54 protein-coding genes are annotated in these 51025 nt (G+C 39.3%); 45 read left to right on the forward strand and 9 right to left on the reverse strand.

Going from position 1 to position 51025, the window contains the following annotated elements:
• Nucleotides 1-85: 85 nt before the first annotated feature.
• The 5 genes from BSO02S_RS01220 (at nt 86) to BSO02S_RS01240 (ending at nt 7575) form a co-directional block, all read left to right on the forward strand.
• Entirely contained in the window at nt 86-1174 is a 1089-nt protein-coding gene (locus tag BSO02S_RS01220) for a type III polyketide synthase (RefSeq protein WP_066061177.1), read from the forward strand.
• Nucleotides 1174-1743 (forward strand): isoprenylcysteine carboxyl methyltransferase family protein, encoded by a 570-nt coding sequence (locus BSO02S_RS01225; protein ID WP_066061180.1) that lies wholly within the window; start codon nt 1174-1176, stop codon nt 1741-1743. Before BSO02S_RS01220 ends, BSO02S_RS01225 begins: the two co-directional genes overlap by 1 nt.
• 348 nt (nt 1744-2091) lie before the next feature.
• Nucleotides 2092-5754 (forward strand): dynamin family protein, encoded by a 3663-nt coding sequence (locus BSO02S_RS01230; protein WP_066061183.1) that lies wholly within the window; start codon nt 2092-2094, stop codon nt 5752-5754.
• Nucleotides 5755-5779: 25 nt separating this feature from the next.
• Entirely contained in the window at nt 5780-6607 is an 828-nt protein-coding gene (locus BSO02S_RS01235) for a sulfurtransferase (protein ID WP_066061186.1), read from the forward strand.
• Between the two features lie 74 nt (nt 6608-6681).
• Nucleotides 6682-7575 (forward strand): 5'-3' exonuclease, encoded by an 894-nt coding sequence (locus BSO02S_RS01240; protein ID WP_096190855.1) that lies wholly within the window; start codon nt 6682-6684, stop codon nt 7573-7575.
• Nucleotides 7576-7648: 73 nt separating this feature from the next.
• Here the strand turns inward: BSO02S_RS01240 and sspL are convergent, their stop codons facing one another.
• Complete coding sequence (gene sspL, locus BSO02S_RS01245; RefSeq protein ID WP_066061190.1) at nt 7649-7786, reverse strand: small, acid-soluble spore protein L; 138 nt, start codon at nt 7784-7786, stop codon at nt 7649-7651.
• Nucleotides 7787-7923: 137 nt separating this feature from the next.
• Between sspL and BSO02S_RS01250 the strand changes: the two genes are divergently transcribed.
• Nucleotides 7924-8193 carry a DUF6123 family protein gene (locus BSO02S_RS01250; protein ID WP_066061193.1) on the forward strand — a complete coding sequence of 90 codons (270 nt, stop codon included), beginning with the start codon at nt 7924-7926 and terminating at the stop codon, nt 8191-8193.
• Nucleotides 8194-8225: 32 nt separating this feature from the next.
• Here the strand turns inward: BSO02S_RS01250 and BSO02S_RS01255 are convergent, their stop codons facing one another.
• Nucleotides 8226-9155: a DMT family transporter gene (locus BSO02S_RS01255; protein WP_066061196.1), complete on the reverse strand. Its 930-nt coding sequence runs from the start codon at nt 9153-9155 to the stop codon at nt 8226-8228.
• Between the two features lie 6 nt (nt 9156-9161).
• Nucleotides 9162-9569, reverse strand: a complete 408-nt coding sequence (locus BSO02S_RS01260; RefSeq protein ID WP_066061199.1) for a reverse transcriptase-like protein — start codon at nt 9567-9569, stop codon at nt 9162-9164.
• Between the two features lie 203 nt (nt 9570-9772).
• Between BSO02S_RS01260 and BSO02S_RS01265 the strand changes: the two genes are divergently transcribed.
• From BSO02S_RS01265 to mntR, 4 genes are all read left to right on the forward strand, one after another.
• Nucleotides 9773-10429, forward strand: coding sequence for a reverse transcriptase-like protein (locus tag BSO02S_RS01265; RefSeq protein WP_066061203.1), 657 nt, complete (start codon nt 9773-9775; stop codon nt 10427-10429).
• Between the two features lie 20 nt (nt 10430-10449).
• Nucleotides 10450-10635, forward strand: coding sequence for a zinc-finger domain-containing protein (locus BSO02S_RS26025; protein WP_084374843.1), 186 nt, complete (start codon nt 10450-10452; stop codon nt 10633-10635).
• A gap of 126 nt (nt 10636-10761) precedes the next feature.
• Nucleotides 10762-12930 (forward strand): DNA topoisomerase III, encoded by a 2169-nt coding sequence (locus tag BSO02S_RS01275; protein ID WP_066061208.1) that lies wholly within the window; start codon nt 10762-10764, stop codon nt 12928-12930.
• Between the two features lie 92 nt (nt 12931-13022).
• Nucleotides 13023-13445, forward strand: a complete 423-nt coding sequence (gene mntR, locus BSO02S_RS01280) for a transcriptional regulator MntR (protein WP_066061211.1) — start codon at nt 13023-13025, stop codon at nt 13443-13445.
• Nucleotides 13446-13508: 63 nt separating this feature from the next.
• On the opposite strand, the gene BSO02S_RS01285 is transcribed toward mntR, so the two are convergent.
• Nucleotides 13509-13721 (reverse strand): hypothetical protein, encoded by a 213-nt coding sequence (locus BSO02S_RS01285; protein ID WP_066061213.1) that lies wholly within the window; start codon nt 13719-13721, stop codon nt 13509-13511.
• Between the two features lie 82 nt (nt 13722-13803).
• The gene (gene metA / locus BSO02S_RS01290; protein ID WP_066061217.1) at nt 13804-14712 is read right to left on the reverse strand and encodes a homoserine O-acetyltransferase MetA; all 909 of its coding nucleotides are present in this window, start codon (nt 14710-14712) and stop codon (nt 13804-13806) included.
• 167 nt (nt 14713-14879) lie between these two features.
• On the opposite strand from metA, the gene BSO02S_RS01295 reads away from it, so the two are divergent.
• The 14 genes from BSO02S_RS01295 (at nt 14880) to BSO02S_RS01360 (ending at nt 29337) form a co-directional block, all read left to right on the forward strand.
• Complete coding sequence (locus BSO02S_RS01295; RefSeq protein WP_066061326.1) at nt 14880-16562, forward strand: formate--tetrahydrofolate ligase; 1683 nt, start codon at nt 14880-14882, stop codon at nt 16560-16562.
• Between the two features lie 78 nt (nt 16563-16640).
• On the forward strand, nt 16641-17156 hold the full coding sequence (locus BSO02S_RS01300) for a hypothetical protein (protein WP_066061220.1): 516 nt from the start codon (nt 16641-16643) through the stop codon (nt 17154-17156).
• Between the two features lie 131 nt (nt 17157-17287).
• Nucleotides 17288-18136 carry a DegV family protein gene (locus BSO02S_RS01305; protein WP_066061225.1) on the forward strand — a complete coding sequence of 283 codons (849 nt, stop codon included), beginning with the start codon at nt 17288-17290 and terminating at the stop codon, nt 18134-18136.
• A gap of 88 nt (nt 18137-18224) precedes the next feature.
• Complete coding sequence (locus BSO02S_RS01310; RefSeq protein WP_066061228.1) at nt 18225-18875, forward strand: HD domain-containing protein; 651 nt, start codon at nt 18225-18227, stop codon at nt 18873-18875.
• Nucleotides 18872-20764 carry an ABC-F family ATP-binding cassette domain-containing protein gene (locus BSO02S_RS01315; protein WP_066061231.1) on the forward strand — a complete coding sequence of 631 codons (1893 nt, stop codon included), beginning with the start codon at nt 18872-18874 and terminating at the stop codon, nt 20762-20764. The genes BSO02S_RS01310 and BSO02S_RS01315 overlap by 4 nt, the downstream gene beginning before the upstream one ends.
• 85 nt (nt 20765-20849) lie before the next feature.
• Nucleotides 20850-21986, forward strand: a complete 1137-nt coding sequence (locus BSO02S_RS01320; protein ID WP_066061233.1) for a conserved virulence factor C family protein — start codon at nt 20850-20852, stop codon at nt 21984-21986.
• Nucleotides 21987-22052: 66 nt separating this feature from the next.
• Nucleotides 22053-22487, forward strand: coding sequence for a BrxA/BrxB family bacilliredoxin (locus BSO02S_RS01325; protein WP_066061236.1), 435 nt, complete (start codon nt 22053-22055; stop codon nt 22485-22487).
• 212 nt (nt 22488-22699) lie between these two features.
• A complete protein-coding gene (locus BSO02S_RS01330) occupies nt 22700-23293 on the forward strand; it encodes a YpjP family protein (protein ID WP_066061239.1) in 594 nt (197 codons plus the stop codon).
• Between the two features lie 105 nt (nt 23294-23398).
• Nucleotides 23399-23980 (forward strand): TerD family protein, encoded by a 582-nt coding sequence (locus tag BSO02S_RS01335; RefSeq protein WP_066061241.1) that lies wholly within the window; start codon nt 23399-23401, stop codon nt 23978-23980.
• Between the two features lie 81 nt (nt 23981-24061).
• Nucleotides 24062-24847, forward strand: coding sequence for a TerC family protein (locus tag BSO02S_RS01340; protein ID WP_066061244.1), 786 nt, complete (start codon nt 24062-24064; stop codon nt 24845-24847).
• Nucleotides 24848-24923: 76 nt separating this feature from the next.
• Nucleotides 24924-26111, forward strand: coding sequence for an HpcH/HpaI aldolase/citrate lyase family protein (locus BSO02S_RS01345; protein ID WP_066061247.1), 1188 nt, complete (start codon nt 24924-24926; stop codon nt 26109-26111).
• Nucleotides 26062-27438 (forward strand): phosphoribosyltransferase family protein, encoded by a 1377-nt coding sequence (locus BSO02S_RS01350; protein ID WP_174524208.1) that lies wholly within the window; start codon nt 26062-26064, stop codon nt 27436-27438. Before BSO02S_RS01345 ends, BSO02S_RS01350 begins: the two co-directional genes overlap by 50 nt.
• A complete protein-coding gene (locus BSO02S_RS01355) occupies nt 27419-28540 on the forward strand; it encodes a cysteine protease StiP family protein (RefSeq protein ID WP_066061249.1) in 1122 nt (373 codons plus the stop codon). The genes BSO02S_RS01350 and BSO02S_RS01355 overlap by 20 nt, the downstream gene beginning before the upstream one ends.
• Entirely contained in the window at nt 28540-29337 is a 798-nt protein-coding gene (locus BSO02S_RS01360; protein ID WP_268875966.1) for an HAD family hydrolase, read from the forward strand. The genes BSO02S_RS01355 and BSO02S_RS01360 overlap by 1 nt, the downstream gene beginning before the upstream one ends.
• On the opposite strand, the gene BSO02S_RS01365 is transcribed toward BSO02S_RS01360, so the two are convergent.
• On the reverse strand, nt 29334-29570 hold the full coding sequence (locus BSO02S_RS01365) for a hypothetical protein (RefSeq protein WP_066061255.1): 237 nt from the start codon (nt 29568-29570) through the stop codon (nt 29334-29336). The genes BSO02S_RS01360 and BSO02S_RS01365 overlap by 4 nt on opposite strands.
• A gap of 209 nt (nt 29571-29779) precedes the next feature.
• Between BSO02S_RS01365 and BSO02S_RS01370 the strand changes: the two genes are divergently transcribed.
• The 6 genes from BSO02S_RS01370 to BSO02S_RS01395 all read left to right on the forward strand — a co-directional run bounded on the left by BSO02S_RS01370 (nt 29780) and on the right by BSO02S_RS01395 (nt 35209).
• Entirely contained in the window at nt 29780-31417 is a 1638-nt protein-coding gene (locus tag BSO02S_RS01370) for a YceG family protein (RefSeq protein WP_066061259.1), read from the forward strand.
• 33 nt (nt 31418-31450) lie between these two features.
• On the forward strand, nt 31451-32524 hold the full coding sequence (locus BSO02S_RS01375) for a toxic anion resistance protein (RefSeq protein WP_066061332.1): 1074 nt from the start codon (nt 31451-31453) through the stop codon (nt 32522-32524).
• A 49-nt stretch (nt 32525-32573) separates the two neighbouring features.
• Complete coding sequence (locus BSO02S_RS01380; RefSeq protein ID WP_066061262.1) at nt 32574-33185, forward strand: TerD family protein; 612 nt, start codon at nt 32574-32576, stop codon at nt 33183-33185.
• A 29-nt stretch (nt 33186-33214) separates the two neighbouring features.
• The gene (locus BSO02S_RS01385) at nt 33215-33793 is read left to right on the forward strand and encodes a TerD family protein (protein ID WP_066061265.1); all 579 of its coding nucleotides are present in this window, start codon (nt 33215-33217) and stop codon (nt 33791-33793) included.
• 118 nt (nt 33794-33911) lie between these two features.
• Nucleotides 33912-34706 carry a thymidylate synthase gene (locus BSO02S_RS01390; RefSeq protein WP_066061267.1) on the forward strand — a complete coding sequence of 265 codons (795 nt, stop codon included), beginning with the start codon at nt 33912-33914 and terminating at the stop codon, nt 34704-34706.
• Complete coding sequence (locus BSO02S_RS01395; protein ID WP_066061270.1) at nt 34703-35209, forward strand: dihydrofolate reductase; 507 nt, start codon at nt 34703-34705, stop codon at nt 35207-35209. The genes BSO02S_RS01390 and BSO02S_RS01395 overlap by 4 nt, the downstream gene beginning before the upstream one ends.
• A 27-nt stretch (nt 35210-35236) precedes the next feature.
• Here BSO02S_RS01395 and BSO02S_RS01400 read toward each other — a convergent pair whose 3' ends face one another.
• Nucleotides 35237-35476: a hypothetical protein gene (locus BSO02S_RS01400; RefSeq protein ID WP_066061275.1), complete on the reverse strand. Its 240-nt coding sequence runs from the start codon at nt 35474-35476 to the stop codon at nt 35237-35239.
• 323 nt (nt 35477-35799) lie between these two features.
• Between BSO02S_RS01400 and tatA the strand changes: the two genes are divergently transcribed.
• The 7 genes from tatA (at nt 35800) to BSO02S_RS01435 (ending at nt 41309) form a co-directional block, all read left to right on the forward strand.
• The gene (gene tatA / locus BSO02S_RS01405) at nt 35800-35994 is read left to right on the forward strand and encodes a twin-arginine translocase TatA/TatE family subunit (protein ID WP_066061278.1); all 195 of its coding nucleotides are present in this window, start codon (nt 35800-35802) and stop codon (nt 35992-35994) included.
• Between the two features lie 89 nt (nt 35995-36083).
• A complete protein-coding gene (gene tatC, locus BSO02S_RS01410) occupies nt 36084-36821 on the forward strand; it encodes a twin-arginine translocase subunit TatC (protein ID WP_066061281.1) in 738 nt (245 codons plus the stop codon).
• Nucleotides 36822-37770: 949 nt separating this feature from the next.
• The gene (locus tag BSO02S_RS01415) at nt 37771-38022 is read left to right on the forward strand and encodes a DUF2535 family protein (protein WP_066061335.1); all 252 of its coding nucleotides are present in this window, start codon (nt 37771-37773) and stop codon (nt 38020-38022) included.
• 152 nt (nt 38023-38174) lie between these two features.
• On the forward strand, nt 38175-39017 hold the full coding sequence (locus BSO02S_RS01420) for a DegV family protein (protein ID WP_066061285.1): 843 nt from the start codon (nt 38175-38177) through the stop codon (nt 39015-39017).
• 189 nt (nt 39018-39206) lie between these two features.
• Entirely contained in the window at nt 39207-39785 is a 579-nt protein-coding gene (locus BSO02S_RS01425) for an SCO family protein (RefSeq protein WP_066061288.1), read from the forward strand.
• Nucleotides 39786-39886: 101 nt separating this feature from the next.
• The gene (locus BSO02S_RS01430; RefSeq protein ID WP_235846829.1) at nt 39887-40723 is read left to right on the forward strand and encodes an SGNH/GDSL hydrolase family protein; all 837 of its coding nucleotides are present in this window, start codon (nt 39887-39889) and stop codon (nt 40721-40723) included.
• Between the two features lie 7 nt (nt 40724-40730).
• Nucleotides 40731-41309, forward strand: a complete 579-nt coding sequence (locus BSO02S_RS01435) for a YpmS family protein (RefSeq protein WP_066061294.1) — start codon at nt 40731-40733, stop codon at nt 41307-41309.
• Nucleotides 41310-41556: 247 nt separating this feature from the next.
• On the opposite strand, the gene BSO02S_RS01440 is transcribed toward BSO02S_RS01435, so the two are convergent.
• Nucleotides 41557-42309: a DUF4397 domain-containing protein gene (locus BSO02S_RS01440; RefSeq protein WP_066061296.1), complete on the reverse strand. Its 753-nt coding sequence runs from the start codon at nt 42307-42309 to the stop codon at nt 41557-41559.
• A gap of 337 nt (nt 42310-42646) precedes the next feature.
• On the opposite strand from BSO02S_RS01440, the gene rsgA reads away from it, so the two are divergent.
• The 4 genes from rsgA to BSO02S_RS26030 all read left to right on the forward strand — a co-directional run bounded on the left by rsgA (nt 42647) and on the right by BSO02S_RS26030 (nt 45143).
• Nucleotides 42647-43714: a ribosome small subunit-dependent GTPase A gene (gene rsgA / locus BSO02S_RS01445; RefSeq protein ID WP_066061301.1), complete on the forward strand. Its 1068-nt coding sequence runs from the start codon at nt 42647-42649 to the stop codon at nt 43712-43714.
• 216 nt (nt 43715-43930) lie between these two features.
• A complete protein-coding gene (gene msrA, locus BSO02S_RS01450; RefSeq protein WP_425320397.1) occupies nt 43931-44413 on the forward strand; it encodes a peptide-methionine (S)-S-oxide reductase MsrA in 483 nt (160 codons plus the stop codon).
• Nucleotides 44413-44844 carry a peptide-methionine (R)-S-oxide reductase MsrB gene (gene msrB, locus BSO02S_RS01455; protein WP_066061307.1) on the forward strand — a complete coding sequence of 144 codons (432 nt, stop codon included), beginning with the start codon at nt 44413-44415 and terminating at the stop codon, nt 44842-44844. Before msrA ends, msrB begins: the two co-directional genes overlap by 1 nt.
• A 152-nt stretch (nt 44845-44996) precedes the next feature.
• On the forward strand, nt 44997-45143 hold the full coding sequence (locus tag BSO02S_RS26030) for a YjcZ family sporulation protein (protein WP_084374845.1): 147 nt from the start codon (nt 44997-44999) through the stop codon (nt 45141-45143).
• Nucleotides 45144-45289: 146 nt separating this feature from the next.
• Here the strand turns inward: BSO02S_RS26030 and BSO02S_RS01460 are convergent, their stop codons facing one another.
• On the reverse strand, nt 45290-46642 hold the full coding sequence (locus BSO02S_RS01460; protein WP_425320398.1) for a TrkH family potassium uptake protein: 1353 nt from the start codon (nt 46640-46642) through the stop codon (nt 45290-45292).
• Nucleotides 46643-46837: 195 nt separating this feature from the next.
• Here BSO02S_RS01460 and BSO02S_RS01465 point away from each other — a divergent pair, with 195 nt between their 5' ends.
• From BSO02S_RS01465 to BSO02S_RS01480, 4 genes are read left to right on the forward strand one after another with little or no spacing between them, the layout of a single operon-like run.
• Nucleotides 46838-48193 carry an aspartate aminotransferase family protein gene (locus tag BSO02S_RS01465; protein ID WP_066061312.1) on the forward strand — a complete coding sequence of 452 codons (1356 nt, stop codon included), beginning with the start codon at nt 46838-46840 and terminating at the stop codon, nt 48191-48193.
• Nucleotides 48194-48886 (forward strand): CoA transferase subunit A, encoded by a 693-nt coding sequence (locus BSO02S_RS01470; RefSeq protein WP_066061315.1) that lies wholly within the window; start codon nt 48194-48196, stop codon nt 48884-48886.
• Nucleotides 48871-49536, forward strand: a complete 666-nt coding sequence (locus tag BSO02S_RS01475; RefSeq protein WP_066061317.1) for a 3-oxoacid CoA-transferase subunit B — start codon at nt 48871-48873, stop codon at nt 49534-49536. The genes BSO02S_RS01470 and BSO02S_RS01475 overlap by 16 nt, the downstream gene beginning before the upstream one ends.
• A gap of 29 nt (nt 49537-49565) precedes the next feature.
• Nucleotides 49566-50834 (forward strand): peptidase, encoded by a 1269-nt coding sequence (locus BSO02S_RS01480; protein WP_066061320.1) that lies wholly within the window; start codon nt 49566-49568, stop codon nt 50832-50834.
• The last annotated feature ends 191 nt before the right edge of the window (nt 50835-51025 follow it).

The raw sequence follows: 51025 nt of genomic DNA on the forward strand, positions 1-51025 counted from the left end.
GTTCTTCTCCCACAATTACTTTCTCTTGGAATAATTACCGGATAATTGGAAAAAATACCCCTACATATGTTTAAGGAGTATGATCATGCCTACGATTATTTCTATTGCTGAGGTTATCCCCCCTTGTGAAGTTAACCAACATCAAGCGTCGGAGTTTGCTAGAGAGTTATTTGCGGAATCTTTTAAAGATATTGAAAGACTATTGCGAGCTTTTCAAAATGGACAAATTGAGAAAAGATATTTCGTGAAAAATATCGATTGGTTTAAAGAGGAACGATCCTTTGAAGAAAAAAATAATGCCTATATCGATTCCGCGGTGATACTTGGGAAAGAGGCAATCGAGAAGTGCTTAACTAATCCAGTTTTCTTAACAGAAGACATTCCTTTTCAAGAAATCGACGCTATTTTTTTTATTTCAACAACAGGTATAGCTACCCCGAGTATTGAAGCGAGAATCATGAATCAATTGCCGTTTCATCCACATACGAAAAGGGTGCCGATTTGGGGGCTTGGCTGTGCGGGAGGTGCGGTTGGACTTTCAAGGGCATACGAATATTGCCTTGCGTTTCCACATGCAAAGGTACTTGTCCTGTCGGTAGAACTGTGTAGTTTAACATTTCAGCGCAATGATCTTTCGAAAAGTAATCTAATCGGAACTTCACTTTTTGCCGATGGTGTGGCCTGTGCATTGGTTTGCGGTACTGCTGCTAACATTTCGAATTTTAGAAGGATGAAAACTTCACCATCCATCATTGCAACACAATCCACCCTTATGCCGAATTCATTAGATGTGATGGGGTGGGAAATAAAAGATAAAGGATTATTTGTCGTGTTTTCCCGCGATATCCCACATATAATCGAAGGCTGGCTAAAGCCGAATGTAAATGAATTTTTGGCAGAAAATCAACTCGATCTTGGAGAAATTGACTATTTTATTGCCCATCCGGGAGGGAAAAAAGTAATAGATGCCTACGTAAAATCTTTAGAAATTGCCGCATCCATGACGGATGTTTCACTTGAGGTTTTGAAACAGTTTGGGAATATGTCTTCAGCAACGATATTTTATGTGCTGAAACGCTTCATGGAGAAGGATCTTCCGCAAAATGCGTTAGGACTTGGTACTGCTCTCGGTCCGGGCTTTAGTTCGGAGTTGCTCCTGCTCAGGTGGGTGTAATGAACGCAATCCTCCCATTTCTTGTATTATATAGTTTTATTGTTCTTCAACGAATGGTTGAACTCAGAATTGCAAAAAGGAATGAAAAGTGGATGAAGCAGCAGGGAGCTGTAGAATTCGGTGTAAAGCACTATCGCTTTATGGTGACGATGCATTTGCTGTTTTTTGCCTCGCTATTTTTCGAAAAAACCCTTTTGAATAAGGGGCTTTCTCCTATTTGGCCATTATTTTTAGGCGTTTTTCTTTTTGCCCAATTATTGAGAATCTGGGCAATCTCTTCTCTTGGTAAGTATTGGAATACCAAAATTATAGTTTTAGCAAATGCGGACGTTATCAGGCAAGGTCCGTACCGGTTTATCAAGCATCCTAATTATTTTGTTGTAGCAATGGAGCTGGTTATTGTCCCATTGTTGTTTAACTTATATTTTACAGCATGTTTGTTTACACTTTTAAATGTAATCATGCTAATGATTCGGATACCTGAGGAAGAAAAAGCCCTCAGGGAACTGACAGAATATGCTGCGACATTTCAGGCCTGTAATCGGTTTCTTCCTAAGATTGTTAAATAAGTGTGACAATTCGAAAGATGATATTGAAAATGATTATCAGCTATGATAAACTAAGGGTATCGATGAAAATCATTCTCAATAAGAATTGAAAAAGGGAAGGTGTTACATATGACTTTTGCTTTTGTGGGCGGAACCGTTATAATTTATGCATTTGTCATGAAGCACGTCTTAAAAAACGTTACACAATAAAAAATCTCCTATTTTATCAGCCAGGGTCTTTTCACCTTGGCTTTTTTGTTGTTTACCGGAGAAATTTGTTTTCATTTATTAGTTTGTCAAGATAGGAAAAGTTTGAATTATCGTATAAAATAAAACTTATTACTATGTTGCTAAGGGGAATAAGTGAAGGTGAAAACAGCCAAACAGAACGAAACCATTCAGACACTTAAACGAAAAATCGTTTCCATATATGAATATTTAATGGAACAAGAAGATTTTGCGCATGTCGAAAAGATTAAACAGCTGGCAATGAAACTTGAAAACAAAGAGTTTATGATTGCGTTTTGTGGTCATTTTTCAGCAGGAAAGTCGACGATGATCAATCAACTAGTCGGTGAGAATTTACTTCCATCAAGCCCAATTCCGACAAGTGCTAACTTGGTAAAGGTAAAGTCCGGTGAAGAATACGCGAAGGTTTTTTTCAAAAATGAAAAGCCGCGTATCTATTTAGCACCCTATGATTATGAGTTAGTAAAAAAATATTGCAAAGACGGCGACCAAATTGAAGAAATTGAGATTAGCCATTGTAATACCGGGTTACCCGCTAATACAGTAATTATGGATACCCCAGGCATAGATTCCGCAGACGATGCCCACCGGATTGCAACTGAATCTGCAATCCATCTGGCTGATGTGATTCTTTATGTAATGGACTATAATCATGTCCAAGCGGAGATAAACTTTTTATTTACAAAAGAATTAACTGATGCTGGAAAAGAAGTTTATTTAGTTATCAACCAAATCGATAAGCACAAGGATGAAGAGCTTAGTTTTGACGACTTTCAAAAGAGTGTTGTTGAGTCGTTTGGAGCATGGGGAGTAAGGCCAGCAAGGATATTTTATACCTCATTGAAGGATGATGACCATCCCTTTAATGATTTTAATGAACTTCAGGGCTTTATTACGGAGAAATTAGCCCATAGAGATCAATTATTAGTCCCATCCATTTTTCATTCTTTAAAAAAGATTGCCCAAGATCATATTACTCATTCAAGTAAGTTAGTAGAGGAAGAGCTTTTACCAATCAAGGAGATATTGAATGAATTATCTGTGGAAGAAAAAGATGAATTATCCGACTCCTTTCAGGAAATGTCCGCAAACCTTGAGACAATAAACTCAGGGCTGGGTAAAACGGAAGATGAGTTTGATAATTCTATTGCCCAATTAATGAAAAACGCGTACCTTATGCCGTTTCAAACAAGAGCTTTGGCTGAAGGTTATTTGGAATCATGCCAGCCGGAATTCAAGGTCGGATTCCTATTTTCCAAGCAAAAAACGATGGAGGAAAGGAATGCCAGACTTGAGAGTTTTCAACGGGACATTCTTGAAAAAACAAAATCGCAGTTGGAGTGGCATGTCCGTGAATTTTTACTGCGCACTTTAAAAAATACTGGACTTAACCAAGTCGAATTGCAAAGCATAGCACAGTCCTATTCGATTGATGTTCCGGCTGATTTATTGAAGAACGCAGTAAAACCTGGAGCGAGATTAACCGGTGAATATGTTTTACATTACACGGAAGATGTTGCCAATGAAATAAAAAGAAGCGCTAGAAATGAACTTGGTGAATTTAAAAGGGTGTTCCTTCAAGCATTAACAGAACAAACCGCCAAGTTAAAAGAGCAGTATGAACAGGAATTGAGCAGAATGAAAAGGTATATAGGCGCCATATCGGCCATTCAGGCATGTGAACAGACTGCTAAACGGAAAGAAACAACGATTTCAAGGTTGTTAACAGAAGATAAAGATTTACTAGAAGATCGTTATCATTTATTTACCCAAGAGGAAGAAGAATATGAAGTGATTAAAACCGAGATGGAGACTGGGGCTACTCAAAGCCCAATCAATTACAAACCGAAGCACAATGAGGCAATTAAGTTTTCTGCTAGTGAATCCAAGGATATTCCAGCTAGTGACCACTTAAATCAAATAGTTAACCATCTCCACCATACATCTAAACTAATTAACAATCTTCCAGGGTTTCAAAAGCTTGCTAAAGACTTAATCGATAAAGCGGAAAGACTGGAAAACAAGGGCTTTACCGTTGCATTATTTGGTGCCTTCAGTGCGGGCAAATCATCATTTGCTAATGCGCTAATGGGTGAAAAGGTTTTACCTGTCTCGCCGAATCCAACCACGGCAGCCATTAATAAAATAAAGCCAATTACAAATAGGTATCAGCATGGAACGGTTTTAGTTAAATTTAAGGAAGAAGCAGCAATGCTTGATGATGTTAATCGCTCCCTACGTGTATTTGATCTCCATGCCGAAGATTTTCAAGAGGCTGTCAAGAAAATTGATCAAATTATGATTCAAAAAGATCAGGAAGGTGTGTTAGAGAAGACGCATTATGCCTTTCTGCTAGCTTTTAAAAAGGGCTATGAAACATTTGTGAAATCGCTCGGAACAATCTTAGAAACCGATTTAACTGAATTTAGTGGATTTGTCGCGAAAGAAGAGAAATCCTGCTATGTTGAATGGATTGAGCTCTATTATGATTGCGAGTTAACAAGAAAAGGAATCACCCTCGTTGATACGCCGGGAGCTGATTCCATCAATGCCCGTCACACAGGCGTCGCTTTTGATTACATTAAAAATTCAGATGCGTGTTTATTTGTCACCTATTATAACCATGCTTTTTCGAAAGCGGATCGTGAATTTCTAATCCAGCTGGGCCGTGTGAAGGAATCCTTTCAAATGGATAAAATGTTCTTCATTATTAATGCCATTGATCTTGCCGAAAATGAGGAAGAAAAGGAAACAGTTGCTGAATATATCATGGATCAGCTTAGCAAATATGGAATTAGGAAACCGCATCTTTATCCTGTTTCAAGCCTGCTGGCTTTAAAGGAACAAAAAACTTTAGTGACAGAATCCAATTCAGGCATACAGAATTTTGAGCATGCTTTTTATCAGTTCATTTCCAATGATTTAACAGAAATGGCGATTAACTCAGCCGAAAAGGAATTAAATCGCGTACAGGAACTAGTTGCTAAGCTCATTCAAAGTTCGCAGGAAGACCAATCAGTAAAAGACAAAAAACGTGCGAATATTGAAAAGCAAACGGAGATGATTAAAGAGATAGTTGCTGCCCAATTTGTTGGGAATTTACAGTCGCGCTTGAACCAGGAAACGGCAGAACTTGTCTATTACATTAAACAAAGGGTATTTTTACGGTTTGGGGATTTCTTTAGAGAGGCATTTAATCCGGCTGCACTCAGGGATGATGGACGAAATTTGAAAAAGGTCTTACATGCTGCACTTGAGGAGTTTCTTGGCAGTCTTGGTTTTGATTTTGCTCAGGAAATGAGAGCAACCACTGTCCGGCTGGAGCGCTTTGCCGAAAAGCTAATATCTGATTACCAGGCCGGTCTGATTCGGAATCTACAGGAAATCAATCAGGACCTATCCTTTTCCGCATTTGAACTGAAGCATAAAGAAGGAATAGAATTTCCCGTTGCCTTTAACGAAGTAGATAGACAACTATTCACAAAGGCCATGTCATATTTTAAGAATCCAAAATCCTTTTTCGAAAATAATGACAAGAAATTCATGAGTGATGAACTTTTCCAAGTATTAAATTTGCCTGCAGACGATTATTTAAAACGTGAAGCGGGCCGTATAAATGATCATTATGCAGATGAGCTGACAAAGGAATTCAAACGTCTATTAGCGCAAATGAGCGAACAAGCGGATGATTTTTATTTAAGTCTATTTTCTGCCTTGGATGGCGGAGTTTCGATTGAAATGTTAACCGAAATTCAACAAAAGCTTGTAAAATTCCAGAAATAATTTATCAAAATTCGGGGGGATTTGCTTGAAGTATATTAAAGACAAGGAATGGCTGTTGAAAAACCTAAACGAAACTAGAGTCAGGATTATCGACTGCCGGTTTTCGCTTGCTGAACCCGAAAAAGGAAAACAGGAGTATTTATCTGGCCATCTTTCTGGTGCAGTTTACTTTGATTTGGAAAAAGACTTATCAAGCCCTATACAAGAGCATGGCGGGCGGCATCCCATGCCAATGATAGAAGAATTTGTTAAAAAGCTTGAGTCCTCAGGTATCGATGAAAACACGGTCGTATGTGCCTACGATAACGGAGACGGAGCATTTGCAGCTCGTTTTTGGTGGCTGCTTCAATATCTTGGGCATGAAAAAGTGTATGTGCTTGATGGCGGATTTAAGGGATGGATTGAAGGGAACCTTCCTGTGACAACGGATATTCCTGCCTTTGAAAAGGCTGAATTCTATGTCAACCTTAAATCTGAAATGATCGCATCCACAGAGGATGTTAAAGAAGTGGTTGGAAAACGCGTCGGTCACACGATTTTAATCGATTCACGTGAAGAAAAACGATATCTTGGGTTGGAAGAACCAATCGATAAGAAGGCCGGCCATATTCCTGGAGCAATCAATAAGCCATGGATGGAGGGCTTTGATGACAGTCAGTATAAACAAACGAAGCAACAAAGGGAAAGGTTTTCCGACATAGATTCTGAAAAACAGATCATTGTATACTGTGGTTCCGGGGTCACGGCTACCCCAAATTACTTGGCCTTAAAGGAAGCCGGTTTTGAAAATGTAAAGCTTTATGTCGGAAGCTTTAGCGACTGGATTTCTTATCTGGAAAATAATATAGAATAATTTTTGGCCCGGCTTATGTTATAATGGAACTCGTCTTGTTATTACAAGGCACCAAATAGGAAGGACTGAAAAACTTGGAAAATCAAAAGCCTTCACTTATGCTTGTTGATGGAATGGCCCTGTTATTCCGTGCTTTTTACGCTACGGCTGTAACAGGACAATTTATGATAAATTCAAACGGGACTCCAACCAATGGAATCCATGGCTTCGTAAAACATTTATTTACGGCGATTTCCTCGTTTAAACCATCACACGTTGCCGTTTGTTGGGATATGGGAAGTAAAACCTTCCGCACAGAATTATTTGCCGATTATAAAGGTAATAGAGGAGCGGCTCCGGTAGAACTAATTCCACAATTTGATTTAGTAAAAGAGGTTGTTGATGCGTTCGATATTCCTAATATCGGATTAGCCGGCTATGAAGCGGATGACTGTATTGGAACGATTGCCAATCAATCAAAGGACTTTGCCCACGTTTCAATCCTAACGGGTGACCAGGATATGCTCCAGCTCCTTGATGAAAGGATCTCGGTTATCTTGCTGAAAAAAGGTTATGGAAATTACCTTCTCCACACACCTCATACCTTTTTTGAGGATAAAGGAATTACCCCAAGGCAGATGATCGATTTAAAGGCACTTATGGGGGACCCAAGTGATAATTATCCTGGCGTGAAGGGAATCGGGGAAAAGACGGCGCTTAAGCTATTACAGGAATTTGAACATGTCGAGGGCATTATCGCTAACCTTGAGCGATTGTCAAAATCCAATAAAACCAAAATAGAGCAGGATTTAGAAATGCTCCATTTGTCGAGAATGCTAGCAGAAATAAAATGCGATGTACCAGTCAGCTGTGCATTAGAGGACGCCGGACTCCGCATTAAAAAAGATAAAGCATTAAATAAATTAATGGAATTAGAACTTCGCGGTTTTGCTAAGCTTTTGCCGATAGAACAGGCATTTGTATCCTGATTAAAAAAGGTTGTCTCAATCTAATCTGAGGCAACCTTTTTGGTGTAGGGGCAGTTTTTATGAATTAAGGTTTCTATTTTGTATTCTTTTTCTTCGCGGCATTTTCCAATTTGCTTTTTGGTTCTTCAGAAAATTCCGCATCCTGTCCATATCCTTGCGGGTTTACCCCCGGAGCTTTAACTCCACGATTTGCCTGACCGTTTTTGCTCATCCCGTCACCTCCTGTGCTGATAGTATTTCCATTACGAATAATAAAACATCTACAAAAAAGAATAGAAAATTATTGAAATTTAAGTTAAGATTTTTAAAGGGATTTCAAAGATTGTTGGGAGAGGGTTGGTAAGGTCAGTGCGAACAGTGGAGGAATATCTGCATTACCTGGAAGGAAAGGGATTTCATCTTCATGAAGATGCAATTGGCTTTATTTTCTTCGGAAAACACTATACAAATGCTTCCGATGAATTGATTAATACAGCAATAGAGCTGACATTAAAAGCACAAAGAGGTTTTGATGGCAGCTTTTATGTATCATTGTTAGAAACGTTAATTTCAAACAAGATAATAACAAGAAAAGATGCCCTAAAATTCGTCCGGGAAAAGGAACTGCTTGCGATATAACCCACAAAAAAACTCCCTTTTGGGAGTTTTCTTTATAAAGCATTATCCTTAAGGGTCTTGTTTTTGCTGAACAGAGGGATTTTGTTGACCGGGAGTTCGGCAAAAATCATTCCCGCAAAAATAAGGAAGCAGCCAATTAATGCACTGTAGGAAAGACGTTCATTTGCCCAAAAATAACCTGTGATTGCAGCGACAACGGGCTCCATTGTAAAAATTAACGCCACTCGTGTGGCTGATGTGTATTTTTGGAAATTTGTTTGAATCAAAAATGCCATTGCTGTGGCAAAAATACTTGTAATCACAAGGGCAATAAGGACATCCTGTGAAAGTAAAATATCTGGATTAAACGACTTTTTCCAATCCTCAAAAAGAAACGAAGAGAGGATGGATAGAATCGCGACGGTAGTAATTTGAATAACGGTTAACAGCAATGTCGGGTATTTGCTGCTGAACTTACCTGTAAAAATAATTTGCAAGGCAAAACTAATCGCACAAATAAAAACAAATCCGTCACCTTGATTTAAAGATATCACATCGGTCATCGTCAGCAGGAATAAGCCAATCGTTGCAGTTAACACACCGAATAACGCATTTCTGCTTGGAAACAGTTTTAATAAAATCATTGAAAACAATGGAACAAGAACCACGTTTAAACCAGTAATAAATCCGGCCTTTGAACTAGTCGTTGTTAGTAAGCCGATCGTTTGGGTTGCATAACCAAGAAATAGCCAAAATCCCAGGAAACTCCCTGATAAAATGATTTTTACATCCAATTGTTTAAGTTGTTTCTTTTCGAATAGGATAAGACAAAGAATCAATAAAATAGCAGCCGAGAGAAAGCGGATGCCATTAAAGGAAAACGGTTCAAGGAAATCAATGGCATTCTGAACTAACACAAAGGTTGTTCCCCAAATTATGGTCACAAAAAGCAAGCTTAAATCGGCAAATAATGGTTTTTTCATGATGGATTAATGCTCCTCGTGTTTATTTTTTCGAATACCTTTTCTTGCTAGTTCATCGGCAACTTTATTTTCGGCACTTGAAATCCATTTCATAAAAAACAATGGGAATTTTCGCGACAAGTGTAAGGCCTGTTCTAGTAAGGGGGCGAAAAGTTTGTTTTTAGCGAATTCCTTTTCAACCGCCTTGTTGACTAATTCGGAATCGGTACGAAATGACAGCAACGATTCCGTTAACCCCATTTCTAAACATATCTCCAATGCTTTTATAAATGCATGATATTCCGCTTCATGATTTGACATGCTTCCCAGCGGGATCGAATACTTTTCAGTAATGCCGTTTCCTTTTATAAATATACCCGCGCCGCTTGGTCCTGGATTGCCAGCGCTGGCACCATCAATATAGACCTCAATCAATGCTATTTCCTCCGTTTTTGTATTACTGAAAGTTTATCATATTTCTCCTAGGGCAGAAAATATTTATTCTTATAGCCCCGATGGTTATCTGGGTATGATAACACTATATGACTGAATAAGGTAAAATTAAGTTTACCTTAAAACCAGTTAAGAATAAGTTATTCAGGAAACAACCATTTTTTTCTAGAAGGGCTGAAAATACAATGAAATATAGACTTGAGTGGATGTATAAATTAAAAAGCAGCGAAAAGGTTCAGTTTTCCTCTGAATGGGTACAAGACGAAACAGCCATACAGATAGGGGAAGAGCTTGAAATGACTGGAAAAGTAACAGATCTGTTTTTTTATGATGAAAAAGGCACATCATGGATTTTGAAGGAAATGAAAAAGCTGTTAACTGAAATTGAGGAAGACCCCCATGACATAACCGTCTATTTTGATGGAGGATTTCAAAAGGAAACAAACCAGGCAGGTCTTGGTGCTGTGATTTTTTTCAAGCAAGGGAAAAAGAAATACCGGATTCGTGCCAATGAGCGGTTTGATGAAATGGAAACGAATAACGAAGCCGAATATGCAGCCTTTTATTATGCATTAACTATTTTAGAGGATTTAGGGGTTCATCATTTATCGTGTGAATTTAAGGGAGATTCACAGGTTGTATTAAAGCAGTTGGAGGGAGAGTGGCCTTGCTATGAAGAGACACTTAATAAATGGCTTGACAGAATTGAGGAGAAGATTACTGCGCTGGGCCTAAAACCAAAATATACGGCGATTGCCAGAAAAGATAACAAGGAAGCAGATAAATTGGCCACCCAAGCATTAGAGGGAAAAGAAATATTTGCAAAAACATTGATTCTTTAAGAAACGGGTGTGAGACTCTGTTGAAGGACTTAAGCAGAAGAAAATTATTTAGCCAAGTGGAGTCCTTAATGGTTCAATACTGTGAGGGCTGCTTTTTACATCAGCATTTGAAAAAGGAAGGCGGCCGTAGATTGGCCCATCGTTTTTGCATTTCACAATGCACGATTGGAGAACAGCTACAAGAGTATGGGAAAAAGCTGACCTAAAAACTGAATTTTCCATTCAGAATTCTGATGCTGAATGGAATTTTTTTGTTTTTTTTATTTCTTTACTGATTAAGGACAAAGTGGGAAAATGGACTGTGGAAAGCTATTTAAAAGGGAGCAATTGTTATGAAGTTAATTATTGCCGAAAAACCTGACCAGGGATCAACGCTAGCCTCGATTTTTAAACATAAAAAACAAAAGGGTTTTATCGAAATATTTCCAAACGATGTTTTTCCCAAGGGCGCCTATGTGACTTGGGCAATTGGTCATGTCTGTCAATTAGTCTCACCTGAAAAATATCAGCAAGGGTGGAAAAAATGGTCATTAGATAATTTACCGATTATTCCAGAACACTTCGAATATGAAGTAACAAAAGATAAAGCAAGTCAATTTGCGGTTATTAAAAAACTAGTCACTAATCCAGCGGTGAGCGAAATTATTCATGCGGGTGATGCCGGTCGTGAAGGTGAACTTATCATCCGCAATATCCTTCGGTTAACAAAAAGCCGTAAACCGATGAAAAGGTTATGGATTTCCTCGTTAACAGCGAATGCCATCAGGGATGGATTTCAAAAGCTTTTAGATGAAGGGGAGACGCGAAGCTTGTATTTTGAGGCCTATACACGGGCATGTGCTGATTGGGTGGTTGGCATGAATGCTTCTCGGCTTTATAGTTTACTACTTCAAAAGCAGGGTTTTTCCGATGTTTTTTCAGTCGGCAGGGTACAAACTCCGACTTTAGCCCTTATTGTTAAAAGAGAACTGGAAATAGAGAATTTTAAGGCTGAGCCATTTTGGGAGGTACTAGCTCATTTCTTAATCAACGGCAAAAAATATACGGGGAAATGGCAGAATGATGGAGAAACGCGTGTAAAAACAAAAGAATTAGCAGAAAAAGTTGCTGCGTTTTGTCGAGAAAAGCCCGCAGAGGTCAGCGAGGTCCTTGCTGAACGAAAGGAATTTTTTCCACCACTTTTGTATAATCTATCTGCCCTTCAAGCAGAAGCGAATAAACGCTTTAAATTCTCACCGAAAAAAACACTTGATGTCATGCAAAAGCTCTATCAAAAAGGGTATGTCTCCTATCCACGCTCAGATTCTCGATACGTAACAAAAGAAGAAGCCAATACCTTCCCAGAAATTCTAAATAAATTTAGTCATATTAAAGCCTATGAAAGCTTTTTTCCATTACCATTTGCGACGCTTTCAGAAAACAAACGGTATGTGAATGAAAAGAAGGTTACTGACCACTACGCGATTATTCCGACTGAACAAATCCCAAATGTTGAGAGGCTTGATCCTGACGAGCGGAGGATTTACGATTTAGTTGCTACGAGTTTAATCGCTGCTCATTACAATAAGGCAATCGCTGAATATACAACTGTAACAACGTTGGTAGACAGCCGGGCAGCATTTATCTCAAAGGGAAAAGTAGAAATTGAACAGGGCTGGAGAAAAGTGCTGAATCCAAAGGAACGTGAGGATGAGCCTGCACTGCCATTGCTTTTAAAAGGGGAGCAAGGGAAGACGGAAAAGGTGGAAGTTAAAGAAAGCCAGACACAGCCGCCTAAACGCTATACAGAAGGTCAGTTGATTACGTTAATGAAAACGGCTGGCAAGCATATAGATGATAAAGAGCTTGAGAAAATTTTGTCAAAGACTGAAGGTCTTGGTACTGAAGCCACTAGGGCTGGGATTATCACCATGCTAAAGGATCGCTTATACATTGAGGTAAGCAAGAATTTAGTGTATGCGACAGCAAAAGCGAAAATCTTGATTGAAGCGATTGGTAAAGAAATCTTGGCCTCACCAGAAATGACGGCAAAGTGGGAGCAAAAACTGAAGGAAATATCAGAGGGATCAGCAGTGCCGAAACAGTTTATGGAGCAGACAAAAAAGATGGTCATCCATTTAATCTCGTCAAGCATTGGTCAAGCTGCTAATTGGTCTTTTTCGGAGAACGTCCGCGAAAGCTTTACTCCTGGAAAGCAACGGAAAACGAAACAATCATATTCAAAATTGGGACCTTGTAAGAAATGTGATGGTTCCGTAGTCGACAAGGGCAGCTTTTACGGTTGTTCAAATTACCAAAAGAATCATTGTGATTTCACGGTATCAAAGAAAATTTTAGGCAAAAATATTACCCAAAAAAACGTAAAGCTCCTCCTTTCGGAAGGGAAAACGGAGCTGATTGAAGGATTTTCGAACAAAGAGAAAACCTTTAATGCCCGGCTTTTTCTTGAGGAAAAAGAAAAAAAAGTAAGATTCCTGTTTGAAGAAGCTGCATCCAAATAATTCAACTTACATTTATGAAAGTGATAAAGTGCCTTGTAACTCCTATTTTTCTATAGTAAACTTTTAGTGATTATTGATTTGGAGGGTACGGGATGCCAACACCTAGTATGGAAGATTATATCGAACAAATATATATTTTGATTGAAGAAAAAGGATACGCTCGGGTCTCAGATATTGCCGAAGCGCTGTCTGTACATCCCTCCTCAGTAACGAAAATGGTTCAAAAACTAGATAAAGATGAATATTTAGTTTATGAAAAATATAGAGGGCTTGTGCTAACATCCAATGGTAAAAAGATTGGAAAGCGGTTAGTATTTAGGCATGATTTGCTTGAACAATTTTTAAAAATTATTGGTGTAAAGGATGAAAATATTTATAATGATGTTGAGGGGATTGAACATCATTTAAGCTGGGATTCGATTGATCGAATTGGTGATCTCGTTCAGTTTTTTGAGGAAGACCAAAGCCGGGTTGACGCTTTAAAAGAGATACAAAAACAAAATGAACCGGAATAGGAAGAAAAGCTAAATTTAAACAAAAAAAAGGAAGCACCTGGCGAAATATAATGCCGGGTGCTTTTAAAATAAATTTGGGTAATGATCAAATGACTGATTTGTCTCTGGCATTAAAGATATTTTTCCGTGTACATCCGGAATGGCGTGGATGCCTTGGATTAAACCATCTTCCGCTTCATTCAATGCCTTACGGTAAGAAATGATGCGCCCCTCGGAAGTCACAAAGCTGATAATTTCCCCAAAATAATTACGATGAAGTGCAACGATTGATTCCACTTTTAATTCCCCCTTTTTGTTTATTCTTTCTATATTGTACGAAAAATAAACAAAAAGGGATTATAGAATCTGATGCTTTTTCTTATTCCCAAGAAAACGGGGTTTCTTGATATACATAATAATTTAGCCAATTTGAAAAGAATAAATGGCCATGGGAACGCCAACGATTTATCGGCGGCTGTGTTGGGTCATTGTTTGGAAAGTAGTTCTCCGGAATATGAATCTCCAGCCCCTTAGTTAAATCCCTTGAATACTCCTGTGCAAGTGAATCAGATTCATATTCTAAATGGCCGGTAATCATCACGTGTTTTCTATCCCGCGAAGCAATTAATAAAGCTCCAGCTTCCACGGATGCTGCCAATAATTTTAATTCCGGCTTTTTCTTAATGGCTTCAATCGAAACATCTGTGTAGCGAGAATGGGGAGCATAAAATTGATCATCAAACCCTCGTAACAAAATATCATTTTGTTCGAAAATCCTGTGAGCATAAATCCCAGAACATTTCCGCTGTAACTCAAATTTACCAATACCGTAATGATAGTTAAGTGCTGCCTGTGCTCCCCAGCAAATATGTAATGTTGAGGTTACATTTTTATTTGCCCATTCCATAATCTCTGTTAATTCCGCCCAATATTTCACCTGATTGAACTCCAATAGCTCAACAGGGGCACCGGTAATAATCATCCCGTCAAATTTCTGATGCTTAATTTGCGGGAAAGTGGTATAAAACTGTTCCAGATGTTGTTTACTTGTATGTGTGGATTCATAAGAGTTGGTTTTTAAGAAACTGACATTAACCTGCAATGGTGTGTTTCCTAATACTCTTAAAAGCTGCGTTTCCGCTTTTTCCTTTTCAGGCATTAAATTCAAGATAAGTATTTTCAGAGGCCTGATGTCCTGGCAGATTGCCCGGTCATTATCCATAATAAAAATATTTTCTTGCTCAAGAACTTCTCGTGCAGGGAGAAGTTTTGGTATGTTAATTGGCAAGTGACCATCCCCTTTTTTATTAATTGTTATTTACATTATAAGCATTATTATAATTTCAGAAAAGATAATAATTTGTTCATAATTACTTATCGGAATGAAAGCGCTAATTTGATACAATGTATAAGTAGGTTAATTCTAAATGCGGAATGCGGGGGATTAAGTTGGTAATGAATATTAAAGTAAAGTCAGACATTGAAATTGCACAAGAATCAAAGATGAAGCCAATTGTCGAAATAGCTAAAATGATTGGGTTAGAGGAAGATGATCTCGAACTTTTTGGAAAATACAAGGCGAAACTTTCGAATGAAGCACTAGCCAAAATTAAAACAAAGGAAACAGGGAAAATTATCCTTGTCACTTCGATTAATCCAACACCGGCGGGAGAAGGTAAATCGACTGTTACCGTTGGGCTGGGGGATGCCTTCAATCTTATTGGTAAAAAGGCAATAATTGCGATAAGAGAGCCTTCTTTAGGACCAACAATGGGTATAAAAGGCGGGGCGACTGGCGGCGGCTACTCCCAGGTCCTGCCAATGGAAGACATAAACCTGCATTTTACTGGAGACCTTCATGCGATTACGACTGCTAACAATGCCCTTGCCGCTTTAATCGATAATCATCTTCAACAAGGTAATGAACTGAACATTGATCAAAGGAGAATTGTTTGGAAGCGGGCCGTTGATTTAAATGATCGTGCTTTAAGAAAAATTATTATCGGACTTGGTGGCCCCCTTCAAGGTGTTCCAAGAGAGGATGGCTTTGATATTACTGTCGCATCGGAAGTTATGGCAGTTTTATGCTTGGCGACAGACATCAAGGATTTAAAACTGCGATTGTCACGGATGGTCGTTGCCTATAATTACAATAAAGAACCAGTAACGGTCGGTGATCTAGGTGTTGAAGGCGCATTAACGTTATTATTAAAAGATGCTGTCAAACCAAACCTAGTGCAAACGATTGAACATACACCGGCACTCATTCACGGCGGGCCGTTTGCTAATATTGCACATGGCTGCAATAGTGTTATTGCCACGCTGGCTGCATCAAAGTTAGCTGATTATGTCATCACCGAGTCCGGTTTTGGAGCTGATTTGGGGGCGGAAAAGTTTTTACATATTAAATCAAGAAGTGCTGGTATAAGACCGGAAGCGGTGGTCGTAGTTGCGACGATTCGTGCTTTAAAAATGCATGGTGGTGTAGCAAAACAAGAGTTAGCCAGTGAGGATATTCCAGCGTTGACGCTAGGATTTGCTAATCTAAAAAAACACATTGAGACCATTAAAAGCTTTGGCCTGCCAGTAGTGGTTGCAATTAATAAATTCATTACAGATACAGAACTTGAAGTAAAAACATTACTTGAATGGTGTCAAAGAGAGAATGTTCCGGTTGCGCTAACAGAGGTATGGGAAAAAGGCGGTGCAGGCGGCATCGAGCTTGCAGAAAAGCTTTTATCAATCATCGGAAACGAAGAAAACAATTTTCATCCACTATATGAGCTTTCAGATTCGATTGAACAAAAAGTTAGAACAATTGTCCAAAAGGTTTACGGGGGAAAAGATGTAGAATTTTCTTCAAAAGCCAAAAAACAGTTAATTGATTTTGAAAAATTCGGCTGGTCTAATTTGGCAGTCTGTATGGCAAAATCGCAATACTCTTTGTCTGATGATCCGACGAAGCTAGGCAGACCAACAGATTTCACTGTGACGGTCAGGGAGTTTAAACCATCCATCGGGGCCGGGTTTATTGTGGCATTAACAGGAGATGTCATGACCATGCCAGGTCTGCCAAAGAAACCGTCAGCACTAAATATGGACTTAGATGAAAACGGAAATGCGGTCGGGCTTTTCTAATAGCCTAGCGCCAGCGGCAAAGCGGCTAGTGGACGCCGCGCAAAGGATGCTTCCGCTTTTCTTAAAGGAGTCGAAAAAATGTTTGACCCAACAGCTTTCGATAATATGAAAGTGATCATTGAAGGTGCCCTTTATGATCGGGACATAAGTGGTGAGATCGTCATAACCGATCGAAACGATTGTATAAACATGGCTAAAATGTCCCGTCAGTTTGACGTATCCTTCCGCCTGCCCAACAGTTCGATCACGGCGAAAATTGAGTTGGAATCAAGGCTTGCTAACTTGGCGGCGGAGCTAATACCAGGGGCCTTGTCAATGAAACTTGCTGGATGTCATGTAAGACTGCATTTTTATCTTGAGCATGGCGAGGGCAAAGATTATCAAATGATAAAAGATATCCTTTTGGATGTATGGGGAGTCACTAGAAAAATTACCATTTCTGTTCAATATAATCCCCTTGAAAAGGAAAAAAGAATAGTAAATGTTCTTACCGTAGATTTTGATCGGTTGATAAGCGAAGATCACATGGATGATTTGGTTGAAATGACCGAATTTATGGTGACTACCTTAAAGAATTTGACCAAAAAGTCATAAAAAAATTAAACCAGCTTATTATAAGCTGGTTTAATTTTTTTCGATTTGAATATTTACAGTATTCAAATTAGAGGGTACGATTATACTTACTAGATATTATGACCACATCCTAATAAAAAGGGGAGATGACGTTGGTTAAGACGGCATGGGTAACGGACAGTACAGCTTATTTAGATGAAGATTTAAGAAATCATCCGGATTTATATAAAATACCATTAACAATTTTACTTGATGATGAAGAATTTTTAGATGGTGAGGATCTAACGGCTGAACAACTGTTTGAAAGACTTAAAGGGTTAAAAAATCCTCCTAAAACTTCGCAGCCTTCTGTAGGGGCTTTTCAAACATTATACGAACAACTTTCAAATGATTATGACCAGATTGTTGCGGTTCTTTTATCAAGTAAATTAAGTGGAACAGTTTCTTCAAGCGAGCAGGCGGCAAAGCTTGTTTCGATACCCGTGACAACCATTGATTCGAAAATACTTACCTATCCGTTAACAGCCTTACTGAAAAAAGGGATGGATCTTTTGGACGAAGGGAACAGTCTTGAATTCGTAATCGAGCAGCTGGAATCATTAAGGGAAACGAATGAAACGTATGTTCTAATTGGCAGCCTTGAGCAGCTCCATCGCAGCGGGAGGATGTCAGGGGTGCAATTCTTTCTTGGGAGCATGCTTAACGTTAAGCCAATTATTCGAATTGAGGATGGGGCACTGAATGTAAAAGAAAAAGCAAGAAGCGAGAAAAAGGCAAAAGAGAAGATTTTGGATTACTTAAGGACATCTTATGAAAAACATCATTTTAAAGAAGTATATATTTTATACGGGTTGCATGAGGAACAAGCGGCCGCTTGGGAAGATGAGTTAAGAAATCAATTCCCCGAGCTTGAGATTATTTGCTGCCCATTAGGGGCGGTAATCGGCGTTCACGCAGGCGAAAATACCCTCGGAATTAGCTGGCATAACGGTTTAAAATAACAAATAAAAATAACCTCAACTGCCCGGGGTTATTTTTTGTTTGTTTTTCATGATAAAATAGCAAGGATGAGGTAGGTGCTCTAGGAAAATGAAGAATCAGATCATTGAACAAACGAAAGTTTATGTCCGTAATGAATTAGGAGAAGACGCCACAGGTCATGATTGGTTCCATGTCGACCGTGTCCGGCGTAACGCCTTACATATTTGCCAAGAAGAAAAGATCGGAGAACCGTTTATCATTGAAATGGCAGCACTCCTCCATGATATACCTGATGAAAAATTAAATGAAAGTGCTGAAAAGGGAAAGGAGAAATTAGCTTCTTTTTTTCAGAGAATCACACTTCCTGATGAAGCCAAGAACCATATCATCCAAATTATCGAATCGATTTCCTATAAAGGCGGAAGAAAAACAGAGCTTAAAACGGTTGAGGCAAAAATCGTTCAAGATGCGGACCGCTTAGATGCGATTGGGGCGATTGGGATCGCCAGAGCATTTGCCTACGGAGGCAAAAAAGGACAGCTCATTTACGACCCAAACATTGCAATCAGGGCAGAAATGAGCCTTGACGAATATCGAAAAGGAAAATCAACAAGCATTCATCATTTCTATGAAAAACTATTAAAACTAAAGGATTTAATGAATACAGAAGCGGCCAGAAAAATGGCGGAGAGCCGGCAGCAAATGATGGTCGTCTTTTTAGAACAATTTTATCAAGAATGGGATGAACAAGAATTATGAAAATGCTCACGGTGGAAAATGTTTCAAAAACATATGGGGAGAAACAGCTCTTTAACAATATTTCTATCACAATAAGCGAAAAAGAGCGGGTCGGTTTAATCGGGATCAATGGAACGGGGAAATCCTCGTTATTAAAAGTCATTGCTGGATTGGACACTCCTGATGAGGGAAAAATTATCACTGGCAAGGACTATACCATTTCGTTTTTAGACCAGCAGCCAGAGATAGATGCAGACAAAACGGTTCTTGAACAAGTCTTTCACGGAGAAGCACCCATTTTAAAACTAATGCGTGAATACGAAAATACTTTATTGAAACTGAATGTATCTCCAAATGATGCGTTGGTCCAAGAGGAGCTTTTTCAATTACAAAAGCAAATGGATGCCTTGAATGCCTGGGATGCAAGCACGAATGCTAAGTCGATTTTAATGAAATTAGGAATAGAGGATTTTACGAAAAAAGTCGGGGAGATGTCGGGCGGGCAAAAAAAGCGTGTCGCCTTAGCACAAGTACTTATTGCCGAACCTGATTTACTCATCTTAGATGAACCGACAAACCATCTTGACTTTGATTCGGTTAAGTGGCTGGAGGACTACCTAAGCAGATATAATGGCTCTATTTTGCTGGTCACTCATGATCGCTACTTTTTAGACCGTGTTGCCAACAGAATGTTTGAATTAGACGGCGGCAACCTCTATAGCTACAAGGGAAATTATGCGGCCTTTCTAGAAGCAAAGGCGATTCGCGAGGAAAATGACGCGGCAACCTTTGAAAAAAATAAAAACCTTTTCAGAAGAGAACTCGAATGGATGAGACGCGGTGCCAAAGCAAGGTCCACGAAGCAAAAGGCTCGTATCGGGCGCTTCGAGGAACTTGATGAAAAGGTTTCTGGCGGGAAACAAACTGGCGAGAAGTTGGATATCTCGTTAAATGGCAGCAGGCTTGGCAAACAGGTTTTTGAGCTGAAGGATGCTTCTAAGCGCTTCCAAGAAAAAACAATCCTCACTCAGTTTAATTTGCTTGTGAAGCCGGGTGACCGGATTGGGATTATTGGAAAGAATGGGACCGGGAAATCAACTTTATTAAATATCCTTGCCAAACGAATCCCGCTTGATGAGGGTGAATTCATCATGGGTCAAACCGTAAAAATTGCTTATTATACACAAGAAAACGAAGATTTAGATGAAAGTAAGCGAATGATTGAATACATCAAGGAAACAGCCGCGATTGTCGAAACATCGGATGGAAAAACGATTTCGGCCGCACAAATGCTGGAACGCTTTCTCTTCCCGCCATTTACGCATGGGACACCCATCCGCAAGCTGTCCGGCGGGGAAAAACGCCGTCTATACTTATTGAAACTTTTAATGACCGCACCAAACGTTCTCTTACTGGATGAGCCGACCAATGATCTTGATACACAAACCTTGACCGTTCTTGAAGATTATCTGGAAGAATTCCCTGGAGTCGTCATAACAGTTTCCCATGACCGCTATTTCCTTGATAAAGTAGCGGAACAGCTTTTAGTTTTACAAGGAGAAGGGGAAATAGCAGCCTTCTTCGGTAATTACAGCGAATATCTTGAAAAAGAAACGATTCCTGATGTAAGAAAAACAGGAACGGTTGCGACCCCGCCGCCATCGAAGGGGCAAGAAAAAGAAAAGAAAAAAAAGATGTCCTATATGGAGAAAAAAGAGTGGGCTTCCATTGATGAAGTTATCGCTAAGACGGAAGCACGTCTTGAAGAGGTTGCTGAAGAGATGGAAAAGGCAGGAAGTGATTTTACAAAAGCACAGGATTTAATGAAAGAGGCAGCCGAATTAAACGAAAAGCTCGAGCAAACAATTGAACGATGGACTGTTTTAGCAGAACTGGCCGAAAATGAATAGACCCTTTAATAAAGCATATCCGGTGAATGAATGATACCTAATATGCTAAACTTGTAAAAAGAAACCAATGGAATAAGGTGATGTGTTGAAAATTAAGGCGATTGAACCAACGCCAAGTCCTAATACAATGAAAATCCTTTTAAACCAAGAACTGCAAATGGGAAAAAGCCATAATTATAAAAGAGAAACAGTTAATGAGGCACCACCCATCATTCAGGCCATTTTACAAATTGAGGGTATTAAGGGTGTGTACCATGTAGCGGATTTTCTCGCAGTGGAAAGAAACGCCAAATTTGATTGGAAGGAATTACTGCCCAAGGTCCGCCAAGCTTTTGGTGAAAAAGCTGATGATACTATTCCAGCCGAAAAGTTGGATGAACATTATGGTGAAATAAAGGTGGAAATCCAACTATTTAAGGGAATCCCGCTCCAAGTGAAGCTTACCGATAGCAGTGCGGAGCACAGATTTGGGATGCCTGAATACTTTTTAAAAGCAAGGGAGCGTGCCCAGCTTCCTGAAGATAACTATATTCTCTTGCGAAAATGGCAGAATCAAGGTGTCCGCTATGGTGATTTTGATCAGATTGGCCAGGAGGTTGTCGAGGAATTAATTGCAGCCTATCCTACCGGGCGCTTGGAAGAACTGGTGGCTAAGGCCCAAGCGAGTGAAACGACAACTTCGGAACAACGACCTATCCGACATCGCAAGCATGTGACGATGGAAGACTTACAAAATCCAGAATGGCAAGTCCGCTACCAGCTCCTCGAGCAAATGGAGGACCCTGAGCTAAAGGATTTACCTGTTCTTGAAAAAGCATTAGCGGATGAGAAGCCTTCCATTCGCAGACTTGCAACGGTGTACCTAGGCATGATTAAGGACAAAGAGGTACTGCCGTTTTTATATAAGGCACTAAAGGATAAAACCGTGACCGTCCGCAGAACAGCAGGCGATTGCTTGTCAGATTTAGGCTTTCCAGAAGCGGCTGACAAAATGGCCAATGCCTTGAAAGATCCTAGCAAATTAGTTCGTTGGCGGGCAGCCATGTTTTTATATGAAGTAGGGGACGAAAAGTCCTTGCCGGCTTTAAAATCGGCAGAGAATGACCCTGAATTTGAAGTCAGCATGCAAATAAAAATGGCGATTGAAAGAATTGAAGGCGGCGAGGAAGCCAAAGGATCTGTCTGGAAGCAAATGACTGACGCAAGAAAAGCAGAGCAGTAGCTTGGCCAAATTGCCTCATTTATGCAATTATAGTATCCTAAAGAGGAAGAAATGGAGTGATAAGATTTGTCAAATGCCTATGATGAATATATGAAGCAAGTGGTCTTGCCTATGCGTGAAGAATTGACAAGAGCAGGTTTTGAGGAGTTAACTACGGATGAAGCTGTAGAGCAGTTCATGGAAAAAGTGAATGGAACAACCTTGGTTGTTGTAAATTCGGTTTGCGGATGTGCTGCCGGATTGGCACGTCCAGCAGCAACACAAGCTGTCCTAAATAGCGAGAAAAAACCGGACCATCTTGTAACGGTTTTTGCCGGTCAAGATAAAGAAGCCACTGCAAAAATGCGCGAATTTTTTGCCGGCTATGAGCCATCATCACCATCGATGGCCCTATTAAAGGATAAAGAAGTCGTCCATTTCATACCACGTCACGATATTGAGGGTGTTCCGATGGAAGTAGTTATGAAAAATGTATTGACTGCATTAAAAGATAATTGCTAAATTGGATATCAGATAACCGAAAGCATACTGCTTTCGGTTTTTTATATTTTTCGGTTCAAAGCTATGAATTTAGTAGTTTGTCCAAAAATTTTAAAATATTCATATTGTTTTTTTCCAATTCTGTTAAAATAGAAGTATAATATTTTGTATGAACTTCTAATTTCAGATAAAGATAGTTAAATAATTCTTGAAAAGAATAAGGTGATCAAAAAATGAACAATTGGCTTCGTAAATCATTATTTGTGATGGTTTCGATTTTAACCTTTGGTCTTGTTACGCCAACAAACTTAATGAACTCCGTATATGCTGAGAATCCGAAGGAACAAGAAGGCATCAATGCGGCATCTACCGCTGGCAGCTTCGGTCAACCGACCGGGTTTATTGAGGAATCAGAATTTGATAGGGAAAAATTTATGGATGCATTGATAAAACAGGCGGAATTGCAGTCCTATCAAAAATTTGGTGCAAAAATAAAACCTGTAATCGAAGATGAATTCAGGGAAATTATTATGCCGAATATCGAAAAGGCACTTGATAAAACGTCTGAACAATTTCCAGAGGAAGATTTAAAAAATCTCACAATTACGGAAGTGCCGAGTGCAGGATATTCAGAAAAAATTTTTAATATCAAAAACCAGCTGATGGGTAAAGATATTCTCCGTTTTCATGTAAGACGGGACAATCCTCCCCAATCCGGTTACTGGTTCAATTTCCATTATCATACCTACCATGATGATTTCCAAAGCCACCATGACCTAGGATCTATTTATTGGGCAAAAAATACACCGCCAAAATGGATGAGTTAGCGCTTGGATTTGCGAAAGGGCTGGAAAAAATTTTATTATAATAAATGAAACCTTTTTATGAGAAACTCGTAAATAGACTATTACCCAAATTGGAGGAATGAAAAAATGGCAGTAAGCTTGTCAAAAGGTCAAAAGGTTGACTTAACAAAAACAAATCCTGGCTTAACGAATGTGGTCGTCGGGCTTGGCTGGGACACCAATAAATATGATGGCGGGAATGATTTTGATTTAGATTCATCTGTTTTCCTATTAGGTGAAAATGGCAAGGTGACAAACGAATCAGATTTTGTCTTCTACAATAATCCGCAAGGGGCAAATGGGGCAGTAGTACATACGGGTGATAACCGCACTGGTGCTGGTGACGGTGATGATGAAGGAGTAAAAGTTAATCTAACAGCTGTTCCGGCAAATGTTCAGCGAATTGCTTTTACAATCACAATTCATGATGCGGAAACCAGGAATCAAAACTTTGGGCAAGTCTCAAATGCGTATGCGCGAATTTACAATGAAGCAAACGGCGAAGAATTGATCCGCTACGATTTAGGCGAAGATTTTTCGATTGAAACAGCGGTTGTTGTCGGTGAATTGTACCGTCACAACGGTGAGTGGAAATTCAGTGCCATCGGCAGCGGCTATCAAGGCGGATTAGCCGCACTGGCAACTGATTTTGGCTTATCAATAGGTTAAACATTAGAAATATTATAGGATCCAGCAGTTTGCTGGGTCTTTTTAAAAAATTATGTATACAATCTAGGAGGAATTGCTTCAATGTCAGTTTTAAATCACATCTTGGACACATATGCGCAATTTTTTGATTTGAATATGTGGGGAAAGATATTATCCGATCCAGTCAGCTGGGGACTAATTGGTACTCTAATTATTTTAGAAGGGTTGCTTTCTGCTGATAACGCGCTTGTTTTAGCAGTTATGGTTAAACACTTACCACCTAAAAAGCGGAAAAGGGCCCTGTTCTATGGTTTGTTGGGTGCATACGTATTCAGATTTATCGCCATTGGAATCGGAGTATACTTAATCGAGTTTTGGGTCATTAAAGCCCTTGGTGCCGCGTATCTAGCATGGTTGGCGATTAAGTATTTCATCGATAAGCGTAAAGGAGATGCTAATGACGCCGAGGAGGAAGTAGAAGGTTTGAACCAAGGTGGATTGCTTATCCGCTTATTTGGTACCTTCTGGGGAACAGTAGCTGCTGTTGAATTAATGGATATAGCTTTCTCAGTTGATAGCGTTCTTGCTGCATTTGGAGTCAGCAACCAGGTATGGATTTTATTTGTTGGTGGTATCCTTGGCGTTTTAATGATGCGAGGTGTTGCAGGGGTCTTTCTTACATTAATTGACAGGGTTCCTGAGCTTGAAACCACAGCTTATATCTTAATACTTATTATTTCTATTAAGATGTTACTCAGCCTCCCGTTAATCGATATTCATATTGAATCCTTATATTTCTTTATCATTTTACTAGTAACCTTTGCTGCTACCTTTATTGTTCATTTCATGAATAAGAAGAAAGAAGGAAGCAAAGAAGCTAATCAATAAATATTGCTTAATAAAGGGGAACTGACGAGAGTCCGTCTCCTTTATTTTTTACCCTTTTAAAGAGGAGAAATTGGTTATGGAACTTTTTACATATTTTTATGAGGATGAAATCGAACGATTTTTCTTTCAAAAGCCGCAGACTTTTACAAAATATACAAATCGTGAACTTTTGTCCTATGGTTTAGGTGCGACACTCTACATGCCTGCTACACGCCCGAATATTCATCAGGAAATTCTCTCAAAAAAGCATGAAGGTTTGACCTCCCTCGTTATTGACCTTGAAGATGCCGTGGGCGATAACGAAGTTAAAAAGGCCGAGGCACTACTCATTGTGGAACTGTTAAAATTGTATGCTGAATTGAATAAAGGTTATTTAAGTTTTCTTGATTTACCGCTCATGTTTATCCGGATTCGTAACCTTGAGCAATTTAAACGGGTTACTGAACAATTAGGTGATGCGACTAAGCTTCTGACAGGTGCAGTCCTGCCGAAGTTTGGATCCGAAAATGGCGAAGGATTATTAACAGAGGTTCTTCGTATTCATTCGGAGCAGCATCCTTTTTATGCAATGCCGATTCTGGAGACAGATAAGGTGATTCAAAAAGAAACGAGAATAGAAGAATTAATGAACATCAAGCATCTTCTCGATCAATACAGGGGTAATATTCTGAATGTTCGGATTGGGGCGACTGATTTTTGCGGATTGTATGGAATTCGCCGGAGTGCGGATACAACCGTTTATGATATTGCTGTATTAAGAGATTGCATTTCAGATATTATCAATGTCTTTCAAAGGTTTGATAGTGGATATGTGGTCTCCGGACCCGTATGGGAGTATTTTTCGGCTAAACAGAGGATGTTAAAGCCGCAGCTGAGGCAAACTCCGTTTCGAGAACGGTACGGGGATGAGGGGCTGAAATGGAGAGCCAAATTAATTAACGACCATATGGACGGATTAATTCAAGAAATACTCATGGATATCGCAAACGGTATAACAGGAAAAACAATTATCCATCCATCACATATTAAAGTAGTTCAGGCCCTTAATGTTGTTACCTATGAGGAATATATTGATGCCAGCAATATCGTAAAAGCGGCAACAGGTGAAATTGGTGTCATGAAAAGTGATTTCGCTAATAAAATGAACGAAATAAAACCACATTATTATTGGGCAAAAAAAATTATTTTAAAATCAAAGCTGTACGGGGTGCTCCATGAAGAATTCACAAACATTGACCTTATCAAAAAAGAAGTATACGTATAATACACTTGACTCGATTGAAACAGAAATTGAGCTTTCTGAAAATCCATTTCAATTGCCCATCGAAGAGTTATTTACCATGGCAGCACGAATTAATAAGAAACGTTCGTTCTTGTTTGTAAGTAAGGTGCTTGGTAAACATTTACCGATAAATCCGAATAAAGGACTGCTTACGGCTGCCCTGTTGGCTGTAAGATTTATAGAATCTGTAAAAGGCTCAGAATGTGCGGAAAAGGAACGGCTATTATCTTTATTTACAACGGGAGATTCCTATAAAAGCTGCCCTTTTATTACCGAGGATATTAATCCAGTGGTGATTGGCTTTGCAGAAACTGCCACCGCCCTCGGACATGCTTTCTTTGATTGCTTTCAATCGGCAGAGTTTTTTCATACGACAAGGGAAGAAATTGTTGATAAAAATCCAGAAATAACCTTTGAAGAAGAGCATTCCCATGCGACATCACATCGCTGTTATATTCCATTAGATATGATTAAGAATGAACGGGAAATCATTCTTGTTGATGATGAAATGACAACGGGAAAAACAGCCTTAAATATAATCCAATCCATTCATGCAAAATTTCCAAGACATGTTTATACGGTGGTTTCCATTTTAGATTGGCGCTCAGAAGATAATAAAAAAAGCTTCCTACGGCTTGAGCATGCCCTTGGGATAAAAATTAATGTCGTAAGTCTAATGGCGGGAAAAGTCCAAGTGAAGCAGCTAAAAGAGATGGAAGAACACTCCGAAGAAAATGTGTGGGGCGAACAAGTTGATATGTCTCTAGAGTGGCTGCAGCTGTCCTCCTTTTTTACAGCGACTAGCTTTTTAGCGAATAGCAGCGATACTAAGGCGCCGTTTATTGATGGGACGGGACGTTTTGGTTTACGAAGTACTAAAAACAGCGAACTTCATCAGCAAGTTTCAGACGCTGCTGCATTCTTAAAACAAAAGAGAACTGGGGAAAAAACACTTTGCCTTGGGACGGGGGAATTCATGTATCTCCCAATGAAATTGGCATCACAAATGGGAAATGACGTTTTTTATCAATCAACGACGAGAAGCCCAATATATATCAAAAACATAGAAGGGTACGGTGCTAGATACGGGATTGCTTTTCATAATCCTGAAAATCAGGAAATTTCTCACTATGTTTATAATATCCCGCCGGGACATTACGATGAAATTTTTATATTTTTTGAAAGAAAGGTAGAATTTGAGGAGCTTCGACCATTACTAAAGGAACTAGAAAAATTACAGATAAAGTCGATCAAGCTCGTATTTTTTTCTGAAAATCGAGGTGAACAAAATGCAGAAAACAAGCAATAAACCTGCAAATATCGGTAGTTATAAAAAAGAGGATGTGCTGTTTCTATTAAAGGATTTAAGTGATGTTAAGCTTGAGGATTCCACTGTAAATCGGGAAATGAAGGTTCAATCAGGGGCTCATTACAGCGAATCATTGCCAATCGAGTATCAACCTCCCAAAGCTTATGTTGATTTATTTTGGAAAACCCTGCAGGAATATAAGCAAAAGGTAGCTTTGTGTATTGGGGTCGTCGCTGAACAAATCTATCATTTAAAGGGTGATAAGACCGTTCTTGTTTCCCTGGCACGTGCGGGAACTCCAGTAGGTATCTTAATAAAAAGGTATGTTGAAACACACTATCATGTTTCTTTACCCCATTATAGTATTTCCATCATCCGCGACAAAGGGATTGATGAAAATGCACTTCACTATATTCATAGCGAACATCCTAATGGAAACATTCAATTTGTTGATGGCTGGACGGGAAAAGGCGCTATTTCGATTGAATTGACAAAAGCATGTCAGGATTATGAAAAAAGGTGCGGGATAAAGCTAGATGACACGCTTGCCGTCATTGCTGACCCAGGCTATTGCACAACTTTATTTGGAACACGGGAGGATTTCTTAATCCCAAGTGCATGTTTAAATTCGACGGTATCTGGACTGGTAAGCCGGACTGTTTTAAATGAACTTTATATCGGCAAGGATGATTTTCATGGGGCAAAGTTTTACAAGGATTTGATTCCAACAGATGTTTCAAACGAATATATTGAGTTAATTACCAAAGAATTTGCAAACATAGCAGTGGAAGCAGGGGAAATCGCCTCACAAAAGGACCACACAAATATAGGAACAGGCTTTTTAGGGATGGAGGATGTCAAGAAAATCCAAGCGGAATTTGCAATTGAAAGCACCCATTTTATTAAGCCAGGCGTCGGTGAAACGACGAGAGTTCTACTGCGCAGGGTTCCGTGGAAAATCCTTATGCGCGACCCATCAAGCCCGTTTGTCAAACACATCCTTATGCTTGCCGAAGAAAAGGGTGTAGAAGTTGTGGCATATCCGGATTTAAATTATTTATGCTGCGGACTAATAAAGTCGGTTAAGGAGAATCAAAAATAATCTTTGCCTCAGACCTTGACCGCACATTAATCTATTCGAAACGGGCAATTGAAGAACTTGGGGTACTAGAAGAATCGCTACTTAAACCTATTGAAAAAAAAGATGGAACCTGGGTGGCATATATGACAGAGACATCTTTTTTTGCCTTAAAAGAGCTTGCCCAGGATAGCCTTTTTGTCCCTGTTACTACACGGACAACAGAACAATTTAACCGGTTCGTCATTTTTGAAAAAGACATTCCGCTGACCTATGCGATAACGTCCAATGGTGCTAATATATTATATAAGGGTAAGCCGATGGAAGATTGGTCAGCATCTATTTTTAAGCGGATGAATGAGGAGTCGGTTACACAAGCTGAGTTATTGTCTATTTTACAGAGGGAAGGGCATCAATTTGATGGGCAAATGAAGCAGGCGGAAAAACTATTTTTCTATTTTATCTTAAACAGTCTGCCTTCTCTATCTGAAAAGAGAGCTTTAAACGAACTGGCCGCTAACTATGGCTGGAGGATCTCCTTACAAGGGCGGAAGCTTTACTTTATCCCACATGCGATAAGTAAGGGGACTGCACTTGAATTTATTTGCAAGCAAGAAGGAATGGAATTGATTGCAGGTGCGGGGGACTCCATTTTAGACTGGGATTTTTTGCAGAACTGCCGGTATCGATTCGTTCCAAACCATGGTGAACTTGCCAGGTTGTCAGGCATTGGTAACCATATTCTCACAAAAAGTTATGGTGTGGGCGCAGGAGAAGAAATTCTCCAACAGTTTCTTAAACTGCAGCATCTTAAAGTTTAACCTTTTTTCTTAAAAACAAAATAGTAAACACAGAAAAATAAAGCATAGCAGCTAAAAAAGAATAGGATTGACAAGGCTAGAGAACCTATTACATGGGAAAGCATTAGTGTAAAGATGAGGCTGAACACAAATAAATCTAGATAAATAAATAAATCGGAAACCATCACTTCCATAACGGTTATTAATTCATCATTCATGTCTTCTATCCTTGGCCGCTTATATAAAAATCTCATTCGAGTCACCTACTTTAAGTATCAATACTCAAATAGTATGTAAGGGCAAGGAAAAGGGTGAAAAGGAAACAAAATCTGAAACCTTTTTCAAATACTTTCGTATAAAGAAATGACCCTTTTTGGTAACTGTGATATGATGGTAAAGAAGTCTTACATAATTTTCTAAAGATCAAAAAGAAGCTTTCGCTATCAGAGGGAAGGGATAAAGAATGTTTCCATCATATAACCAATTAAACGTCAGACGTGTATCCCTTTCATATGAAAATTGGCTCGGTATGCTAAAAAGGCCGATATCGGAACGTCCAGAATTTTCATTAGGAAATGGGATTATTCAAATCGGACAAGTTTTAGGGAAATTCCTAGGAATACCAATTGACACGGATGACTATTACAACCAACTATTTGATTACGTCAATACGAATGAGTGGAACTTACATTTACTAAGTGAGGAGTCACTCGATAAATCCATTAACAATGCTCACTTTCAATCCATTCAAAAAGTGTTAAATATTAATCGCGATCAAAAGCTGTCCATTAACCGCTTTACTGCCTTTCTTGATGGGGAACAACTGCTGTTAAAATCACAGGTACCGGTCATCCATCGGAAGCTGAGAGAAGCGATGATTGCAACGCTTGAATTGTACACGAAGTTAGAAAATGACGGGTTAAAAAATCACGAGCTAAGGCGGGTACTGGTTGATCTTGTGAAGTGGTCCATCAATCATTTACAACCAGTACTCGAGAAGGCTGATCCACAAAAGGAAATGCCCAAATTCTTGTGGTATGGAGAATTTAAGAAAAGCCATCAATATTTTTTATATTATTTAATGAAACTTGGCTGCGATATCGTTATCTTTCATCCTGATGATCAAGATATTTTAGCCGGGATGATAGATGATCCGGTTTTTACTCATCAGTTCCAAAACAAATTGCCACCAGAACCATTTCCAAAGGAAAAACGAAGCCGAAAAACCACTGTGGCTTACCGGGCCTCAAAAGAGATTGAGACCATTCTAAATCAAGAGGGCTCAGGCCTATACAAACCATGGCAATTGAGGGATTACACACCTTCCTCGATTACCCTAAAAACGACCTATGATGAGCTATTTATTCTTTGTAAAGAAATAGCGATGGTCCGTCCTGGTTTTGAGGTTGGGAACGGACAGGTTAAAATTCCCTCCCTTTTTGCAAAGGTACAGGGTGTAAGTAAAAATCGCAAGGAGTACTGGGAACGTCTTCAGGCACTAAGTCAATTAGATCATTGTTTACTAATTCGCAGGCTGCCAATCACGATGCCCAGCTCGAACGACTTTCGCTTTCATTATCAAAATGCACTTGGCAGGGATGGCTTAATTAATCCTGAAAAAATGATGCAATCACATTACTGGCCATACGCCTTTTTAGCATCGGGTTTGCAAAAGGGAATTGCGAGCGCCGTAAGAAGAATGTGCGAAAAGCCTGGCTTAAAACCTTTGCCAATGGAAAGTTTGGAAGATGTAAAAATGTATTTATTTACGCAGGCATTGTTTTTGCCAAAAAATATTATTCAATTGGTGGAAAGATTTGACTATTCCCAACAGGTCCCTAAATTAATGATTTACAATAATGAATCAACGGGAATGCTGTCAAGGTCTGATGCCGCTCTTCTATTACTTTTAAATCAATTTGGTATTGATATCGTCTTGTATAATCCGCCAGGTCACAATGATATTGAAAATTTTCTCGACGAACGGTTATTTGATAAGCATTGGCTTGAAGATGTTGTTTTTGACTTGGAATTTAAAGAGCCGTCTCTTTTCAAAAAAGGGCTTTTCCAAGGTTTCTTAAAAAACTTAAGGGGAGATTAATAAGTGAATCTAACGCCAAACCCGTCAAGCGGCATGACTTCTTTGTCTGCCGACAACAAACTGACTGAAACAAAGGTATCTGATATCAAGCTTGCACTTCGTAAAGAACCAGAAGTTCAAAATTTGGCCCGCACCATTGATGAGCGTGACCAGATTCAGGTATTAGAGTTTGGGAAAGAACCAGCCGTTCAAATTTCTCGATTTTCCGACCAAATTTTAAACAACATGCGGATGACAAAAGTAGAAGACTCAGGTGAACTTCTTAAAAATCTTGGCCGCATTATGGATAAATTTGATGCCAAGGATTTTCAAAAATCATCAAGCGGCTTTTTTGGAAAACTCTTCAATAAAGGCGAAAAGATGATTGAAAAGCTGTTTGGAAAGTACCAGACAATGGGCTCCGAAATTGATAAAGTCTATGTGGAAATTTCCAAATACCAGCATGAGATGGTCGATTCGACCAATATGCTCGAGCAAATGTATGAGCAAAACTATCAATACTATTTGACACTTGAAAAATATATTGTTGCTGGTGAATTAAAAGTGGAAGATCTAAAGAATAGTCAGCTTCCACAGCTTGAAGCACGCACTGCGTCCGGTGACCAACTTGCTTCGATGCAATTGGATTCATTGAAAAATGTCATCGAGCTATTGGAGCAAAGGGTATATGATTTAGAAATGGCAAAAATGGTTTCATTACAGACAGCACCACAAATTCGTCTCTTGCAAAGAGGGAATACAAAGCTAATTGGAAAAATTAATTCTGCCTTTGTCACAACTATCCCTATTTTTAAAAATGGCTTAATCCAGGCGATGGCAGCGAAAAGACAAAAACTTGTTGCTGATTCGATGAGTGAACTTGACCGCAGGACCAATGAAATGCTGCTTAAAAATGCCCAGAACATTTCACAGCAAAGCACCGATATTGCCAGGCTTGCGGGCGGTCCAAGCATTAAAATTGAAACCATCGAAGAATCTTGGAATATCATCATCAAAGGCATGCAGGAAACAAGAGCGATTGAAGAAGAGAATAAACGTATGCGTGTAGAAGGCACAAAACGTTTAGAACAGTTGCAAGACAACTTTAAACAATTGAAACAATCATAGGTACTATATTGTTGATGTGTTACTAAATTTCTTAACTGGAGTGAAGGATATGGCAATTAATTTACAAAAAGGTCAACGCGTCGATTTAACTAAAAGTAATCCTGGACTTTCCAAAATCATCGTAGGCTTGGGCTGGGACCCAGTTCAAAGCGGCGGTGGCGGTGGTTTATTCGGTTCCTTGTTTGGCGGCGGCAGTACAGCTAATATTGACTGTGATGCATCCGTAATCATGTTAGGTGAGAACGACAAGCTGCAAAACAATAAAAATGTTATTTACTTTGGAAATTTGAAAAGTAATGATGGAAGTGTTCAACACTCAGGGGATAACTTGACGGGTGATGGAGATGGTGATGACGAGCAAATCGTCGTTGATTTAAGCAGAGTACCGTCGACGATTCAAAAGCTTGTTTTCATCGTGAATATTTATGATTGTGTTAAAAGAAAACAGCACTTTGGGATGATCAAAAATGCTTTTATCAGGATTGTGAATCCTAGTAATAATCAAGAGCTAATCCACTATAATTTATCAGATAATTATAGCGGACTGACCTGCCTTGTTGCCGGCGAAATTTACCGCCACGGCAATGAATGGAAGTTTGCCGCTGTAGGTACTGGCACGACGGCTGGCACTCTAAGTGAAGTTGTTCGTACTTATAGTTAAATAAAAAAAGTCATAATGAGGTGATAGATTTGGGCATCAACTTAGCAAAAGGACAAAGAATCGATTTAACAAAAACGAATCCTGGGTTAACCAAGGTTATTATTGGCCTTGGCTGGGATACGAATCATTATCATGGTGGACACGACTTTGACCTGGACGCATCTGCGTTCTTAACTGATGCAAACGGCAAAGTGCTACAGGATTTAGACTTTATTTTTTATAATAACTTAATTCATCAATCCGGTGCTGTTGAACATACCGGTGATAACCGCACGGGTGAAGGTGATGGTGACGATGAACAAATTAAGATTGACTTTAGTAAGGTGCCTTCACAAATCCACCGGATTGCGATTTCAGTGACCATTCACGATGCTGAGGCAAGAAACCAGAATTTTGGTCAAGTTTCAAATTCTTTCGTACGTGTAATTGACGAAGATAGTAATAATGAAGTCTTACGTTTTGACCTTGGTGAGGACTTTTCAGTTGAAACAGCTGTTGTTATTTGTGAGCTTTACCGAAATAATGGTGATTGGAAATTCAATGCCATAGGCAGTGGCTTTTCAGGTGGTTTAGCCGCACTTTGTCGAAATTATGGTTTAGAAGTTTAATTTTTTAATAACAAAAAAAGCTGCCTAGCTCTGGTGGCTTTTTTTTTGAAAAATTACGCTCATATGCCGTTTATGTTAAAATAATTAAATATGAATCGCTGTTAAGGGAGTGTCCGATTTGAAGCAATATTTACAGCTATGTGAACATATCTTAAAAAACGGTACCGTTAAGGGAGATCGAACAGGTACAGGAACAATCAGCACCTTCGGTTATCAAATGAGATTTAATTTGGCAGAAGGGTTTCCTCTGATAACAACTAAAAAGCTACATCTTAAATCGATTATTTATGAATTGCTTTGGTTTTTAAAAGGTGATACGAATGTTGGCTACCTGCAGGAGAAGGGTGTCCGAATATGGAATGAATGGGCAGATAAGAACGGTGAACTTGGCCCCGTTTATGGACATCAATGGCGTTCCTGGACAGGTGCTGATGGGAAAACGGTCGATCAAATCAGTGAATTAATCGAACAAATAAAAACAAATCCAAACTCAAGAAGGCTGCTTGTTAATGCCTGGAATGTGGCCGAAATCGATAGTATGGCCCTGCCGCCTTGTCATTGCCTGTTTCAATTCTATGTGGCCGATGGAAAGCTATCCTGCCAATTATACCAGCGCTCAGCGGATGTCTTTCTTGGTGTTCCGTTCAATATCGCATCCTATGCGTTGTTAACATTAATGATTGCTCAGGTCTGCGATTTAGAACCAGGGGAATTTATTCACACGTTTGGCGATGTTCATATCTATCAAAACCATCTTGAACAAATCAATCTGCAAATGGATAGAAAACCAAGGCCATTGCCAATCTTAAAAATTAACCCTGCTGTAAAGGATATTTACTCTTTCGATTATGAAGATTTTACCTTAGAAGGGTATGACCCGCATCCACATATTAAAGGAGTGGTCAGTGTATGATTTCTTTTGTTGTCGCAATGGATGAAAATAGAGTCATTGGCAAAGATAATCAATTGCCCTGGTATATACCGGAGGATTTGAAATTTTTTAAAAGGGTGACAATCGGCCACCCGATTGCCATGGGCAGAAAAACACATGAATCCATCGGCCGCGCCCTTCCTGGCAGGGAGAACATCATTATTACCCGGCAGCAGGGCTACCATTCCGAAGGGTGTACTGTTTTTTATTCCATAGAGGATTTTGTTAAGTATTGCCATGAGCAGAACGATGAGATTTTTGTGATTGGCGGGGCAGAAATATTTAATGAGACATTTGAACACGTGGATCGTCTATATGTCACCCTTATTCAAGAAGCATTTGCTGGAGATACGTTTTTCCCCGAATTTAATCTCGAACTTTGGGATTTGTTAAGTTGTGAAAAAGGAATAAAAAATGAAAAAAACCCCTATGATTATGAATTTAGACTTTATGAACGAAAGTCTATTAGAAAAAGCATCAGCTAGTGGCTGGTGCTTTTCATCTATTTAACATTAGAAATAGGAGCCATTTAATTCGTACTCTGTTAATTTTTCAAGCATACCCCTGAATTCCAGTGGATGGCAAAATTCTTCCTCATGGAAATGCGTTTTAACCCAGTCGATTAATTCAATCGGATTATTAAAATATTCCCCGCTTCGATCGCTTTTACGAATGGTATACCTTCCGTTGTCATCATCAATTGTTACCTCTACAGGGAGGGCACCATCAAAACTGCATAGTGAAAATTCCATCCTCTTCACATCCCATCCAAATAGTATAGAAAGTTTCATTAGTATATGTCCCTAATGTTCAAATTATATGCAAAAAAAAAGTAATTGTCAAAATATTTTAAAAATTACACGAACATGGTCAAACATTGACTTAAGTACGGGTAATTGTTAAATTGTCTATAGAGATTCATAAATGAAAATGAAAATGCTAATTATCACTCTGAAAGTAATTTTATTTGATTTTGTGAAAGTACTATGAATTATTGCAGATAAGTAACCAAAAATGACTTTTCGGGCCTATAATCATAGTAGAAAGATATAATATTTGAAGGGGATGTAAATCCATGTTTTCTAATATCGGAATACCCGGATTAATTTTAATTTTAACACTTGCCTTAATTATTTTTGGACCAAAGAAACTTCCGGAAATCGGAAAAGCCTTCGGCCAAACTTTAAAGGAATTTAAGAAGTCGACACGTGAGCTTACAGACGATGTGATGAAAGACATTGAAGAAGATAAGAATAACATGACTAAATAAGGTGTAGGATTTTGTGTCTTACACCTTTTTCTTCTCATGGTTTATACCTATAAGAACGCGTGAAAACTTGTTAATGGCAGGGGAAGTACATGAACGATAAAGAATTAAATTTGGTTGATCATTTAGAGGAATTACGTAAACGGATCATTATATCAGCACTAGCTTTTGTAGTCTTTTTTATCGTTGGTTTTATTTATGTTGACGATATTTATCGATGGTTTGTTGGAGATACAAAACTAATGGTACTTGGTCCCAGTGATATTATGTGGATTTATTTTATGCTTGCGACGGTTGTAGCAGTTGCGGGGACCATACCCGTTCTTGCCTTGCAAATATGGCTGTTTGTTAGACCAGCGTTAAGACCGGTGGAAAGAAGGATTACCTTATCCTATGTTCCAGCGTTGTTTTTCTTATTTTTAATCGGGCTTTCATTTGGTTATTTTGTTATCTTCCCGATGGTCCTTAAGTTTTTAGTGAACATGGGTCAAGGGATGTTTGTTACAAATTTTACGGCCGAAAGATATTTTAGTTTTATTATGAACATGACACTTCCATTCGGGGTATTATTCGAACTTCCAGTGGTTGTTATGTTCCTAACTTCACTTGGAATTATTAATCCGTTTGTGTTATCAAAAATCCGTAAATATGCATATTTCGTTCTTATCATTATTGCTGTCGTTATTACACCGCCAGACTTTATGTCTGATTTTGTTGTAACCCTGCCACTCTTACTTCTTTATGAAATTAGTATTAATTTATCGAAATTTGTTTACCGGAAACGTCTGAAAAAGCAGGAACAAGAAGAAGAGGAAATAATCAAAGCATAAATGAAATGGAGCAAAGACCTTAAGAGATTCCACTCTCTTAAGGTCTTTTCTGCGTTCGAATGGAAAATTATTATTCCAACTTATTAAATGAAAAAAATGTAAAAATGCAGTTGAGATCATTATCCATGCGTTTTCATGTTTTTAGCACATTATAAAGAATAAGCAGTTCTTTATAATGCGCTATATAGTAAGGAAAACGGAGATATAACGATATAAAGGACTAAAAGTGTTCTAAATTAGGAAAATATGGCTATTTTTGAGGTTTTTCAAGCTAGTTATTTTAGCATATACTCAACTTATTGGTTCACTATTAAGAACAAAATAGTTGATATTAATAAGGAAGTAGATGGAGATAATTAACAGGGTTACCCATTTGGTTCTTCATACATCGCGAAAGAAAATCCACTCTTTAGATTGCAACTCCTTATGCAAACATAACAGGACCTTGATAAGGTGAATTCCTCGATCAAGGTCTAATTGAAATTAATAGTACATAACTTTATGAAAATAGCAAATGTAAAGATACATAAAATCCCAATTGAAAGGAGTTGTCCCTCATGTTCAGAAAAATCTGCCCCAAATGCCTGCAGCCATCCTTCAGCAGCAGTGATAGAGATAGATGGATATGTCCTGTCTGCAATATTGATCTCACTCGTGTTACCGCTAAGGACGCTGAAACCCGTAAACAAAGCAACCCGCAATTATTTATTATCAAAAACAGTTATTTCCAACAAAACCGAAAATTGAATGACCGAATCAAACCTTACGTTTTCAAATCATTCGACTAGTAAAACAGGCCATCCATATGTCCTGTTTTTTTGCCTAAGGATCCCAATAATCCAGGTGTAAAAAATTCACAATAATTTTGTAAACCAAGCATAATAAGACACATTTCGAGGCGGATTGGGTGTATAATATAATCAAACGGGTGAAAAAGAGGATTGATATTTTGTTATTCAAAAGCCTAGAGTTCAAAAATGTTGTTGGACAGAAGGTTAAAGTCATGGACATTCCTGTATTGGAGGAAGATAGCACTTATAAATTTATGATCCAAGTCCGTTTACAGACATTTGTTACTTCGCTTTATCGGGAGAAAGGCCTGAAAAAATGCTACTCCTTTAAGGATTATTTGAAAAAGGTCATGAAGTGGCCGGATTATGAACAACTGTTTAAGGTTGGAGAGCTAAAAAATAACGCATAATTCTCTTTCGAGCACTGGTTGGGGTTCCCGACGGTGCTCTTTTGTTTTTACCATTGTGAATAGAATTATTATTATCAGGAAAGGATGGAATTGTTTTAATCAGTTAGTGGAACCTGTATAATACAAGGCAATACTGGTAGGGAAGTGTGTAAATGAACAAAATTAAAATTGTAACCGATTCTACATTGGATATAACCAGAGAAGCAGCTGAAAAGCTTGGTATCATTGTGGTGCCTTTGGCGATAACAATAGATGGAGAAACCTATTTTGAGCGGGTTGATTTAGATCCGGTTGAATTTATTGAAAATATGAGCAGTTCTAAGGAGCTGCCTAAAAGCTCGCAGCCATCAGTTGGTACCTTTCTAGAAGTTTATGACCAACTTGGAAGAGAAGGATATGAGGTATTATCGATCCATATGACCGGCAAAATGAGCGGAACCGTTCGCTCCGCTGAAAGTGCTGCGCAAATGTCAGAGACGAAGGTAACGGTGGTTGATTCCAGGTTTATTTCGAAAGCCCTTTCCTTCCAGGTGAAGGAAGCTGCCGCGTTGGCAGAACAGGGGAAAAGTATGGAGGAAATTGTTGACCGTCTCGAAACCATCCGTGAACATACAAAATTATACATAATGGTAGACACCTTGGAGAATCTTGTAAAGGGTGGACGAATCGGGAAAGGTAAGGCCTTTATCGGTTCTCTTTTAAATATCAAGCCGATTGCATCGCTTGAAGGGGCAGAATATTCGCCGGTAACTAAGGTCCGCAGCCATTCCCAGGTCGTTAAATTTATGGCCAAGCAGTTTGCGGAAGATGTCAAAGGAAAAACCATCCGAGGTGTCGGAATTGCCCACGCTGAGGCCCACGAGCTTTCCGCCAAAATAAAAGACAGTATTTTCGAATTAACGGGGTTTCAAAACGTAGAAATTGATTATACAGGACCAACTGTCAGTACACATACCGGGCCTGGTGCCCTTGCTTTAATGTATTATTTTGAATAATGAGCTCTAACGAAGGATGGTGCAAAACTATCCTTTTTTCAAAATGCCACAAACATAAAATGGACTGTTAAGGAGATTGCTACAATCATTCGGACAGGGATAATCGATTAAAGTGTGTTTGCTTTCTTCTTTTTCAAATCTTTGTTAAACTAATCACTGAATGGAAATGAAGAAGGTTCAGGTGATTATATGAAATGTCGTTTTGCCGTAATATTGTTAATCATGACTACTGTTTTATTATCGGCCTGTGGGCAGGAGAAAATTGAAAATGCCGTTAATTGGCCTGTAAAGGACTTTTCGGCAACAACTCAGGAAAATAAGCCATTTGGCTTAAAGGATTTAAAGGGTAAGGTGTGGATTTCCGACTTTATTTTTACAAGCTGTGCGGATGTATGCCCGCCAATGACTTCTAATATGACTAAATTACAAAAGAAGGTCAACGATGAGGGCCTGAAGAATGTTGAATTCGTCTCTTTTAGTGTTGACCCTGCAGTGGATACCCCAGAGGTATTAACCCGTTATGCAAAGCTATTCCAAGTTAATTTCTCTAATTGGACTTTTCTAACAGGGTACTCTCAAGCGTTTATTGAAAATTATGCCGCGAAAACATTTAAGACGCTTGTCAAAAAACCTGAAGAGGGCAGTCAGGTCATTCACCAAACATATCTTTATTTAGTGGATAAGGAAGGGAATATCAAAAAATCATATAATGGATTTAAGGATGTTCCTTTTGATGAAATAATTCATGATATCAAAGCGTTACAATAGACCATTTAAATGGTCTGTTTTTTTTGGCAGGAATAGGATATCGTATATACCTGTTTTGAATCATTCATGGCATGTTATAATAAAGTTAGTTTATTAGGCAGGTGAATAAATTGAAAAATCGTTTAACCCTTCTAATTCTCCCGGCATTATTATTCCTATGTTCATGCACTCAAACCGACCAAATGGCGTTTCATCATACCAAGAAAACAACGGTGCAGGTTTTTGAACAGATTCCTCCTGATTTCTTACCACGAAAATTAACGGTAGTATCTGCTGGCGATTCATTAACGCAAGGTGTAGGAGACAGTACACACCAAGGCGGCTACTTGCCTTACTTAAAAATCATGCTTGAAAAAGAAAGAGGAATCCAGGAAGTTGATTTCTATAATTATGGTGTAACGGGAAACCGCACAACACAACTATTAAAAAGGCTGAAAACACCGGAAATGAAAGATGCATTACAAAAAGCGGATTTGGTTATTCTAACTATTGGTGGAAACGATATTATGAAGGTCGTTAGGGACAATATAACCGACCTCCAACTATCCAAATTCACCAAAGAGAAGGAATCCTATCAGACCCATTTAACACAAATTATGGAGGCCATTGTTCAGGAAAATCCACATTCGTCAATCGTATTGGTTGGATTATACAATCCGTTTTCAAAGTGGTTTTCAGATATTAAAGAGATGGATGAAATTGTTGCCGAATGGAATCAAACTGGCCAAAATGTGATTGCCAATTACCCGAATGGCTTTTTTGTCCCAATTGAAGACGTGTTTTTACATGCTAACGAAAATCTGTTGTTTACAGATAATTTTCATCCAAATGACAAAGGATATGAGCTGATTGCACAAAGGTTGAATCAGACTTTAGAAGAGCGTATTTTACCTGAACTCGATAAAAAGCCATACTTGGTCAATACAAGGGAGAATTAGACTTTTTATGAAAAACAAATGGAAAATAGGATTCCTGCTCCTTGTGGGAATCAACCTTTTGTTCGCAATTGTTGTGGTAACGCTGCTTATGAGCCCATCTGAAGGTATGAATAGCAGCAACTTGAAGGGACCAATGGGCGAGTATGTAACCTTTCATGTTAAGTCCAATAAGAATGATCTAAATAAGCTTATCAACCATTATATAAAAGAAGAAGCTGCGGATTCTCCAATTGCATATCGGGTCATCTTAGGGCAAGAGGTAGAACTATATGGGACATTACCGTTTTTTAGTGAAGAATTAAATTTGAAATTAACGTTTGAACCGAAGGCACAAAAAAATGGCGATTTGGTTTTGAAACAAAAATCCATGTCAATTGGCAGCTTAGATATTCCCATTTCAACCGTTTTAAAGTTTATCAGCGATAACTATAAGATTCCCAAGGGAGTTGACATTAGGCCAAATGATAAACTTATTTATGTCAATATGCAGCAGTTGAAACTGAAAAGTGATATTAGGATAAAAGCAAACAAATTTGATTTAAAGAACGATGATATTGTGTTTTCAATATTAGTACCTGTAAAATAGGTGCCTCGTCAATTCGGGGCACCTATTTTTTGATTATATAGGAAATTATAAAATAATTTAGTGAGGATAATAACTTAGAATTAGTTATCTGAATCTAGCTCCAGCGCCCAGCGGCTAGTGGACTTCGCTCTTTTCCCTACGATAAGTCAAGCACGGATGCGCTCCGCTCTCCGTGTTTCCTTTATCTCAGTCAAAGCGCTCCAGTCCATACGCCGCTAAACGGGCGCTTGCGCCTTTTGTTTATATCTCACTCTTTAATCCTTATAAATTGGAATTCGGGTTTTTCATTTGCTAAGCCAACCAGGACAATCGTGTAGCTTTGATTGGGCTTAAAATGCAACTTTGGCATTGGCAGAACAACCGTCTTACTGCCCGCTATTCGTACTTCAAGATCCACTGTCATCGGTGTTAAGCCTAAATATTCTGTTGCCTGCTTGTAGGAAATCGCGGGGAAAACCACATCTCGATCCTTCACAGCAATATCGACAGCAGGGCTGTCAGGTGATAAGTGGATAAAGCGAACTTTTGATTCATTTGCAGGTACTTTCGGTTGATTCTGAAAAACAAGCAGGCGCATTTTTTTTACATGGTCAATGGTTGCCAGCGTGTAGGATTTTCCTGCTTCAACAGTTATTTTTTTATTTAAGACACTATCCACCATATTTCCAGTTGGGTAAATATCTATATGGTATTTACCAGCCTTTAATGAAAAAGGATCACTAACATTTTTAAATGGTAAATCCTTCACTAGTCTTTTCCCATTTATATAGACATCAACATTAGGGGAATTATGTGAAGTGTGAAGGATGCGAATTCTCGCTTCTTCTTGCAGCGATTGGGGATACGTGCGCATAAGATTCATTGCTTTATTCATGTACTTTATATGCTTTAAATAATATTGTGTGTGCAAACTTGGAATGGAATATTTATAAAATTGGGCTAACAAATCATACATTGCCGCTTTTTGAAGATAATCGGAATGAGTTCTTTTTTCGGACATATTATCAACTCCTATCATATGGGTTCACGATAATTTATTCATACTTAATTAGGTAGGTGTCTAACATCTCATCCTGTAATTTAGAATTTTTAGAATTTCTATTTACAAATAAAGAAATTAAACATATACTGTTAACAAATATGTCTGAAAGTGGGTGACGTGCAATGTTAAATGAAAATATGAGAGAATTCCGTGCTTCGAATATTGTTTGCACAGCCCAAAGATTTTCCGTTTAGGAAGATTTACCCTTTATTCCACTATGCGAATAAAACCATGGGCTGTGTGTGCCTATGGTTTTTTATTATGTAAAAAATAATGATTCGCTGGAGGAATAAGGATGAATTTAATTACAATGGGCTTAACGGAAACACTAAAAAATGACTTTGAAATATTAAATACTAGGGATGATATGATTCTTGGCCGAGTAGCACTCGAACATAAGCGAATGTACCGTGTTTGGACGGAGCAGGGGGAATTATTATGTGAAGTTTCGGGCAGGCTCAGCTATAATGCCTTTAATAGGGAGGACTTTCCGGCTGTCGGTGATTGGGTGAGTATAAAGCCTAGGCCTGCTGAAGGAAAGGGCACCATATTGGCTGTTATGCCGCGAAAAAGTAAGTTCTCAAGAAAATCTGCGGGAGGTACTGCAGAAGAGCAAATTGTGGCTGCAAACGTGGATACGGTCTTTCTGGTAAACTCATTAAATGAAGACTTGAATTTAAGAAGGATTGAGCGCTATCTTTTGTTGACTTGGGAAAGTGGTGCAAACCCCGTAATCATTTTAAGTAAAGCCGATCTTTGTCAAGATATAAATGCGTCACTGGCTGAGGTCGAGGCGATTGCCTTTGGAGGTGTGCCCGTGATTCCAATCAGTTCGGAAACAATGAGCGGACTTGAAGATTTAGAGCCGTTTTTACAGCCGGGAAAAACGATAGCCTTGCTAGGCTCATCAGGGGTGGGAAAGTCGACCTTAACCAATCGTCTCTTAGGTGTTGAAAAACAATTCGTTCAGGAGATTCGTTTGGCGGATGATAAAGGGCGCCACACAACGACGCATAGAGAAATGATCCTTCTCCCGAATGGATGTATTTTGATTGATACTCCTGGGATGAGGGAACTGCAGCTATGGGAAAGCTCGGACGGTTTAACAGAAACCTTTTCGGAAATTGAGGAATTAGCTGCCGGGTGCCGCTACCGGGATTGTCAGCATAGAGATGAGCCTGATTGTGCGGTGGTGAAGGCGATTGAAGCCGGTTTGGTTGCTGCTGAGCGCCTGACTAGCTACAACAAGCTGCAAAAGGAGCTTGCGTTTATTGAAAGGAAAGCCGATAAACGTGCACAAGCGGAAGTGAAAAAACAATGGAAAAATATGAACAAACAGATGAAGCAACGGAAAAGCCATTAGTAATAATATTGCCGAAACAGAGATGACCCTGTTTCGGCTTTTTTGTTGTATAGGAAATTATAAAATTATTTAGTGTAGATAACTTTGAATTAGTTTTGAACAGCAGATTTTATTTTTGAGGTAACATTCGGTATACTTTTATTTAAGATGAAAAGGGGTGGGAACGTGGAAAAAGCGAATCAAGTTGCAACGTTTGCCGGTGGTTGTTTTTGGTGTATGGTAAAGCCGTTTGATGAACAGCCAGGCATTAATAGTGTTATTTCCGGATACACGGGAGGAACGGTTGAAAATCCAACGTATCAGCAGGTTTGTACCGATACAACCGGCCATTTTGAAGCCGTACAAATTACGTATGATCCAGAGATTTTTCCATATGAAAAACTGCTCGAATTATTTTGGCAGCAAATCGACCCAACTGACCTTGGTGGGCAGTTTTACGACCGGGGCCAATCATATCAACCGGCAATCTTTTACCATGATAAGACACAAAAAAGGCTGGCTGAAGAATCAAAACAAGCATTGCAGGAAAGCGGACGCTTTCAGAAACCAATTGTGACGCCAATTCTGCCGGCACAAACCTTTTATCCTGCGGAAGAATATCATCAGCAGTACTATAAGAAAAATCGGGCTCATTACGAGTCCTATCACGTTGGATCGGGTCGAGCAGGCTTTATTGAAAAGCATTGGGGGGATAAATAATGCAAAATAAAGATTTGAAAAAAGAATTAACACCAATACAGTATGAAGTAACGCAAAATAAGGGCACCGAGCCTCCTTTTAAAAATGACTATTGGAATGAAACCAGGGATGGAATTTATGTGGATCTTGTTTCCGGGAAGCCACTGTTTAGCTCCCTCGATAAATTTGATGCCGGCTGTGGCTGGCCGAGCTTTACTAAACCGATTCAAGACGAAGAAGTGATTGAAAAGGCCGATTTCAGCCATTTTATGACACGGACAGAAGTAAGGAGCAAATCTGCTGATTCCCATTTAGGCCATGTTTTCAATGACGGCCCAGACCCAACTGGCCTGCGCTATTGTATCAACTCCGCTGCGCTAAGGTTTATTCCGAAAGAGAGATTATCAGTGGAAGGGTACGCGGAATTTATTAAGCTATTTGAAAAAAAATAAAAAGCGGCCCTTCGGCTGCTTTTTTTTTCGGAGTTAATTCACCCCAAAATTTATCATTGCCTTTCAAAATCTAGGCGAATGCACATACAGGTCAAGTACCTAGGACATAAAGTAACAATGAACAGAAACAAATTTTAGAGGAGTGAATGTGAATGTATGGATATGGATATGATGGCTGCTGCGGTTATCCCGCATATCCTGCTGCAGGAGGCGGAGTCGGCTTCGGCTTTGGAGGATTTGCGTTAATTGTTGTATTGTTTATTTTATTAATCATTATTGGAGCGACCTGGATATATTAAATAAACAAGGGGCTGACCCAAGGGATTTTTTCGGAATCAGCCTTTTGCAGCCCACTTTAAATAGTGGGTTCTTTTTTTACAAGAAGGATAGAAATATGTTAAAATAGTAAAAAAAAGGGAAGTTTATCCTCCCTTCCATTCATATATTAACCAATTGTTACCTTTTCCTTTGGATAACCGAACTTCTCCTTGCTGCCTTTACCACGCAATATTAGTAAACAAGTGACGATACCTACTCTTCCTATAAACATTAAGATGATGATGAGGATCTCGCCGAAGGTTGTTAATCTAGGTGTCAGACCCAAGGTTAATCCATTTGTACCAAAAGCAGACGAAACTTCAAAAATGACCTCCATGACTGTGCCCTGCTCTGTAATAGATAGAATTATAATTGAAAATAAACAGAGGAACGAGGCGGTTGCAATAACGATAAATGATTTAAGCACATCTTCACTATGAAGTTCGCGTCTAAAAATTTTGATTGAGCTTTTCCCTTGGGCATAAAAAACAATCGTTAATATGACAATGGCAAACGTTGTTGTCCGAATACCGCCGCTGGCACTGCTTGGCGAGCCGCCAATAAACATTAAAATCGACATAAAAAGCTGGTTGCTAGGTGTAAATTCATTAATATCCATTGTCGCTAACCCAGCACTTTTTGTTGTAGCAGAATTGAACAATGAGTAAAAAAAGGATTCATGCCAGGATTTATTCATAAAAAAGTTATGACTGTCAAGGATGTAAATGAATAATGCACCCGCTGCTGTAAGGGTTACAAACGTTATTGTGGTTAATTTAGTAAACAAGGTAAAATGGAATTTCTTCTTATCTTTTAAACTTAAAAGAAATTCATAAACCTCCACCATTACTGGAAATCCAATGGCTCCAACAATCATTAAGCCAATAACAATCGTCTGAACAATGTAATCATGACTATAAGGGCTTAACGACGCGTCTGTTATATCAAAGCCGGCATTGGTTGTCGCGCTGATCGATGCGAAAAATCCATGTTTAAAAGCAGATATCGGCCGGTCGAAATAATTTAAAAAGCGAATTCCTAAGAGGATCCCACCAATCATTTCAAACGAAACAAAAATAATTAAAATCCGCTTCGCCAACTGGACTAGTCCAGCTAGGTTCGATTGATTTTGATCAATCATAATTAGCTGTCTTTCTTTTAGTCCCACCTTTTTACCTAGCATGATCCAAAGAAATGTACTTAAAGACATAACCCCTAGTCCGCCCAATTGCAGAATTAAACATAAGAGGAATATCCCAAAGTTATTAAAGGTATCTTTCAATGAAATTACACTTAGACCAGTTACACTTATGGCGCTGGCCGAAGTAAACATGGCATCGATAAAACTTAACGAAATATTTTCACGATGGGCAAGAGGAATTTTTAATAAGAGTGTAGAAACGATTAAAGCAGATAAATAAAAAATAACAATCAACTGAATGGTTGATAGTTCCTTCGACTTTAATTTAATTTTTTTAATTGTGTTCATATGATCCATTCCTTAAGTTATCTTTCAGTAATTCTATAATAACATTGGAGAAAAGTAAAAGAAGGTTTTATACATTTCTGATTTATTTCTTCCATCCCCTTTAAAAATCAGATGATAGAATGAAAAATTGCTTCATACAATTGAGTATGGGACTGACTTAATTTGATAAAAGAAAGTGGTGGCAGAGTGGAAAAATCTTTTCTAATTAAACCAATGCTTGATGAAGCATACCCGGTCATTGATTATGGCAAAGGGGTTTATTTATTTGATATGGAAGGGAAAAAGTACCTCGATGCTGCCTCAGGTGCGGTTACGGCAAACATTGGACATGGCACAGTCGAAATCATTGAAGCAATGCAGGAACAGGCGAAAAAAGTCTCCTTTGTATATCGCTCACAATTTACAAGTGAAGCGGCCGAAAAGCTGGCAAAAAAAATTGCAGAATTAACACCGGGTGACTTAAACTGGAGTTTCTTTGTAAATAGTGGGTCGGAAGCAACGGAAACGGCAATGAAAATGGCGATCCAATATTGGCAGGAGCGTGGGATTCAAACAAAAACGAAGGTATTATCAAGATGGGTTAGTTACCACGGGATAACTTTAGGAGCGCTTTCAATGTCGGGGCATACCGGGAGAAGAGCGAGGTTTGTCCCGCTCTTAGAAGATTTTCCAGTCATCAATCCGCCTTATTGCTACCGCTGTCCGTATAATCTTGAAGCCCCGTCTTGCGGGTATTTATGTGCCCATGAGCTGGAAATGGCCATTAAACGGATAGGCAAGGAGCAAATCGCGGCTTTTATTGCCGAACCAGTAATAGGGGCTGCGGGCGGGGCGATTGCTCCCCCTGAGGATTATTTTAAAATCATTAAAAAAATATGTGACGATCATGAAATCCTTCTAATTGCAGATGAAGTAATGACAGGAACTGGCCGGACGGGAACAATGTTGGCATGCGAGCAGTGGGGAATTATTCCTGATATTGTCGCGTTAGGTAAAGGGATGGGTGCGGGTTATGCCCCGATTGCAGCAGCGGTTGCAAGTGAAAAAGTGATGGAGCCCATCCTGGCCGGGTCCAAATCGGTGATGAGCGGACATACGTTAAGCGCCAACCCTCAATCATGTGCGGTTTCCTTAGCAGTTCTCGAGTACTTAGAAAAAAACAAGATTATGAGAGAGGTAGAATGGAAGGGAATTTACCTAAAGGACCAGCTTGAGAAACTAAAAGAACAATTTTCATTTATTGGTGATGTTCGCGGTAAAGGCTTGTTACTTGGAATAGAATTTGTCAAGGATCGGAGCACTAAAATGCCATTCCCTAGAACGGCCTTGATTACACAAACAATAATAGCGCTTGCCAAGGAAAAAGGCCTCCTTGTTTACCCAGCCGGTGCGGGAATTGATGGGGTGAACGGGGATTCTATCATTATTTCTCCTCCCTTAACGATTACAAAAATTGAGATTAAGGAACTCATCTATTTATTAAAAGAAACTTTTGCGGCTTTTTCAAACCAAATTAATGCAGCACTGGAAGGTGATAGTTAAATGAAAAATCCATTCGGGAAAATTACGACATTAGAGGCTGTCATGGAACAATTTCATGATGGAATGACATTGATGTTCGGGGGATTTGGCGGGGTTGGATCACCGCCCACCTTGATTGAGGGAATTCTTAATAAAGGCATTGTTGATATTACCTTGATTGGAAATGATACGGGATTCCCCCACATTGGTATCGGCAAATTAGTCCGTGAGGAAAGGGCCAAGAAGGTGATCGCCTCACATATTGGATCGAACCCAATCGCAGGACAGCTCATGCATACAGGAAAGCTTGAGGTTGAGTTCTCGCCGCAAGGAATCCTGGCCGAAAGGATTCGGGCTGGTGGTGTGGGGTTAGCGGCTTTTTTTTCAGATATTGGAATGGACAATGAACTGGTCTCGAAAAATAAACCCCGTTTTCACCTTGATGGAAAGGACTATCTAATTGAAACTGCGCTGACGGCGGAGGTAGCGATTGTTTATGCGAAAAAGGCAGATGAGTATGGGAATTTAATTTATGACAAAAGTGCCCGCAATACCAATCCACTCGTTGCGATGGCGGGGGATATAACAATTGCGGAAGTAGAAGAAATAGTGCCGCTGGGGAGCCTTGACCCTGATGAAATCATTACGCCGGGTGTGTTCGTTGATTTTGTGATTCCATCGAAGGGGGTGAATTGGAAATGGGCATGGGAGTAGAATTTAGAAACCAAATGGCCAAAAGGGCTGCGGAGGAAATTCAAAATGGAATGGTTGTCAATCTTGGCATAGGCATCCCTTCGCTTGTTCCCAATCATTTAGCTAAGGAGACCATGGTCATGTTTCATGCCGAAAATGGCATCACCGGGATGGGGCCAAGTCCGGCCATAGGGGATGAGGATGAAAATTTATGCAACGCCGGAGGGTTTCCGGTCACGTTAACCAGTGGTGCCTCTTATTGTGATAGTGCGATTTCTTTTGGGATGATTCGCAGAGGCAGGGTAGATATTACTATTTTAGGTTCGCTTGAGGTCAGTCAAAGTGGCGACTTGGCTAATTGGATTGTTCCAGGGAAAAAGGTTCCGGGCATGGGAGGAGCAATGGAGCTCGCTCAAAAAGCTAAAAAAGTTATTGTGGTCATGAATCACAGTGATAAATATGGGAATCCCAAAATTGTTACATCCTGCACCTTGCCATTAACCTCAGCCGGCTGTGTCGACCTTATTATCACGGAGCTGGCAGTTTTCATGGTGACCGAAGAAGGCTTACTTTTGACAGAGCTATTTACCCCATACAGTTTAGAAAATGTGATTGAAAAAACAGGGTGTGAATTTAAAGTAAGTGAAAATGTCCGCGAAATTCCGTATTAAGCTTAAATCTTCCCAAGGGAGTGAATTATTTGAAGAACCATGAGATCCAAATTAAGCAATGGCTGAAGGAGAATCGCGCAAGAGGGGCAAGACTTTTACAAATACTAGTGCGTGAAAATAGTACAAGGGGAAACGAAAGCAGTACGCAGGCGATTGTGATAGAAAAATGCCGTCAGCTCGGACTCACACTCGATATTTGGGAAATCGGCGGTGACGAACTAAAAAATCATGATGCCTATTTTTGTGATCGCCAAAGCTTCGAAGGGAATCCGAATTTGGTAGCAGTGTTAAAGGGCACTGGCGGCGGTAAATCAATCATATTAAATGGTCATATCGATGTCGTTCCTGTTGGCGATGAACAGAGCTGGAATCATGCCCCATTTAGCGGGATGATTGAGTGTGGCAAACTTTATGGAAGAGGAGCAACAGATATGAAGGGCGGGAATGTTGCCCTGCTAATGGCAATCGAGTCGTTAATAGCAAATGGAATTAAGCTTAAAGGGGATGTTATTTTTCAAAGCGTAATTGAAGAAGAAAGTGGCGGAGCGGGGACACTTGCTGCTGTTCTCAGAGGTTACCATGCTGACGGGGCAATCATACCCGAGCCGACCAATATGAAAATCTTCCCCAAGCAGCAGGGTTCAATGTGGTTTAGAATCACGGTGCCAGGTAAAGCGGCACACGGCGGGACGAGGTACGAAGGTGTTAGTGCGATTGAGAAATCGCTCCTTGTGATCCATCGAGTGCAACAGTTAGAGAAAGATAGAAACGCCAAGGTGTCTGACCCTCTTTTTGAAAAAATCCCCATCCCCATTCCCATTAATATTGGCAAGATTACCAGTGGAGAATGGCCATCCTCGGTGCCTGACACTGCCATCATCGAAGGGCGGATGGGGGTAGGGCCGGAAGAAACGATGAAATCCGCACAGCTTGAAATGGAAACGAGCTTGCGAGAATTGGCCGAACAAGATGAGTGGCTACGAGAAAATCCGCCCAAAATTGAGTGGTTTGGCGGCAGATGGATACCTGGAAGTCTTGAGAGTGAACACCCTTTGATGTATGAACTAACGAAATGTTTCCTAGAGGTGAAGGGTGTTAACCCGGTTATTGAAGCAAGTCCGTGGGGGACGGATGGAGGCATTCTTTCTAATGTAGGGAATACACCAGCTGTAATTTTCGGACCTGGTATAACAGAAACGGCCCATGATGCGGATGAGCATATTGTCCTCGAAGATATGTTTGCTGCTAGCGAGATTATTGCTCTTACACTATTAAAATGGTGTGAAGTCGATGATTAGGTCAGGGAAATTTACCCTAATTTATTAAATACTGGTATAATATGAGTTGAGTAGTTGGGGATGTCTGGCTTGTTTCGGTTGTCTAAGAAATTATTAAATAATTTTGTGTATATAACTTTGAAATAGTTATCTGAATTCAGCTCCAGCGCCCAGTGGACTTCGCTCTTTTCCCTACGATAAGTCAAGCACGG

Origin of the sequence: Neobacillus soli NBRC 102451, from assembly GCF_001591665.1 — a bacterium.
Taxonomy (GTDB): Bacteria; Bacillota; Bacilli; order Bacillales; family Cytobacillaceae; genus Neobacillus; species Neobacillus soli.

Coding starts and splice junctions, on each gene's coding strand:
- BSO02S_RS01220 (WP_066061177.1), top strand. CDS start 86: ATGCCTACGATTATTTCTATTGCTGAGGTTATCCCCCCTTGTGAAGTT.
- BSO02S_RS01225 (WP_066061180.1), top strand. CDS start 1,174: ATGAACGCAATCCTCCCATTTCTTGTATTATATAGTTTTATTGTTCTT.
- sspL (WP_066061190.1), bottom strand. CDS start 7,786: ATGAGCAAAAACGGTCAGGCAAATCGTGGAGTTAAAGCTCCGGGGGTA.
- BSO02S_RS01255 (WP_066061196.1), bottom strand. CDS start 9,155: ATGAAAAAACCATTATTTGCCGATTTAAGCTTGCTTTTTGTGACCATA.
- BSO02S_RS01265 (WP_066061203.1), top strand. CDS start 9,773: ATGAAATATAGACTTGAGTGGATGTATAAATTAAAAAGCAGCGAAAAG.
- BSO02S_RS01275 (WP_066061208.1), top strand. CDS start 10,762: ATGAAGTTAATTATTGCCGAAAAACCTGACCAGGGATCAACGCTAGCC.
- mntR (WP_066061211.1), top strand. CDS start 13,023: ATGCCAACACCTAGTATGGAAGATTATATCGAACAAATATATATTTTG.
- BSO02S_RS01295 (WP_066061326.1), top strand. CDS start 14,880: ATGAATATTAAAGTAAAGTCAGACATTGAAATTGCACAAGAATCAAAG.
- BSO02S_RS01300 (WP_066061220.1), top strand. CDS start 16,641: ATGTTTGACCCAACAGCTTTCGATAATATGAAAGTGATCATTGAAGGT.
- BSO02S_RS01310 (WP_066061228.1), top strand. CDS start 18,225: ATGAAGAATCAGATCATTGAACAAACGAAAGTTTATGTCCGTAATGAA.
- BSO02S_RS01315 (WP_066061231.1), top strand. CDS start 18,872: ATGAAAATGCTCACGGTGGAAAATGTTTCAAAAACATATGGGGAGAAA.
- BSO02S_RS01330 (WP_066061239.1), top strand. CDS start 22,700: ATGAACAATTGGCTTCGTAAATCATTATTTGTGATGGTTTCGATTTTA.
- BSO02S_RS01335 (WP_066061241.1), top strand. CDS start 23,399: ATGGCAGTAAGCTTGTCAAAAGGTCAAAAGGTTGACTTAACAAAAACA.
- BSO02S_RS01340 (WP_066061244.1), top strand. CDS start 24,062: ATGTCAGTTTTAAATCACATCTTGGACACATATGCGCAATTTTTTGAT.
- BSO02S_RS01345 (WP_066061247.1), top strand. CDS start 24,924: ATGGAACTTTTTACATATTTTTATGAGGATGAAATCGAACGATTTTTC.
- BSO02S_RS01350 (WP_174524208.1), top strand. CDS start 26,062: ATGAAGAATTCACAAACATTGACCTTATCAAAAAAGAAGTATACGTAT.
- BSO02S_RS01355 (WP_066061249.1), top strand. CDS start 27,419: ATGCAGAAAACAAGCAATAAACCTGCAAATATCGGTAGTTATAAAAAA.
- BSO02S_RS01365 (WP_066061255.1), bottom strand. CDS start 29,570: ATGAGATTTTTATATAAGCGGCCAAGGATAGAAGACATGAATGATGAA.
- BSO02S_RS01370 (WP_066061259.1), top strand. CDS start 29,780: ATGTTTCCATCATATAACCAATTAAACGTCAGACGTGTATCCCTTTCA.
- BSO02S_RS01375 (WP_066061332.1), top strand. CDS start 31,451: ATGACTTCTTTGTCTGCCGACAACAAACTGACTGAAACAAAGGTATCT.
- BSO02S_RS01380 (WP_066061262.1), top strand. CDS start 32,574: ATGGCAATTAATTTACAAAAAGGTCAACGCGTCGATTTAACTAAAAGT.
- BSO02S_RS01395 (WP_066061270.1), top strand. CDS start 34,703: ATGATTTCTTTTGTTGTCGCAATGGATGAAAATAGAGTCATTGGCAAA.
- BSO02S_RS01400 (WP_066061275.1), bottom strand. CDS start 35,476: ATGGAATTTTCACTATGCAGTTTTGATGGTGCCCTCCCTGTAGAGGTA.
- tatA (WP_066061278.1), top strand. CDS start 35,800: ATGTTTTCTAATATCGGAATACCCGGATTAATTTTAATTTTAACACTT.
- tatC (WP_066061281.1), top strand. CDS start 36,084: ATGAACGATAAAGAATTAAATTTGGTTGATCATTTAGAGGAATTACGT.
- BSO02S_RS01420 (WP_066061285.1), top strand. CDS start 38,175: ATGAACAAAATTAAAATTGTAACCGATTCTACATTGGATATAACCAGA.
- BSO02S_RS01425 (WP_066061288.1), top strand. CDS start 39,207: ATGAAATGTCGTTTTGCCGTAATATTGTTAATCATGACTACTGTTTTA.
- BSO02S_RS01435 (WP_066061294.1), top strand. CDS start 40,731: ATGAAAAACAAATGGAAAATAGGATTCCTGCTCCTTGTGGGAATCAAC.
- BSO02S_RS01440 (WP_066061296.1), bottom strand. CDS start 42,309: ATGTCCGAAAAAAGAACTCATTCCGATTATCTTCAAAAAGCGGCAATG.
- rsgA (WP_066061301.1), top strand. CDS start 42,647: ATGAATTTAATTACAATGGGCTTAACGGAAACACTAAAAAATGACTTT.
- msrA (WP_425320397.1), top strand. CDS start 43,931: ATGGTAAAGCCGTTTGATGAACAGCCAGGCATTAATAGTGTTATTTCC.
- msrB (WP_066061307.1), top strand. CDS start 44,413: ATGCAAAATAAAGATTTGAAAAAAGAATTAACACCAATACAGTATGAA.
- BSO02S_RS26030 (WP_084374845.1), top strand. CDS start 44,997: ATGTATGGATATGGATATGATGGCTGCTGCGGTTATCCCGCATATCCT.
- BSO02S_RS01470 (WP_066061315.1), top strand. CDS start 48,194: ATGAAAAATCCATTCGGGAAAATTACGACATTAGAGGCTGTCATGGAA.
- BSO02S_RS01475 (WP_066061317.1), top strand. CDS start 48,871: ATGGGCATGGGAGTAGAATTTAGAAACCAAATGGCCAAAAGGGCTGCG.